The following is a 54,621-nucleotide window of genomic DNA, read 5'->3' as shown; positions in this document are numbered from 1 at the left end:
GCTGAGTAGCGATGTGCGGTCGCGTGAAGAAGTAATTATACGATCCATGAGTCACTCTCTTATGACAGATGTAATTAGCGCAAAGAATAGGAAACGGCGCGGCAGACGCAAAGTGGTTTTACCCATCTTTACTCAGCCCCTTAGGGATTATGCTGGTTTTTTATTCTGGCAAAGCCTTTGTACTCAGAATGAAGTGCGGTTTGTAGGGCGTATTCAGATCAACCTCTTATAGGTCACTGAAAAATATTGCGTTATTTCCCTAAGGCCGCTAAGAGTTATTTCCGGATCGTCATAAAAACAGACAATAAGGCGAAGGAAATGAAACCACAAACACGCACGCACTTTACACTCTCTTTGTTAACCGCAGGGATCCTGTGCGCCAGCACGGCAACCTGGGCGGCTAAGGTGCCGGCAGGAACCCAGCTGGCAGATAAGCAGGAACTGGTCAGGAACAACGGCAGTGAACCCGCCTCGCTCGACCCGCATAAAGTCGAAAGCGATGTCGAATTCAATATTATCAGCGATTTATTCGACGGGCTGGTCAGCGTCTCTCCGGCAGGTGAAATCCAGCCGCGCCTGGCGGAGAAATGGGAAAATAAAGACAACACCGTCTGGACGTTCCATCTGCGCCCGGGCATTACCTGGAGCGATGGAACCCCCATCACCGCGGAAGATATTGTCTGGAGCTGGCAGCGGCTGGTCGACCCGAAAACCGCCTCTCCGTATGCCAGCTATCCCGGTAGTATGCGTATCGTCAACGGCACTGATATCGCAGAAGGCAAAAAAGCGCCCGAGTCGCTGGGGGTGAAAGCCATCAATGACACCACGCTGGAAGTGACGCTCACGCAACCTAACGCCGCTTTCCTGGCGATGCTGGCTCACCCGTCTCTGGTGCCAATTGATAAAGTCCTGGTAGGCCGTTTCGGTGATAAGTGGACCAAACCGGAGCACTTCGTCAGCAGCGGGGCCTATAAACTGTCACAGTGGGTGGTTAACGAACGCATTGTGGCGGTGCGTAACCCGAAATATTGGGATAACGAACATACCGTCATTAACAAGGTGACCTATCTGCCCATTTCCTCTGAAGCTGCTGACGTTAACCGCTACAAAGCGGGCGAAATCGACATTGTCTACACGGTGCCCATCAACCAGTTTGCTCAGCTGAAGAAAACGCTGGGGAGCGAGCTGGATGTATCGCCGCAGCTTGCCACCTATTATTACGAATTCAACACCACCCGGCCGCCGTTCAACGACGCCCGCGTGCGCAAGGCGCTGAACCTGGCGCTGGATAAAGACATTATCGCCGATAAAGTATTAGGGCAGGGTCAGCGCCCGGCATGGCTCATCAGCCAGCCGGATATTGGCGGCGTCAAGCTCCAGAACCCGGATTACGCCAGCTGGCCGATAGATAAACGCATTGCCGAGGCGAAAAAGCTGCTGGCCGAAGCCGGATTTAACGACAGCCATCCGCTCAGCTTTAATCTCCTCTATAACACCTCGGAATCGCACCAGCGTATTGCCATTGCCGCCAGCTCAATGTGGAAGAAGAACCTCGGCGTGGAGGCGAAGCTGCAAAATCAGGAGTGGAAAACCATGCTTGATACCATGCACACCCATAACTTTGACGCGGTACGCTACGCCTGGATTGCCGATTACGACGATGCGGCAACCTTCCTGAACAACTTCCGTACCGGGGACAGCCAAAACACCACTCAGTACAGCAATCCGGACTACGATCGGGCACTGGTGAACGCGGCGAAATCGAAAACGGCGGAGGAGCGCGGTAAATTCTACCAGCAGGCAGAAGATCTGCTGGGACGCGATGTCCCGGCGATCCCTGTTTATCATTACGTGCGCACGCACCTGGTGAAACCGTGGGTAGGGGGCTTCACGCCAGACAAGCTCGGGTACTACTACACCAAAGATATGTACATCAAAAAGCACTAACGATCCGCGGTGGATATTATGCTGTCAAAACGGCCAATCTGTCGTCTATTCAACCGATTAAACGCATTTTGGCTATTTTTAAAGCGAACGAATGCGCGCACTCTTTACAGCGCGCGGTGAGGTGTTTATAGTTCGCCTCACTTAGGAAGCGTGGCCGAGCGGTTGAAGGCACCGGTCTTGAAAACCGGCGACCCGAAAGGGTTCTAGAGTTCGAATCTCTACGCTTCCGCCAAATTCGAAACCCCTGCGATAGCAATATCGCAGGGGTTTTTGCTTTTGCGCCAGTCTTCCGTCATGCCACCATGTTGTAGCTTATCGTGATCCCGGCGTCGGCCTTGCAGACCTGAGCTTTTACGCACCAGGTGTCCTCGATGTTTACCGGCGTCAGAACCGCTTCGGGCGCGCCCGTGGCGGCGATCTGCCCGGCCTTCAGGAGGATCAGACGCTGGCAATAATTGGCTGCAAGATTGAGATCGTGCAGTGCAACCACCACCGTAAGCGGCAGCTGTGAAACGAGCCGCATCAGCTCCAGCTGGTGCTGAATGTCCAGGTGGTTTGTCGGTTCATCGAGCAACAGCACCTGCGGCTGCTGGGCCAGCGCGCGGGCTATCTGGCTTCGCTGGCGCTCTCCGCCAGACAAAGAGTGCCATCGCCGCTGGCGTAAGCGGCATAACTGCATCAGGCCAATCGCCTGCTCAACCGCAGCCTCATCGTCGCGCGAGGTTCTCTGGAATGTTTTCCGGTAGGGCGTACGCCCCAGTCTGACAATGTCCTCAACGGTCAGTTCTCCGTCGACCTCAGCATGTTGCGGGACAAACGCCATGTGCTGCGCGCGTTTTTTCAGCGGCATCATGCCGAGCGTTGTGCCATTAAGCGCCACGCGTTCGCTGAGTCGTGGAAACAGCCCGGCGAGACAGCGCAGCAGCGTCGACTTGCCCGAGCCGTTTGGCCCTAACAGGCCGATAATCTGCCCGGATGGCAGGTCGAGATCGATATTCTTAAGCACCGTCTGCGCTTGTCGGGTTACGGTTAACCCGGCCACAGTAATATTCATGGATGCTCCTTTCGGTTTTGATAAAGCAACGCCACAAAGACGGGGGCGCCCACCAGCGCAGTCACCACCCCGATGGGCAGAACCTGGTGCACAATCAGCGTGCGTGAGACGATATCGGCGAGGATCATAAAGTGGGCGCCGATAAGAAACGTCAGCGGGATCGAGCGACGATGGCCCGGCCCGCATAGCATGCGCGTCACATGGGGAATGACCAGCCCGACAAACCCCACTGCGCCGGTGGCGCTCACCAGCGTTGCGGTAACAATGGCACAGGTCAGCAATAAGACAATACGCACGGCGGTAACCGGGATCCCCAGCGTGGTGGAGACCTCATCCCCGAAGGTGAAGGTGTCCAGCGCCCGTGAAAAGAGCAATACCACCAGTAAACCCGCCAGCGTAACGGCCAGCGCCAGCAGCGCGTCAGGCCAGCGCACGCCGCTCAGACTTCCCAGCAGCCAGAACATGACGCTACGGGACTGCTCGGCATTGGCGGACGTGCTGACGACGTACGCGGTCATGGCGTTGAAGAGCTGGGTGCCCGCAATGCCAGCCAGCAAAATGCGCGACGGGCTTTCACTCATCCCGTTTGTTATCACCATGATGAGCGCAAAGGCGGCGCACGAGCCGACAAACGCACCGCTGCTCACGCCAATCACGCTCCCCCCGATGCCGAGAAGCATCACGCAGACGGCCCCCAGCGATGCGCCCGCGGAAATCCCCAGCAGATAAGGCTCAGCCAGAGGGTTACGCAGGATCGACTGCAACACCAGCCCGCACAACGCCAGGCCGCCGCCGTTGCACGCGGCCATTACTGCCCGGCTCATGCGATATTGCCAGACGATACCTTCCTCCGTTTGCGGCAACGCATAAGAGGTCAAACCCAGTCCGTTGAGGATCGCTTTCCCGGTACTGGCATACGACACCGGCATATCCCCGATACTGGCGGCAAAGACCAGCATCAGCGGCAGCGCCATGGCACCTGCTGCCAGTAAACCCTGCTGGCGGCGGTCAAAAGCGAAATGACTCATTGTTCATCCTGGAAAGAAGCCAGCCGATCGCTGATAAGCTCAACCGCATCGACGTTACGCAATGAAGGGTTTAACGACATCGCTGGCACCACGATGATGTGGTTGTTCCTGACCGCAGGCATGTTCTTTGTCACCGGGTCACTGCGCAAGAACGCTTTTTTTACCTCAACCTCATCGGCAGGATAGAGCCTGCGGGACATCCCGGCGATAACAATCACGTCCGGCTGCGATCGGGCAATATGTTCCCACGTTACAGCGGGCCATTCGTCGTGAGAGTCAATAATGTTCTTCAACCCCAGCGTGCGGCTAATCCAGCCAGGCGCGCCGTAATTCCCCGCCACCCAGGGATCGCCATTCAGACGGCTGCTGGAGAACCAGAATACGACGCTAAGTTGTTTCGCGGAGGCGCGCGCCTGGGCCTTTTTAATACGCTCCGCCAGCGCACGATTGAGCTGCTCACCTCGCGCGGAAACATCAAAAATCGTCGCCAGATCTGTCACTTCCCGCGTAATTTCCGCCAGTGAAAACGGCGCGCTACGTGCTCCGTCTGCGTTTGAGGTTTCCGTTACCGTTTTATCCGTGCAGTCGGCAGGGGAGATCCACGTATTAATCCCCAGCGACGCAAACTGCTCACGGGTTCCCACTTCTCCCTGCGGACCAATGTGCCAGTGATACTGCGCGAGAACGAGTTCAGGTTTCTGCCCTACCACGGCCTCAAAGGAGGGGGAATTATCCGCAAGCCGGGGGAGGTTTTTCCCGGCATCCTCCAGCGTGGGTGGCAGCGTGCCGAACCAGACTGACGTCGCGGCGATGGTTTTCTCCAGCCCCAGTGCGAGCAGTAATTCTGTTTCATGCTGACCCACGGTCACGACGCGCTGAGGAGCCTGCGTAAAGGTCTGCTTTACGCCGCAATTTTCAATCGTGAGAGGCCAGGTGGTTGCGGCGAAAGCGGCAGGTGCCATGAAGAGCAGTGAAGCCAGAAATAACCCTTTTTTAAGTAACATAGAACGCTATCCGAAATTGTTATGTTATAACATAATACATAGATTGCGATTGAGAGCAACACGCTCACCGTCGCTTGTTGCAGAAACGAAAGGCTGGACTATTCTCAACATACCCACCTGGCATTCGCGGGTTGCCTGAAAAATAACAAGATTTCTGACCTGGGGGAGTGAGGATGAAAAAGATCCTGCTCGCGTTTGCGTTCTGTTTTGCCGCCCTGAGCGCCTTCTCATCGTATGCCGCAGAGCCCCGCCAGGCGCCTACGGAGCAGGAGCGCGCCCGAACGGTCTATATCTTCCATCAGCCCATCGTCATGCTACAGGCGAAATTTGGCCTGACCACGCCGGAAGAGCGCGTTTTACGCATCCGCAACACCCTGCGCAATTTTACCGAGGCGGATGTGCGTGAGCCGCTCAGCATCGTCCCCGTGACCCGCTATAACCAGCAGGGACGGCTGATAGTGATGAACGGTAAACCTGTGATGCTGCTGACGGAAGGGGATTTGGACGAAGGGGACGATCTTACCCTCGATCAGGCCGCACAGCGCGTGCTGGCGCGCATGGAAGCACAGAGAATGGCGCTGCGCGATCAATACGATTCCGGCTGGCTGGCGCTGTCGACGGTAAAAGCTGCCGCTGGCCTGCTGGCGCTGTTGCTGCTCTGCTACGGCGCGTGGCGATCCTGGCGCTGGTTCCGGCGCGTCTACCGTCGGCGTATTGTGGAGAATCGCAGCCGGGTGCCGCAAAGCTGGCGGCGGTACATTGGCGCCATTGAGATTCGGCTTTACGCCTTGCTGATGTTCCTGCTGGGGTTGATCGGCTTTTACGTCTGGCTGAGCTGGGCATTCAGTCTGTTTCCGTGGACGCGGGTGTGGAGCACGTCGCTGGGAGACTGGACGCTTCGCGTGGTGCAGCAAATCGCCCTGGCGATTGTCTCGGCCTTGCCGGGGCTGACGATTGTTCTGATCATTTTCCTCATTACCGCTTTTATTCTGAAGCTTCTTAAGATGGTGCTGAATCAGGTGGAGGCTGGTCGTCTGCAACTTCCCGGCGTACATCCGGAAACCGTGGGGGCTACCCGTAAGCTCATTTCCGTTGCCGTCTGGCTATTTGCTCTCTCCGCCGCCTGGCCGTTTCTTCCCGGTGCAAACTCGCTGGCGTTTAAAGGTATTAGCGTCTTCTTTGGACTGATGTTAACGCTGGGTTCGGCAGAGGTGATGAACCATGCCATGAGCGGTCTGGTCCTGATTTACTCCCGCGCACTGCGTAAAGGCGATGTCATTCGGGTGGCGGATAACGAAGGTAAGGTCAGTGAAATTGGCATGCTGGCGACCAAAATTATTACCCGGGAAAATTATGTCGTTACCGTGCCCAACGCGGTGGTGGTGAGCGGTAAGATCACCAACCTGAGCGCGCTACAGCCCGATGGCAGCCTCAATCTGACGGTCAGCGTCACTATCGGTTATGACACCCCATGGCGTCAGGTGCATGCCATGCTGGAGCTGGCCGCGAAACGGGCAAAAGGGATTGACCTTTCCGAGCCGCCGCTGGTGCGCCAGTTAGGGTTAATGGACTGGTATATCGCTTACGAATTGCAGGTCCGCCTGCTGCCCGATCAGTCCCTCGCGGTTGCCCGCAATGAACTGCATAGCCAGATACAGGATGTGTTTAACGAATTTAACGTGCAGATCATGTCCCCGAATTTTGTTATGCAGCCAGAGGGCAGCGTGATGGTTGCCAAAGAGAACTGGTATACCTCGCCAGCCAAACCCCCTCAGGGCGAAACGTGACGGCCCGGTTTTTCCGTGGCAAGGCAAAATGTTACAGCTTTTAATCGACGATCGCCGATTTTACACGGGTCATCGCCAGAATGTTTTTTGAGCGCATATTTAATTTCTCGAGGATCCTCACGCGGTAGGTGCTGGTCGTTTTTTGTGACAATTGCAGCTTTTTCGCGATCTCATGGTTTTCCAAATGAAACAGCTTCAGCACGTCATATTCTCGTCGCGTAAAGGAGTGTGTTCTGAGCGCCCGGTAAAAGCGCATCAGCTGCTGAAAAGGGTGAGCAGTAAAATGCATCGACGAATAGATAATATTATCGATTCTCACCGCGCGGTTGGCTTCTATCTCATGCATCAAAACAATGTAATCACGCTTAACTTTTTTGACCTGCCGAATGGTTTTATTGCGTAACTTATCCTGTTCAATCGCAATGATAAAATCCATCGCCTGATCGACCCCATCAAGATCGTGAATATCCGCGTCATCGCGAATCAAATGGGTTGATGTCAGGGAGCTTGATACACCATGGCAAAGGTAATAGTTATCACTGATAAATAAAAAATTCATAATCGTCGTTAAATAAAGTCATGGCTATCTCTTAACGCAGTGATCTACGGTTAATGAGTGTTGTGCGAAAAAGAGTCTAAATGACCACCCGCGAATCTAATAAACGTTATGAATGTAAAAATAAATGTTTACATTTTAGCCAGTCGATGGCGAAGAAATCAGCGGGACGGAAGGGGAGGACGGAAGACGTGTAATGTTATGCAAATTCGTGCTTTACATCATGCTCAGAGATGTTTATAGTGCGCCTCACTTTGGAAGCGTGGCCGAGCGGTTGAAGGCACCGGTCTTGAAAACCGGCGACCCGAAAGGGTTCTAGAGTTCGAATCTCTACGCTTCCGCCAAATTCGAAAACCCTGCGATAGCAATATCGCAGGGTTTTTTCGTTATTCCAGCCCCAGCGTATACTGCGCGATTTTGAAGTAGATAATCAGCCCGGTCCCGTCGATTAGCGTGGCGATAAACGGTGCGGAGACCACCGCTGGGTCGATTTTGCAGCGTTTCAGTACCATCGGGATCACCGACGAGACGATGGCGCTCCACAGCGTAATGCAGACCAGCGTCAGGCTGACGATGAGCGTGATTTCCATCCCAATGCCCATCATCCAGGCGCGAACGCAGCCCGCCAGACCCAGCGTGGCGGCAATCATTAACGAGGTGCTCATCTCTTTGCGCAGCACGCGACCCACATCGCGAAGGTGGACTTCACCCAGCGCCATGGCGCGCACCAGCGTCGAGGTGATCTGCGTCCCGCTGTTTCCGCCGGTGCCAATCAGCAGCGGAATAAAGAACGCCAGCGCAATGGCGGATTCCAGCGCCTCTTCAAAATGCTGGATCACCGAGCTGGTATACGCTTCCGCGACAAACAGCAGCAGCAGCCAGACAGAGCGTTTCTTCCACAGGCTGAAGGCGCTGGTTTCCAGATAGGGCTTCTCCAGCGGCAGCGTCGCCCCCTGAAGCTGGGCATCTTCAGTAACGTCATCTTCCAGCAGATGGGCGATTTCACGCTCGGTAAGGCAGCCCACCAGCTTGCCGTGGGTCACCACCGGAACTACATCCGCACCCGCGTGCGCCAGCAGCCCGGCGACATCCGCCCGCTCATCTTCCGGTTTGAGCTGAATAAAATCCGATATCATCAACCCCTTAACGGGCTGCACGGTGTCGGTGGCCTGCAACAATTTGCGTACGGCGATCAAACCCGCGAGGCGACCGTTATCTTCGATAAAAATATGCGACGGAATATCATCATCTTTTAATTTTTCAAAGAACTGCTCGCGTGCCAGAGCCACGCATAATGAAATATCAATAACGATAAAATCGGTATTCATATATTGCGCGATGGCGCTGTCGTTAAAAGCCAGGTTTTGGTTATGAATAGCGTAAGACATAGTAAATTCCCTTTGAATAATAAAATCTCTCAGGGGCGAGCAAGACAGGGCATGTCGGAAAGGAGATCCCCACGTCCTGGGTTCAGCACTGTACACCGTATCCCGCTAGGGAAGTTATACTGACAAAGCCTTGATTCGACAGTGCCTGTTTTACCCTGTGCCGGTTCTCTCGAACCCACCAGAGCGATAACGTTTATTTGTACAGGAGCCTCGCCATAACGAGATCGTTGTAAAACGAGAGGGATAATACGCTTATTTAAAACTGCTGCTGAGGAATTTTAATAATGTTGAAGAACGGTTTAAATGAATAGTATTAAACGCATGTTGAGGTTTTATTTAACTGTTTTCTTTTTAAATGGAGAATTCATTTGTTACCGGAGAGAGTAAAATGGCATGGCTGGACACGCTGCTGGATCATTTTGCGCATTATCCGACGCATCTGTTCGCGCTGCTCGTTGTTATGGCGTTGAGTAAATCGACGGTGCTGGTCTCCTCGGTGCTGCCGCCCGCATCGGTCATGCTGATGGCGGGGATCGCCGTCAGCCAGTCGAGTCTGCATCCCGGAATGACGTGGCTGGCGGTGGTGATGGGCGCTACGGCAGGTTCGGTGCTGAATTACCATATCGGCCAGCTGATGGGGCATACCCGGCTGGTGTCACGCCTCACCGCAAAACATGCCGATAAGTTTCTGCGGGTACAGCATCAGCTGCAAAAGCACGGCGTAGTCGCGCTGTTCACGTCGCGTTTCCTGGCGGTGCTGCGTTATATCGTGCCGCTGGCGGCCGGCATGCTCAGGATGAGCGCGATGAAGGTTTACGTCGTTAGCCTGCTGTCAGCCTGCGCATGGGCGGCGCTGTATGTCGGCATCGTCACCGGCATCAGCATCTGAACGTATTCATCAGTTTGAGAAATGCTTCCCGAAAAAACGGTCACCAGTCTGTCACACTCAGCGTAACGATAAAAACGCATGAGGAAAAAGGGATGAGAAAAGCACTACTCGCTGTCGCCGTGGCAGGAACGCTTTCAGTGACGTTTGGGGCGCAGGCACAGGACACGCCGGATGGCTATCAGCTGGAACAGGTGCTCATCATGAGCCGCCACAACCTGCGCGCGCCGCTTGCCAATAACGGCAGCGTGCTGGAGCAGTCCACGCCCAAGCAGTGGCCGGAGTGGGACGTCCCGGGTGGACAGCTCACCACCAAAGGCGGCGTACTGGAAGTGTATATGGGTCACTATATGCGCGAGTGGCTGGCAGAGCAGGGAATGGTGAAGACGGGTGAATGCCCGCCAGCGGATACCGTCTATGCCTACGCCAACAGCCTCCAGCGCACCGTGGCGACCGCGCAGTTCTTTATCACCGGCGCGTTCCCCGGGTGCGATGTTCCTGTGCATCATCAGGAAAAAATGGGCACCATGGACCCCACCTTCAATCCGGTCATTACCGATAACTCCCCTGAGTTTCGCGAGAAAGCGCTGAAAGCGATGGAGACGGAACGGCAGAAAATGCATCTGGATGAAAGCTACAAACTGCTGGAACAGCTGACAAACTACAGCGACTCGCCGTCCTGCAAGGAGAAAAAAGTCTGCTCCCTGACGGAGGCGAAAGATACGTTCAGCGCCGATTATGAAAAAGAACCGGGCGTCTCCGGGCCGCTGAAGGTGGGTAACTCGCTGGTAGATGCTTTCACGCTACAGTATTACGAAGGCTTCCCGACAGACCAGGTGGCCTGGGGGGAAATCAAAACCGATCAGCAGTGGCGCGTGCTGTCGAAGCTGAAAAACGGCTATCAGGACTCGCTGTTTACGTCGACGGAGGTGGCGCAGAACGTGGCTAAACCGCTGGTGAAGTACATTGATAAAGCGCTGGTGACCGACCAGGCAAAAGCGCCAAAAATCACCCTGCTGGTAGGGCACGACTCTAACATCGCCTCGCTGCTGACCGCGCTGGACTTCAGGCCTTATCAGCTGCACGACCAGCAGGAAAGAACCCCGATTGGCGGTAAAATTGTCTTCCAGCGCTGGCATGATAAAAACACTAACCAGGAGCTGATGAAAATTGAGTATGTTTACCAGAGTTCAGATCAGCTGCGTAACGCCAGCGTACTGTCGCTGCAATCCCCTGCGCAGCGCGTGACGCTGGAGCTGAAGGGCTGTCCGGTGGATGGCAACGGCTTCTGTCCTGTCGATAAATTCAATGCGGTGATGGATAACGCGGCGAAATAGAAAATAACCCCCCGCATGGGCGGGGGGAACGTTCAGACGTTTTTACGTTCGATGGTTTGCTCGCCCCAGAACAGCGAGTCTTTGTCGGTTTTTTTGAAGGCGCGAACCAGCACTTCATCGTTGCCTTCTTCCCAAATCTGTTCAGCCAGCTTTTCGTCATAATTGGCGACTTCAAAGATGGCTTCGGCAATCTCCGGAGAGGTATTGCGTAAACTTGCCCATTCGCCCACGTGGTGAGCTTTGGATTCTTGAGTTGGCATACTTGTCCTCCTGTTAGGTTAGCCGTTCAGTTTTTTGGCAAGACCCGCGACGTATTCACCCTGATAGCGGGCGATTGAAAGTTCTTCATTGCTTGGCTGACGTGAACCATCCCCACCGGCAATCGTTGTTGCGCCATAGGGCGTACCACCACGGACCTGGGAGACATCAAACAGTTCCTGCGCGCCGTAGCCAATCGGCACAATGACCATCCCATGATGGGCAAGAGTAGTCCAGGTGGAAGTGATCGTCTGCTCCTGGCCGCCGCCCGTGCCGGTAGAGCTGAACACGCTGGCCAGCTTGCCGTATAACGCGCCGGAGGCCCAGAGCCCGCCCGTCTGGTCGAGGAAGGTGCGCATCTGGCCGGACATATTGCCGAAGCGGGTCGGGGTGCCGAAGATAATGGCATCATAGTCCGCGAGCTCCTGCGGGGTGGCGACCGGGGCGTTTTGTGTTTTCCCCCCGGCTTTGGCGAAGGCTTCCGCCTGCATGGTTTCCGGTACGCGTTTAACCACGACCTCAACGCCGTCTACTCTGTTTGCGCCTTCTGCTACTGCGTGAGCCATGGTTTCAATGTGTCCATACATGGAATAATAGAGCACCAGAACTTTTGCCATTTTGCATCACTCCTCGTTGGTTTTTCTTACAGCGGATCGCTGCGTTCCTTTAAAGATATGACATCACAGCCAGACTGCAAAAATGAACGGCATTTCTTTGATATATAACAATATCTTTTCGTTACGTGCTTTGTAGCAAAATGAAACAACTTTCGCGGCGCGGATTTTTCAAAATATAAGAATGGCTTATGAATGACTTCCTCAATATTTCATACGAAAGGCTGAGATCATGTTGCAGAATATTACCTCTCGCTTGCCGGATAGCCGCATTACACTAAGCTTAGTTTCACGCGGCACAGATAAAGGCACTGTCCTTGAGCCGCGAGGTGAAAGAATCCTCTTTTACTGAATGCAATATGATGTCTAATGTTTCACACTCTGGAGGTTAGAGATGGCAAACCATCGTGGTGGTTCAGGTAATTTCGCTGAAGACCGTGAAAGAGCATCAGAAGCAGGTCGTAAAGGTGGCCAGTCTAGCGGGGGCAACTTTAAAAACGACCCTCAGCGCGCATCAGAGGCTGGTAAAAAAGGGGGTAAAAATAGCCACGGCAGCAACAAGTAGTACGCCGGGTTAACTCTCTGCCGCCGGGTTTCCCGGCGGTTTTTTTATGTCTGCTACATTGAACTGTCATCAAAGGCATCGCACACTACAGGATTGATTCTTCGTGCTGGTGTCCCATGTCCGTTTCCCGTTTTACCTTCTCCATTAAGCCTCAGGAAGCCATCCTGATTTTGATCACCATGTTCTGGGGCGGAACCTTTCTTGCCGTTCAGTACGCGGTCACGATGAGCGATCCGTTTTTCTTTGTAGGGCTGCGTTTTGCAACCGCTGCGGTTGCCGTGGCGCTTATTTCACTGAAAACCCTGCGCGGATTGACCCTGAGAGAGCTTAAAGCGGGTGTCGCCATTGGCGTGGCGATTGCCATGGGTTACAGCCTGCAAACGTGGGGGCTCCAGTCTATCTCCAGCAGTAAATCCGCCTTCATCACCGCCATGTACGTACCGCTGGTGCCGCTGTTGCAGTGGCTGTGCCTCGGCAGAATGCCGGGCCTGATGTCGTGCATTGGCATCGTGCTGGCGTTCATCGGCCTTATTTTATTAGCCGGGCCGGAAAATAATCTGCTGGCGCTGGGGCCGGGGGAGATCATCACTCTGGTGGGGGCCGTCGCCATTGCGGCAGAAATTATTCTGATTAGCGCCTGGGCAGGAAAAGTGGACGTCAAGCGGGTGACGGTGGTGCAGCTTGCCACCGCGTCGCTGGTGGCGTTCGCGACGATGGTGCCGGCAGGGGAGTCCGTCCCGCCGATGTCTACCGGGCTTATCGTCGTGGCGCTGGGGCTGGGCATTTTCAGCGCCATTATCCAGGTTACCATGAACTGGGCGCAGCGCAGCGTATCCCCGACACGGGCGACGGTCATTTACACCGGTGAACCGGTGTGGGCGGGTATTTTCGGGCGACTCGCCGGGGAGCGTCTGCCGCTGCTGGCGCTGGTGGGCGCGGCATTTATTATCGCTGGGGTGCTGGTGAGCGAGTTGAAGTTAAAAAAACGACGTAAGGCGACTGCCGGATTGAGCGCTGAACAAGGGGCAGATAGCTAACAACGCGCACCCTGTCCGTTTAGCCCGGCGGCGCTTCGCTTGCTCGGGCCTACTTGCCAATTGTAGGCCGGGTAAGCGTAGCGTCACCCGGCAAGAATGCGGCACGTATTTCAGGTGGAAGGGGTGATGGCTTTTCCTTGCGGTACATCCCTTTTCCGGCGGCTCAGCAGGGCGTTGAGCAGGATCGCGCCGAAGGTCGCCGTGCCAATCCCGCCTACCGTAAACCCGCCCAGCGTCAGGGCGAAATCACCCGCCCCCAGCACCAGTGTCACCGCCACCATGATCAGGTTACCATTCTGGCTCAGATCAACATGATTCTGCACCCAGATACGTGCCCCCGCGACGGCAATAAGACCAAATACCACAATCGAGGCGCCGCCAATCACGGGTGCCGGGATGGTGTGGATCAATGCGCCGAATTTTGGGGAAAAGCCGAGCAGCATCGCCATCACCGCCGCCGCCACGAAGACCAGCGTCGAGTAGACTTTGGTCACTGCCATCACGCCGATGTTTTCCGCGTAGGTCGTCACGCCGCTGCCGCCGACCGAGCCGGAGAGCATGGTCGCCAGACCGTCTCCCACAAACGCCCGTCCCATATACGGGTCCATATTGCGGCCGGTCATTCCCGCTACGGCTTTCAAATGGCCCAGGTTTTCAGCCACCAGAATCACCGCGACAGGCGCGATGAGCATCATCGCCTGAGCGTTAAAGGTGGGCGAGGTTATGTGCGGCATGCCGAACCAGGCGGCCTGATGAATCAGTGTGAAATCAACCGGTTTGCCGAGGCCGAACACGTTCGCCAGCAGCGCGTAGACCAGACAGGCCGCAATCAGCCCGACCAGGATCAGCAGCCGCTGGATCATGCCGCGCGTAAAGACCGCCACCACGCCGATGCACAGCACCGTAATCACCGCCATCCAGCTTTCAAACGGCGAGCCGGAAACGCTCTTCACCGCAATCGGCGCGAGGTTCAGGCCTATCGCCATCACCACCGCCCCGGTGACGACGGGGGGCATCATCCGCTCGATCCAGCGCGTGCCGACTTTCATCACCACCAGACCGGTTAGGGTATAGACCAGCCCACAGGCGATAATGCCGCCGAGGGCCACGCTCAGGTTGGGATTAATACCCTGACCGTTAAACCCGGTCGCTGCAATGACCACTCCAACGAAGGCGGCGCTGGAGCCCAGATAGCTGGGCACACGCCCGCCGGTGACAAAAAAGAACAGCAGGGTACCCATACCCGACATCAAAATGGCGAGGTTAGGATCCAGCCCCATCAGCATGGGCATCAGCACCGTCGCACCAAACATCGCGACCGCATGCTGCACGCCCATCACCATGGTCTGCCCGAGCGGGAGCCTTTCATCCGGCGCGACCACGCCTTCTTCTGTGGAGGTCGATTTCAACTGCCAGTGGGGAAGTCCGAACATAATCTGTCTCCTGAATGCGGATTAACAGGCGGGTCGCATAAGTGCGTGATAGCCGCGGTCGAACCACACCAGCCCTTGCGGCGCCGGGTGGCGGATAATCGATACAATGTCGCAAAACAGAATGTCGTGGGTGCCGACGCTCACCACCTGGCTGATGCGGCAGTCGAATGAGGCCAGCGCATTTTCCAGACGCGGGCAGCCCGTGTCGCCTGTCTGCCAGCGGGCAGCGGCAAAGCGGTCCGCCATCGGCGTTTTCCCGCCAAACAGGCTGGATAAAGGCTCCTGTCCGGCACTCAGCGTGTTAACGCACAGGGTGCGGTTCTCGCTGAAAATCGGCCAGACCGACGCGCCGCGGTTCAGGCACACCAGCAGGGTAGGCGGGGAATCCGTGACGCTGCATACCGCGCTGGCGGTGAAGCCCGCCAGGCCTGCCGGGCCGTCGGTGGTAATGATATTGACCGCTGCGCCGACGCAGGCCATAGCGTCGCGAAAGGTTTGTTTATCCGGTGTCATCACGTTCGCTCCTTACGCCAGCCCGCAGGCATCGTCAAAGGCCAGACGCGGCAGGCGTCCGTACAGTTTGGTCGTATCGCCATAGCCGATGTTAATCAGCAGATTGCTTTTAAGCAGCGTGCCCGTGAAAAAGGCCGCGTCCACTTTTTCCCGGTCAAAACCCGACATCGGCCCGGTGTCCAGCCCGAGCGCGCGGCAGGCGAAAATCAGGTACGCGGCCTGCATTGAGCTGTTGCGAAAGGCGGTCTCTTCCGCCAGCGCGGGGCTTGCGGTAAACCAGCTTCTGGCATCGCCGTGCGGGAACAGTTCAGGCAGGCGCTCATAAAACTCGCTGTCCCAGGCGACAATCGCCGTGACCGGGGCAGTGAGCGTTTTCTCAAGGTTGCCGCTGGAGAGCGCCGGGCGCAGCTTCTCTTTTCCTTCCGGGCTTCGCACAAACACAATGCGCGCCGGGGAGCAGTTGGCGGACGTCGGCCCCCATTTCATCAGGTCATAAATCTCGCGCAGCGTCTCGTCACTGACCGGTATATCCAGCCAGCCGTTATGGGTACGTGCGCCGGTAAACAGCGTTTCCAGCGCGGCGGGCGTGATGGCTTCGCTCATTCAAGCTCCTTACAAAGCGGGTTCTGGGCTGTGCAGCAGGCTGGCAAGCCCGTTCAGCAGCAGAGTGTTAAAGATGTCCGGCACGGTCACATTGCAGGCATGCCCGCCCTGGCGCATGACCGTTTTGCGGGCGTGCGGGAGAGCGGCGTGCAGTTCAGCGGAGCAGACGGACGGCACCAGCAGATCGTCGGTGGAACAGATAATCTGTACGGGGCAGCTAACGCGTGCAGCATGGCGGCTGAAATCGGCCTGTTTCAGGGCATGCAGCCTGCGCAGCAGATTGGCTTTGCCCTGAAAATGGGCCAGCGCCAGCGCGTCCTCGGCCTCCAGCCGCGGGGCGCGGGCGGCCATCCAGTCTGCCGGGTAGAGGAACAAGGGCTGTGCCTCTACCCACGCCTGCGCGCCGCCCGCATGCAGCAGACGTTCGCGAACGTCAAAACAGCGTCGGGTATGGGCATTGAGCGTCAGCCAGCCGTTGACGCAGACCAGCGCGGTAAGGGCGTCGGGCTTATCGATGGCCAGCCGCAGGCCCACCAGCGCCCCCAGCGCGTGGCCTACCACGCAGTAACGGGCGATCCCGGCCCCGGCTAACGCCAGTGCGAGCTCGTCGGCCATGTGTGCGAGGGTGTAGTCTTCCGGCAGGGTATCCGGGTTATTCCCCGTGCCCCGCTGGTCGTAGCACACCACCTGATACTCCTGCCCCAGCACGGCGAGCTGAGGCAGCCAGTAGCTCCCGCTGCCGCCGAGCCCGGCAATCAGTACCACCACGGGCGCGCCCGCAAAGGGGGGCGGGGAAATGGACAGTTTCATGGCGGCCTCACTTCGCGATGTGCGCAACGGTGGCAATTTCAACCAGCGCGTCCGGCTTTACCAGCCCGCACTGGATGCAAAACCGCGCCGGTTTATCGCCCGGGAAAAACTCCGCGTAGATTTCGTTAATCGCGGCGTAGTTTTTCCAGTCGGTGATAAAGATGCTGTTGAAGGTCACGTCCTCCATCGTGCCACCCGCCGTTTCGATCACGGTTTTGATCGTCTCCAGCACGTGGCGGGTTTGCGCCTTTGGGTCGTTGATAAACACCACGTTGTTGTCTTTATCAAACGGCAGCGTGCCCGAGACATACACCACGCCGTCGGCGAGGGTGCCGGGAACGAAGGGGGCAATCGGGGTGCTGGTGCCCGGCGGAATAATCACGGATTTCGGCATAGCGGTTCTCCTCAGGCGATGCGGGCGAGCGGGGGATCCAGCGCGTCGCAGAAATCATTGACGTTACTGACCCAGCCAAAAAAGGTTTCGATATTGAACAGGGCGGCTTTCTGGGCAAAATCCGGCCCGGCCTGATGGGTAGCGTCTTCCAGCACCACGCCAAAATACTCGAGGAAAAAGCCGTCGCGCAGGGTCGACTCCACGCAGACGTTGGTGGCAATGCCCGTAAAGACCAGATGACGAATGCCCCGGCTGCGCAGCAGGCTGTCGAGCGGGGTATTGAAAAAGCCGCTGTAGCGCGGTTTCGGCAGTACGATATCGATGGCTTCCGGTACCAGCTCATCCACCAGCTGATAATCCCAGCCGCCTTTCGCCAGCAGCGTGCCCTGGAGTTCGGGCCGTTGGCGCATGGTTTTCAGGGCGTTGGATTTGTGAAAGTTGGGGGAGCCGGGACCGCCAGCCTCGACGTACTGGTCGTCCCAGCCGTTCTGGAACCAGACGATGAGCATGCCCGCAGCGCGCGCAGCGTGCACGGCGGTTTTGATGTTCTCAATCACCGGCTGCGTGGTGGAGACGTCAAACCCGGCCAGATCCAGATACCCGCCTTTACTGGCATAGGCGTTTTGCATATCCACCACGATCAGCGCGCTGCGCTGCGCGTCAAAGGTAATGGCTTCCGGGCGAGCGTTGAGGGTCGTCATTACGCCACCTCCTTCGTCACGGCAGGGATGTGGGCGCGGCACTGCATCAGCGGCTGAATGCGCTCGCCGAAGGTTTCCACGCCGGTGAGAAAATCATCGAAGGTCAGCAGCACGCCTTCGGCGCCGGGCACGGCAGCCACTTCGTCGAGCATTCTGGCGACGCTGGCATACGAGCCAACCAGGGTGCCCATGTTGATATTGACGGCAGACGTCGGGTCGGCCATCTGGCGAACGTTGGTGTCCGCGCCGGAGCGGGTATCCTTCTGGCTCTGCTCGGTAAGCCAGCTCAGCGCTTCGTCATCCGCGCCGTCCTTGTATCGTTCCCATTTGGCGCGCGCGGCGTCGTCGGTTTCGTCGGCAATCACCATAAACAGCACGTAGGAGCCCACGTCGCGCCCGGTTTTGTCGGCGGCCGCTTTCATGCGTGCCGCGGTGGGCGCGAAGGCGGCCGGGGTGTTAACGCCTTTGCCGAAGCAGAAGTTGAAGTCGGCGTATTTCGCCGAGAATTCCATTCCCGCGTCGCTCTGTCCGGCGCATATCACCTTCATCGGCACCGACGGCTGCGGGCTGACGCGGCAGTCGTTCATGGTAAAGAAGTCGCCTTTGAAATCGCTTTTGCCGGTGCCCCATAGATCGCGCAGCACCTGCACATATTCAGTCAGGTAGTCGTAACGACGGGAGAAGTAATCGTCCCCCGGCCAGATCCCCATCTGCTCGTACTCCGGCTTTTGCCAGCCGGTGACCAGGTTAACGCCAAAGCGCCCGCCGGAGATGGAGTCGATGGTGGAGGCCATCCGCGCCACGATTGCCGGGGGAAGGGTAAGGGTGGCGGCGGTGGCGTAAATCTGGATGCGCGAGGTTACCGCCGCCAGGCCCGCCATCAGGGTGAAAGACTCCAGGTTGTGGTCCCAGAATTCGGTCTTACCGCCGAAACCGCGCAGCTTGATCATCGAGAGCGCAAAGTCGAAGTGGTAGTGCTCCGCTTTCTGCACGATGGCTTTATTCAGCTCAAAGGTCGGCATGTATTGCGGGGCAGTGGTCGAGATAAGCCAGCCGTTGTTGCCGATCGGTACAAATACGCCAATTTTCATCACGAACCTCTCTTCATTACATCGCAGGTGTCACGATGTTTTTGCAAAGGCAGTGCCAGTTTTGAAAATCACTTTGTTATTAGGGTGTTAAATGATGGTTGTTGAAATTAACAGCGAAAATGTGGACTAGATGGTCAAAATCATTGCACAGAAAACAGGCACTCATGCGCGCTGAGGGTGCAGAAGGTCGTGGCGAGACGGGGGTTTTGCTATGCTGAGCGCAGGACAGAAAATGGAGAGCGAAAATGACACAAGGCGCAGTGAAAACACCAGGTAAACGTTCGCAGGCGGTGAGCGCCAAGAAACAGGCGATCCTCAGCGCTGCGCTGGAGACATTTTCGCAGTTTGGTATTCACGGTACGCGCCTTGAGCAGGTGGCGGAGCAGGCCGGGGTGTCCAAAACCAATCTGCTCTACTACTACCCGTCAAAAGAGGCGCTCTATATCGCGGTGATGCAGCAGATCCTCGATATCTGGCTGGCACCTCTCAAGGCATTTCGCGAAGAGCTGGCCCCGCTGGTGGCGATAGAGGAGTACATACGCCTGAAGCTGGAGGTATCGCGTGATTACCCGCAGGCATCAAGGCTGTTCTGCCTGGAGATGTTGCAGGGCGCGCCGCTGTTGCAGGCGGAGCTGACGGGAGATCTAAAGCAGCTGGTGGACGATAAATCGGCCATTATTGCCGGATGGGTCGCCAGCGGAAAACTGGCGCCCGTCGACCCGCAGCATCTGATCTTTATGATCTGGGCCGCTACCCAGCATTACGCTGACTTCGCGGCCCAGGTCGAGGCGGTGACCGGTAAAACGCTCCAGGACGAGGCGTTTTTCCAGAGCACCCTGGAAAACGTACAGCGGATGATTATCGAAGGGATCCGCGTGCGCTAGTTTCCCGGTGGAAGAGGGCAGCTTAAGTCGCCCTCTTCACACTGCATCAGCGTGGCCAGAAACGCTTCGCGCTCCGCGGTTTTCTCCGTCAGGCACTGGTTGATAATCATCGGCTGAATAGTGCCACCTTCGGTTCCTGAACCCATCAATTTACAGTCTGCGTCACGCAGGGCGATCCACGCCTGCTGCGCCTTTTTCAGCAGGTCGCGCTGAGGGGCTGCCGCGCGTTTGATGGCGGCCTGGTACGTCTGGTTGAGCTTTTTATCCGCAGCCTGGTACTGCTCTGCCGCACAGGCACTGAGTTCTGTCTGGGTGGTCGCTTTGTCGCACTCGTCGGCCAGCGCGCCGGCGCTGAGCAGCAGTGCTGCGCCTGCGATAAGATATCGTTTCATACACTCCCCAATAAAATAAGGCTCCGTCTCCGGAGCCTTATTAGCACAGCGTTAGCCGATTGTCATCAGGCTGGCGTTACCCCCCGCCGCCGCGGTGTTAACGCTGAGCGAACGCTCAACGTACAGGCGCTCCAGCAGCAGGTTGGTCTCCCCGCGGGCGAAGCCCTGCACCGAGACAATCGCGCCGCTGCGGGCCGCCACCTGCTCGCACAGTTCGCGCAGCTGGTCGGAATCACCGTGGTAGATCACCGCGTCAAACGGCTGGGTCAGCAGGGCATCGGCCTTCGCAAAGCGAATGCGGGCCGAGACCGCTTTTGGCAACTGTTTGGCGAGGTCGCGATGCAGCGCATCTTCCGGCCACAGCACCTCACAGCCCGTTGCCGTCGCGGCAGCCAGCTGCACCAGCGCGTCCTGCTCGTTATCCGCCACGCACAGCACGCGCTCGCGCGGCATCAGCGTCCAGGTGTTGCGCTCGCCGGTAGGGCCCGGCAGCAGACGCTGCGTACCGGCCTGCGCCAGCTCGCCGTACTGTTGTGCAATCGCATGCAGCTCGGGACGATTTTCTGCCCACTTAATCAGCGCGTCCAGCGGCTGGGTCAGCACGGCTTTCACCTGCGTATCTACCGGATAGTGTGCGTCCTGACGCGCCAGCGTCACGCCCAGCGCATTTTCCGGGCGGTTTGCCAGCAGACGGTACAGGTAGAGCGGGCCGCCCGCTTTCGGACCGGTGCCGGAGAGGCCTTCACCGCCGAACGGCTGCACGCCCACGACCGCGCCAACCATGTTGCGGTTAACGTACAGGTTGCCGACTTTGGCATTGCCGGTCACCTGGGCAATGGTTTCGTCGATACGGGTATGCACGCCAAGCGTCAGGCCATAGCCGGAGGCGTTGATCTGATCGATCAGCTCGTTGAGGTTGTTACGGTTGTAGCGCACCACGTGCAGTACCGGGCCGAAGACCTCTTTTTTCAGCTCGTCGAAGCTTGCCAGCTCAATCAGCGTTGGCGGCACGAAGGTGCCGGTCTGCCACTCGCGGGCATCTTCGCTGTTCTCGCGCACCGCCTGGAACACCGGACGGCCTTTTGCACGCATGGTCTGAATGTGGTTTTCAATGTTGGCTTTGGCTTCCGCGTCGATCACCGGCCCGATGTCGGTGGTGAGACGGCCCGGGTTGCCCATGCGGCATTCCGCCATCGCACCGCGCAGCATCTTCAGCGTGTGGTCAGCCACGTCATCCTGTAAGCACAGTACGCGCAGGGCGGAACAGCGTTGGCCCGCGCTGTCGAAGGCAGAAGCCAGCACGTCAACGACGACCTGCTCGGTGAGCGCGGAGGAGTCCACGATCATGGCGTTCATGCCGCCGGTTTCAGCGATCAGCGGCGTTGGACGGCCCTGCGCATCCAGACGGGTGGCGATGTTGCGTTGCAGCAGGGAGGCCACTTCGGTAGAACCGGTAAACATCACGCCGCGTACGCGGTTATCGGAGGTCAGTTTGGCCCCGACCGTTTCACCGCGCCCTGGCAGCAGCTGCACCACGCCCGCCGGTACGCCCGCTTCCAGCAGAATGTTAATGCCCTGGGCGGCAATCAGCGGGGTCTGCTCTGCCGGTTTCGCCAGCACGCTGTTGCCTGCGGCCAGCGCCGCGGCAATCTGGCCGGTGAAGATCGCCAGCGGGAAGTTCCACGGGCTGATACACACCACCGGGCCGAGCGGACGGTGGGTTTCGTTGTCGAAATCATCGCGCACCTGACCGGCGTAGTAGTGCAGGAAGTCTACCGCCTCGCGCACTTCGGCGATGGCGTTGCTGAAGGTTTTACCCGCTTCACGCACCAGAATGCCGATCAGCTGCTGCATCTGATCTTCCATCAGCACCGCCGCGCGTTCCAGAATGGCGGCACGCTCCTGCGGCGGGGTGGCAAACCAGATTGGCGCGTTGTTCACCGCGCTCTCCAGGGCCTGCTCCACTTCCGCTTCCGTGGCTTCGCGCACGTAGCCGACGATATCCTTCGGCTCTGCCGGGTTGATCACCGGCTGCATTTCACCGTCCTCAACGGACTGCTCAAGGATCGGCCTGGCCTGCCACTTCTGCAATGCGCTGTTTAGCAGGGCAGAAGAGAGCGACGCCAGACGGTGTTCGTTGGCGAGATCCAGACCCGCCGAGTTGACGCGACCTGCACCATACAGCTCGCGCGGCAGGGCAATCTTCGGATGCGGCAGACCAATCTGGCCTTCCTGCGCCGCCATCTTCTCAACGGCCTGTACCGGATCGGCCACCAGTTCGTCCAGCGGCAGGGTGGTATCGGCGATGCGGTTAACGAAGGAGGTGTTCGCCCCGTTCTCCAGCAGACGACGCACCAGGTAGGCCAGCAGGGTTTCGTGGGTACCTACCGGGGCATAGATTCGGCACGGACGGTTCAGCTTGCCGTCGGCCACTTTACCGGTCACCTGCTCGTACAGCGGTTCGCCCATGCCGTGCAGGCACTGGAACTCGTACTGGCCCGGATAGTAGTTCTGACCCGCCAGGCTGTAGATCGCCGCCAGGGTGTGGGCGTTGTGGGTGGCGAACTGAGGATAAATCAGGTTCGGCACGCCGAGCAGTTTTTTCGCGCAGGCGAGGTAAGAGACGTCGGTATAGACCTTGCGGGTATAGACCGGATAACCTTCCAGACCTTCCATCTGGGCGCGTTTGATTTCGCTGTCCCAGTAGGCGCCCTTCACCAGACGGATCATCAGGCGGCGACGGCTGCGGCTGGCCAGGTCAATCAGGTAGTCAATGACGAACGGGCAGCGTTTCTGGTAGGCCTGGATAACGAAACCAATCCCGTTCCAGCCCGCCAGCTCCGGCTCGAAGCACAGTTTTTCCAGCAGATCGAGGGAGATCTCCAGACGGTCCGCCTCTTCGGCGTCGATGTTAATGCCGATATCATACTGGCGCGCCAGCAGGGTCAGGGACTTCAGGCGCGGGTAGAGCTCTTCCATCACCCGGTCGTACTGCGCGCGGCTGTAGCGCGGGTGCAGGGCGGAAAGCTTAATGGAGATGCCCGGGCCTTCATAAATACCGCGACCGTTGGACGCTTTACCGATGGCGTGGATCGCCTGCTGGTAAGATACCATGTAGGCCTGCGCGTCGGCGGCGGTCAGCGCCGCTTCACCCAGCATGTCGTAGGAGTAGCGGAAGCCTTTATCTTCCAGCTTGCGGGCGTTCGCCAGCGCTTCGGCAATGGTTTCCCCGGTGACGAACTGCTCGCCCATCAGGCGCATCGCCATGTCCACGCCCTTGCGGATCAGCGGCTCGCCGCTCTTGCCGATGATGCGGTTCAGAGAGCGCGACAGGTTGGCTTCGTTATGGGTGGAGACCAGCTTGCCGGTAAACAGCAGGCCCCAGGTGGCGGCGTTAACGAACAGCGACGGACTGCGGCCAATGTGGGAGTGCCAGTTGCCGTTGCTGATTTTGTCGCGGATCAGGGCATCGCGGGTGGCTTTATCCGGAATACGCAGCAGCGCTTCCGCCAGACACATCAGCGCCACGCCTTCCTGCGAGGAGAGGGAGAACTCCTGCAACAGACCCTGCACCATACCAGCGCGTCCGCTGGCGGTTTTCTGATTACGCAGCTTGTCGGCGAGCTGATACGCCAGGCTGTGCGCCTGAGCGGCAACGGCTTCCGGCAGGCGCGCCTGCTCCAGCAGCATCGGCACGGCGTCGGTTTCGGCACGGCGGTAGGCGCCGGTAATGGCGGCGCGGCTGACGGACTGCGGCAGGATCTGCTCGGCAAATTCGAGGAACGGCTGGTGGTTCTCCTCAACGGCCGTCGCGGCTTCTTCGCTTTCGTTCGCTGCGCCCGCCAGCAGGGCAGGCAGCTCCGGCAGACCTTCTTCACTCTCCAGTCTTTCCAGATAGTTAAAAATCGCCTGCTTGATTAACCAGTGCGGTGTGCGGTCGATGCGGGTCGCAGCGGTTTTAATCCGTTCGCGGGTAGCGTCATCCAGCTTAACCCCCATGGTGGTCATCCCCATGCCAAAACTCCTGTTGTTCTGTAATAGCGTTCTGTTGATAGCGTGAAATATCCACCATGTTGCAACTTTGTGCAACCGTGTTAAATGTGACCTGGTCTGCAAGCTGGAAAATGAATGGATTGTTAACGATTAGTTAGCTGTGAAAAAGAACGTGCGGCCGTTTCTGAGCCCAGTTTTTATGCGGTGCTTAACACTTTTTAAAGGTGCAACCCGTAAAAGCGTGAGCGAGTGCAACCTATAGGAAAGACGTATAAAACCAGTGATGAAATTCATGTAAATGCAGTGTTAAATCGTTTGTCAGTGGGATGCGTATACGGCAGGATAGCGCGCCCAACGGAAACACATACACACATCACTACGTTCCGGTGATGACATAACAAGGCAACCCGGACGGTTGTCGCTCGACATTTTGGAGAATTTGAATGGCTATTAGCACACCGATGCTGGTGACATTTCTCGTTTATATTTTTGGCATGATCCTGATAGGGTTTTTGGCATGGCGTTCCACTAAAAACTTTGACGACTACATCCTCGGCGGGCGCAGCTTAGGCCCGATGGTCACCGCACTCTCTGCGGGCGCTTCCGACATGAGCGGCTGGCTGCTGATGGGGCTGCCGGGCGCGATTTTCATCTCCGGTATCTCCGAAAGCTGGATCGCCATCGGCCTGACCGTTGGCGCATGGATCAACTGGAAGCTGGTAGCAGGCCGTCTGCGTGTGCATACCGAAGCCAACAACAACGCCCTGACGCTGCCGGACTACTTCACCGGACGCTTTGAAGATAACAGCCGTATCCTGCGCATTATCTCTGCGGTGGTGATCCTGCTGTTCTTCACCATCTACTGTGCTTCCGGCATCGTGGCGGGCGCGCGTCTGTTCGAAAGTACTTTCGGCATGAGCTATGAAACCGCCCTGTGGGCCGGTGCGGCCGCGACCATCCTCTATACCTTCGTGGGCGGATTCCTGGCGGTAAGCTGGACCGACACCGTGCAGGCGAGCCTGATGATCTTCGCCCTGATCCTGACTCCGGTGATTGTCATTTTCACCGTCGGCGGCTTTGGCGAATCGCTGGAAGTGATCAAGCAGAAGAGCATCGAAAACGTCGATATGCTGAAAGGGCTGAACTTTGTCGCCATCGTCTCCCTGATGGGCTGGGGCCTGGGCTACTTCGGCCAGCCGCACATTCTGGCGCGTTTCATGGCGGCGGATTCTCACCATACCATCGTTCACGCGCGTCGCATCAGCATGACGTGGATGATCCTGTGTCTGGCGGGCGCGTGCGCGGTTGGCTTCTTCGGCATTGCGTACTTTAACAACAACCCGGCGCAGGCGGGCGCGGTGAACCAGAACGCCGAGCGCGTGTTCATCGAACTGGCGCAGATTCTGTTTAACCCTTGGATTGCCGGTATTCTGCTCTCCGCGATCCTGGCTGCGGTGATGTCCACCCTGAGCTGTCAGCTGCTGGTGTGCTCCAGCGCCATCACCGAAGACCTCTACAAAGCGTTCCTGCGTAAGGGCGCGAGCCAGAAAGAGCTGGTGTGGGTAGGGCGTTTTATGGTGCTGCTGGTTGCGCTGGTGGCGATTGCGCTGGCAGCAAACCCGGAAAACCGCGTGCTGGGGCTGGTGAGCTACGCGTGGGCGGGCTTCGGTGCCGCGTTTGGGCCGGTAGTCCTGTTCTCCGTCATGTGGTCACGCATGACCCGCAACGGTGCGCTGGCGGGGATGATTATTGGTGCGGTGACCGTTATCGTCTGGAAACAGTTCGCCTGGCTGGGCCTGTACGAAATCATTCCTGGCTTCATCTTCGGCAGCATCGGTATCGTGGTCTTCAGCCTGCTGGGTAAAGCACCGTCTGCCTCCATGCAGAAACGCTTTGCGGAAGCCGACGCGCACTACCACACTGCGCCGCCGACTAAGCTTCAGGCTGAGTAATCTCCCCTCACCCTAACCCTCTCCCCGGTGGGGAGAGGGGATAGTCCTTTCACCTATGTGAGTCTTCATCAATGAGAATTAAAACAGGGTTAATGGTGGCAGCATTCGTGATGCTGGCGGGCTGTAACGCACCCGCGCAGCACGTGCCGGTGGAAACCTGCAAAGCGGATAACCAGATGCAGCAGACCACGCTCTATTTTGGCTTGAATCGCCCGGCAGGGGCGCAGATTACCGGCAGCGAGTGGCAGCAGTTTGTTGACCAGGACGTGACGCCGCGTTTTCGCGATGGCTTAACGGTGTTTGATGCCCGTGGTCAGTGGCTGGGTAACGACGGCAAGGTGGCGCGCGAGCCGAGCAAGGCGCTGATGCTGATCCACGGGAAAGATGCGCAGAGTGAGAAGAATATTGAAGCGTTGCGCGGGATCTATAAGTCACGCTTCGCGCAGGAGTCGGTGATGCGGGTTGACCAGCCGGTGTGCGTGCAGTTTTAATGAAAAACGGCGGGAAATCCCGCCATTGTAGTATCGTAGGCCCGTGCAAGCGAAGCGCCGCCGGGCATTAACCGCACAAAACTTACAACACCAACCCCGCAAAGCTCGCCGAAAGCAGGCTCACCAGCGTCGCGCCGTACACCAGACGCAAACCAAACCGCGACACCACGTTGCCCTGCTGCTCGTTCAGACCTTTTATTGCCCCCGCCACAATGCCAATGGAAGCAAAGTTAGCGAACGACACCAGGAACACGGACAAAATACCCAGCCCGCGAGGTGACATTTGATGGGCAATTTTTTGCAGCTCGATCATCGCCACAAATTCATTCGCCACCAGTTTAGTTGCCATAATGCTCCCCGCGTTTAAGGCATCGCTCAACGGAATACCAATAAGCCACGCCAGCGGATAAAACACATAACCCAGAATCTGCTGGAAGCTCATGCCAAATATGCTGGAGAAGAGGGCGTTAACGGCGCTAATAAGGGCGATAAAACCAATCAGCATCGCCAGAATAATCATTGCCACCTTAAAACCGGCCAGAATATACTCGCCCAGCATTTCAAAGAAGCTCTGGGATTCGTGCAGTTTTTCCAGCTTGATATCCGGCTCCGCTTCCGGGCGGGTCGGGTTAATGACCGAAAGAATAATAAAGGTGCTGAACATGTTCAGGATCAGCGCCGCGACGACAAATTTGGCGTCGAGCATGGTCATATAGGCCCCGACAATCGACAGCGACACCGTCGACATAGCCGTGGCAGCCATCGTAAACAGACGACGTGAGGAGAGATCCCCGAGTACGCCCTTGTAGGCAATAAAGTTTTCCGACTGACCGAGGATCAGCGAGCTCACCGCGTTGAAGGATTCCAGCTTGCCCATGCCGTTCAGTTTTGACAGCAGCGTCCCGATCACCCGAATAAAGATCGGTAGAATGCGCCAGTGCTGAAGAATACCGATCAACGCTGAGATAAAAATAATGGGGCAGAGCACGCCAAGGAAAATAAACGCCAGCCCTTTTTCACCCATCCCGCCAAAGACAAAATTCGTCCCTTCGGCAGCGAATTTAAGCAGCGACTCAAAGAAACCGGAGACGTATTTAATAATAAACAGACCGCTTTCTGCATGCAGGAAAAAGAACGCCAGCGCAATTTCAATCACGATCAGCTGTAAAACGAAACGAATACGAACTTTTCGGCGGTCGAAACTCACCAGCCAGGCAAGCGCAAGAATAATCACCAGCGCCAGCAGGAAATGGACAATTTTAAACATGGTTTATTTTCAGTTGGTTTTCGAGGTGGACATTTAGCCACAGCCCCGGTTAACCGTAAATGGGCATTTTCGTTATACCTTATAAACGCAACGGTTACTCAGGCAATTATTACTCCGCAATGCGTTTACATCTGGTCATCAAAACGCAACACATTTCGCTTGTTTTTCTTGTTGCCGTAATGATAATCACTATCACAAGAATTTACCTTTCTTTGCATCAGTTGACCGCGATAAACATTTAAGGTGTCGGCATGTTTGTTCCTTTTCTCATTATGTTACGTGAAGGCCTTGAAGCGGCCCTGATTGTTAGCCTTATCGCCAGTTATCTGAAGCGTACCCAGCGCGGACGCTGGATTGGCGTGATGTGGGTTGGCGTTTTCCTTGCCGCGGCGCTCTGCCTGGGGCTGGGTATTCTTATCAACGAAACCACCGGTGAATTTCCGCAGAAAGAGCAGGAGCTGTTTGAAGGCATTGTTGCCGTAATAGCGGTGGTGATCCTCACCTGGATGGTGTTCTGGATGCGCAAAGTTTCCCGTAACGTGAAGGTACAGCTTGAGCAGGCGGTGGATAACGCTCTGCAAAAAGGCAACCACCACGGCTGGGCGCTGATCATGATGGTCTTTTTCGCCGTGGCGCGTGAAGGCCTGGAGTCCGTGTTCTTCCTGCTCGCGGCTTTTCAGCAGGACGTGGGCATCTGGCCGCCGCTGGGCGCGATGCTCGGGCTGGCCACGGCGGTTGTGCTTGGCTTCCTGCTCTACTGGGGCGGCATTCGTCTTAACCTGGGCGCGTTCTTCAAGTGGACCAGCCTGTTTATTCTGCTGGTGGCCGCGGGACTGGCGGCAGGGGCGATCCGCGCCTTCCACGAAGCGGGCCTGTGGAACCACTTCCAGGACGTGGCGTTCGATCTCAGCAACGTCCTGTCGACCCATTCACTGACCGGTACCCTGCTCGAAGGGATCTTCGGCTACCAGGAAACGCCGAGCGTCAGCGAAGTGGCGATGTACTTTATCTATCTGGTTCCGGCGCTGATCCTGTTCGCTATGCCGCCACGTACCGGCTCGCAGACGTCGCGCGTTGCGCCGTAAGTGCTGTTTTAGTTACAACATACTTTTAAAGGGAAGAGTCATGGCCATTCAGTTCCGTCGTAGTGCGTTATGCGCAGGCATCGCCGCGCTGTTCGTGTCTGCCTTCGCCGCTCAGGCAGCAGATATTCCGCAGGTCAAAGTCACCGTCAACGATAAACAGTGTGAGCCGATGACCATCACGGTTAACAGCGGTAAAACCCAGTTTATTATTCAGAACCACAGCCAGAAGGCGCTGGAGTGGGAAATCCTGAAAGGCGTGATGGTGGTGGAAGAGCGCGAGAATATCGCGCCGGGCTTCAGCCAGAAGATGACCGCAAATCTTCAGCCCGGGGAATATGACATGACCTGCGGCCTGCTGACTAACCCGAAAGGTAAGCTGATCGTCAAAGGCGCAGCGACGGCGGACGCGGCCAAAGGCACGGCGCTGCTGAGTCTCGGCGACGCTATTACCGCCTATAAAGCCTACGTCACCAAAGAGACGGCGGACCTGGTGGCAGGCACCAAAGCCTTTACCGACGCGGTGAAAGCGGGCGATATCGAAAAAGCGAAATCCCTGTATGCGCCTACACGTCAGCACTACGAGCGCATCGAGCCGATTGCCGAGCTGTTCTCTGACCTCGATGGTAGCATTGACGCCCGTGAAGACGACTACGAGCAGAAGGCCGCCGATCCGAAATTCACCGGCTTCCACCGTCTGGAAAAAGCCCTGTTTGGCGATAACTCCACCAGGGGGATGGAGAAATACGCCGAGCAGCTCAACAGCGACGTGCTGGAGCTGCAAAAACGCATCAGCGAGCTGGCATTCCCACCGTCGAAAGTGGTGGGTGGCGCAGCGGGTCTGATTGAAGAAGTAGCCGCCAGCAAAATCAGCGGTGAAGAAGATCGTTACAGCCACACCGACCTGTGGGACTTCCAGGCAAACGTTGACGGCGCACAGAAAATTGTCGATCTGCTGCGGCCACAGCTGCAAAAAGAGAACGGCGAGCTGCTGGCGAAAGTCGATGCCAATTTTAAGAAAGTTGACGCTATCCTGGCGAAATACCGCACCAAAGACGGGTTCGAAACCTACGACAAGCTGACCGATGCTGACCGTAACGCGCTGAAAGGCCCGATTACGACGCTGGCGGAAGATCTCTCCCTGCTGCGTGGCGTACTGGGTCTGGATTAAGCGATGAACGAGCATGACGAGTACGACGTGGCGGAACCTTCCCGACGTCGGTTGTTAAAAGGGATAGGGGCGCTGGGCGGCGCGTTTGCCCTGGCGGGCGGCTGTCCGGTGGCGCATGCGGCAATACCGCAAAGCGCCCCCGGCACGCTCTCCCCGGACGCGCGTATGGAAACGCAGCCGTTTTATGGTGAGCACCAGGCGGGGATCCTGACGCCGCAGCAGGCCTCGATGATGCTGGTGGCTTTCGATTCGTTGGCGAGTGATAAGGCCGACCTTGAGCGTCTGTTCAGGCTATTAACCACGCGCATTGCTTTCCTCACCGCCGGCGGTCCGGCACCGGAAACACCGAATCCGCGCCTGCCGCCGATGGATTCCGGGATCCTCGGGGCGTTTATCGCTCCCGATAATCTGACCATCACCGTGTCGGTGGGGGAATCACTATTTGATGATCGCTACGGTCTGGCGAAGCAGAAGCCGAAAGCGCTGCAAAAAATGACGCGATTCCCGAATGATTCTCTCGACGCGGCGCTGTGCCACGGCGATCTGCTGTTGCAGATCTGCGCTAATACCCAGGATACGGTGATCCACGCCCTGCGCGATATTATCAAGCACACCCCGGATCTGCTGAGCGTGCGCTGGAAGCGGGAAGGTTTTATCTCTGACCACGCCGCGCGCAGTAAAGGGAAAGAGACGCCGGTCAACCTGCTGGGCTTCAAAGACGGTACCGCCAACCCGGACAGCAGCAATACCGCGTTGATGAACAAGGTGGTCTGGGTTACGGCGGATCAGGGCGAACCGGCCTGGGCGGTGGGCGGCAGCTATCAGGCGGTGCGTATCATTCAGTTTCACGTGGAGTTCTGGGACCGCACGCCGCTGAAAGAGCAGCAGACTATCTTCGGCCGCGATAAGCAAACCGGCGCACCGCTCGGCATGAAGCTCGAGCACGATGAACCCGACTACGCCCGCGATCCGAACGGGGATGTCATCGCGCTGGACAGCCATATTCGCCTCGCCAATCCTCGCACCAAAGAGACGCAATCCAGCCTGATGATGCGCAGGGGTTACAGCTACTCGCTGGGGGTGACCAACTCCGGGCAGCTTGATATGGGACTGCTGTTTGTCTGCTATCAGCACGATCTGGAGAAGGGATTCCTAACCGTGCAGAAGCGGCTCAACGGCGAAGCGCTGGAAGAGTACATTAAGCCCATCGGCGGCGGCTATTTCTTTGCCCTGCCCGGCACGCGTGACGCGAACGCCTGGCTCGCTCAGGGTCTCATAGAAGCCTGATAATCGTCCCTGCGACAGTTCGCGGGGACATTATTTTTTTCCCAGACTATCTTATTGTTATATTTCTGTAATATTTCTATATAAGACTGATTTTCCATGTAGGGGCAGTCCGAAAAGTTGCATTCAGGTAAAATAAATGTTGCATTTATGATAATTCCTGATGTACTTAAGAGAAGACAGCGGTAGTTCCCGGCAGTGATGTTAACTCACTATGGAGATCGCGAATGGTTGCGTCCTGTACTGGACAAGGTAAACATATCAACCGCAGTACCCGGCGCGGAGGCTCAGACTCCGGCAGCGATTTCTTCACCACCAAATTCTCTCCTTCACCTCAACAACCTTTTTCTACCGACGTGCATAACGGTGCGCGTAGCCGTTGTATATCGTCATCCGGTAATGCAAGCAATGGCTTACAAGGAAGCCAACCCTCTGATGTTCGTGCGCATAATCGTGCCGATGCTGGCGCGTGTGATGAATACCAACAACTCAAGGTGCTATCCATGGGAAGACAGAAAGCAGTGATCAAAGCTCGTCGCGAAGCAAAACGTGTGCTGAGACGGGATTCACGTAGTCATAAACAGCGTGAAGAAGAATCGGTCACCTCGCTTGTGCAGATGAGCGGCGTAGAATCGATTGGCATGGCGCGGGACAGCCGCGATGCATCGCCAATTGTGGCGCGAAATGAAGCTCAGGCGCACTACCTGAATGCTATCGAGAGTAAACAGCTCATCTTTGCAACCGGGGAAGCCGGATGCGGGAAAACCTGGATCAGCGCCGCCAAAGCGGCGGAGGCGCTGATTCATAAGGACGTGGAAAGGATCATCGTTACCCGTCCGGTACTGCAAGCGGATGAAGATCTGGGCTTCCTGCCCGGCGATATTTCCGAGAAGTTTGCCCCGTACTTCAGGCCCGTCTATGACGTGCTGGTGAAGCGGTTGGGCGCTTCCTTTATGCAGTACTGCCTGCGACCAGAGATTGGCAAGGTGGAAATCGCGCCGTTCGCCTATATGCGCGGACGTACATTTGAAAATGCGGTCGTTATTCTTGACGAGGCTCAGAACGTGACCGCTGCGCAAATGAAGATGTTTTTAACGCGCCTCGGGGAGAACGTGACGGTGATCGTCAACGGCGATATTACCCAGTGTGACCTGCCGTCGGGCGTGAAGTCCGGCCTGAGCGATGCCATGTCACGTTTTGAGGAAGATGAGATGATAGGGGTGGTCCGCTTCACAAAAGAGGACTGCGTCCGCTCGGCGCTCTGCCAGCGCACGCTACAAGCGTATTATTGAATATGCTGTTGTGTTCAAGGCCCGGGAAACCGGGCTTTGTTTTTTGTGCATTTTATCCCCTCTTCCCTGGGGAGAGGGTTAGGGTGAGGGGCTCAGGCCGCACCGAACTGCATATAGCACCGGGGGGATTGACTCGCTGCGCTCGCCCTGCGGGCAGCCTGTTCGCTACGCTCTCAGTCTGTCCAACTGGCTGCGCCAGTTGTCGAACCCCGGTCGGGGGCTCTCATTCCCCCCAAAGGCGTACAACATGCGAAAAAAAAGCCCGTATTTTCATGCGAGCTCTTCTTCAAATATGGCGGTGAGGGGGGGATTGACTCGCTGCGCTCGCCCTGCGGGCAGCCTGTTCGCTACGCTCTCAGTCTGTCCAACTGGCTGTGCCAGTTGTCGAACCCCGGTCGGGGGTTCTCATTCCCCACAAAGGCGTACAACATGCAAAAAAAAAGCCCGCATTTTCATGCGAGCTCTTCTTCAAATATGGCGGTGAGGGGGGGATTCGAACCCCCGATACGTTGCCGTATACACACTTTCCAGGCGTGCTCCTTCAGCCACTCGGACACCTCACCATATTGTTTTGCTGCCTGACCGCTTGGGGGGCAACGGGGCGCTACTATAGGGAGTTGCGCTAAAACGGTCAAGCAGATTTTCAGCATTCGTGCTTGTTCGGTTAAGCCTTAATCAGCTTATGTCGCAGCGCGCAGGGTTAACGCTGCGAATCGAGCACTTCGCTATTTTTCACCACGTCCTGCGCTTTGCTGTAGCTTTCGATCAGCAGCTGGTAGGCCGGGAAGATGTGTGTGTACACCTCAGCCCATTCACCCGCATCTTCACGGTTCCACGTGCGCTGAATTTCGGAAGCAACGGCTGCCGTGTCCATCGGCACCACGCCTGCCTGCACCACGCGCGCCAGGGTGATCTCCTGCGCCATTTTGCTGTAGGTGCCAGAGGCATCAATCACCGCAAATACTTTATATCCGTCCGCCACCGCACTGATGGACGGGAAGGCCATGCAGACGCTTGTGATCGTCCCCGCGATAATCAGCGTTTTGCGCCCGGTGGCTTTCACCGCCGCCACGAACTCCGGGTTATCCCAGGCGTTGATCTCACCCTTGCGTGCGACATATTGTGCGTGCGGCGCGTTGGCGTGGATCTCCGGGATAAGCGGGCCGTTTGGTCCCTGTGGAACCGACGCCGTGGTGATCACCGGGATCTTCGCCAGCGAGGCGATTTTTGCCAGCGCTGCTGCACGGGCGCGCAGCTCAGGCATTGGCATGTCTCCTACGGTCTGGAACAGCCCGCTCTGGTGATCGATAAGCAGCATAACGGCATCGTTTACGTCAATAACGGGACGTGCACCGTTGAAGTTTGCAGGGGTAGACATAATGCGCTCCTTATTACGTTTAGATTTGGCCAAAGCGGCCGGAGTTGAAATCGCGAATAGCCTCGGCAATTTCGGTTTTACTGTTCATCACAAACGGGCCATAGCCCACGATGGGTTCATTCAGCGGCTCCCCGGCCATCAGCAGCACTTTGGCATCGCTGCTGGCTTCGAGATGCAGTTTGTCACCGCTCTGGCTCAGCACGACCAGTTGCGCCTCACCGGCAGGCGTGGTGCCGTTCATCGTCACGCTGCCTTCAACGACAACCAGCGCCGTGCTCCAGCCTTCGGGCTGATTAAGCGTCAGATGGCTACCCTGATGCAGCGCGAGATCCCACACGTTCAGCGGTGAGAAGGTATGCGCCGGGCCGGTTACCTCTCCAAAACGGCCAGCAATCACGCGCAATGTTCCGCTGTTATCCGGCAGGGTGACCACCGGGATATCCGACTGAGTGATGCTCTGGTAGCCAGGCGTCGCCATTTTGTCCCTGGCGGGCAGGTTGACCCACAGCTGCATCATTTTCAGTTCACCGCCTTTCTGCGAAAACGCGCTGGAGTGGAACTCCTCGTGCAAAATGCCTGCGCCCGCCGTCATCCACTGCACGTCACCTGGACCAATAACGCCGCCTCTGCCGGTTGAATCACGGTGCTCCACTTCGCCTGAGTAGACGATGGTCACCGTTTCAAAACCGCGATGAGGATGCTCGCCCACGCCGCGTTTCGCGCCATCCGCCGGGAAGGTATGCGGTCCGGCGTAGTCCAGCAGCAGGAACGGGCTCAGGGGCTCGCCATGCGTCTGGTAAGAAAACATCGAACGAACCGGAAAACCGTCACCGACCCAGTGCGGACGAGGTGCGGTATACACGCCTGTTACGTTTTTCATGATTAACTCCTGATGTCCTGTTGATGGAATTAGCTTATATTCAGGGTTAATATCCCGGTAGATAGCAAAAATGACATTCACTGTTCCTTAAATGGAACAATGGAGGCGTATGCAGGACCTCAATGATTTCGTATGGTTTGTGAAGGTGGTGGAGCATGGCGGCTTTGCAGCGGCGGGTCGGGCGCTCGATCAGCCTAAGTCGAAACTGAGCCGTCGGATTGCGCAGCTGGAGGAACGCCTGGGTGTTCGGTTGATACAACGTACCACGCGGCAGTTTGCGGTGACGGAGGTGGGGCAGACATTCTATCAGCACTGTAAAGCTATGCTGGTGGAGGCTGAAGCTGCGGAGGAGGCGGTGGCTGCTTTACAGGCTGAGCCGCGTGGTATGGTCCGGATCACCTGTCCTGTCACCTTGCTGCACGTTCACGTGGGGCCCATGCTGGCGCGGTTTATGGCGCGCTATCCGGGGATCAACCTTCAGCTCGAAGCCACCAACCGCCGGGTCGATCTGGTGGCGGAGGGGGTGGATGTGGCGATCCGCGTTCGTCCGCGCCCGTTTGATGACAGCGATCTGGTATTAAGGGTGCTGGCGGACAGGGGACACTGTCTGGTTGCCGGGCCGGCACTGATTGAACGGATGGGCAACCCGGCGATGCCCTCTGAACTCAGCGAGTGGCCGGGGTTAAGTATGGGGGCGGGCAAGCACCTGCATAAGTGGGAATTGAACGGGCCGGAGGGCGCAAAGGCAGAAATTCACTTCACGCCGCGCCTGGTGACTACCGACATGTTGGCGCTGCGGGAGGCGGCGATGGCGGGCGTGGGCGTGGTACAGCTGCCCATTTTGATGGTGAAGGATCAGCTGGCTTCAGGTGAACTTGTTCGGGTGCTGAATGCCGGGGAACCCAGACGGGAAGTGATCCATGCGGTGTATCCTTCCCGGCGCGGCCTGCTGCCATCGGTCAGGACGCTGGTGGATTTTCTCACCGAAGAGTATGCAAAGATGGTTGAAGACTAGCTTTTTGTAGGTCGGGTAAGCGTAGCGCCACCCGACACAATTACCGCAGGGGCTGCAAAGTTCGAATCCCCCACAGGCGTGCAACATGTGAAAAAAAAGCCCGCATTTTCATGCGAGCTCTTTTTCAAAGATGGCGGTGAGGGGGGGATTGACTCGCTTCGCTCGCCCTTCGGGCAGCCTGTTCGCTACGCTCTCAGTCTGTCCAACTGGCTGTCGCCAGTTGCCGAACCCCGGTCGGGGGTTCTCATCCCCCCTTACGAGAATATAAAAGAAAAAAGCCCGTACTTTCGTACGAGCTCTCATCATGAATATGGCGGTGAGGGGGGGATTCGAACCCCCGATACGTTGCCGTATACACACTTTCCAGGCGTGCTCCTTCAGCCACTCGGACACCTCACCATATTGTCATCCCGTTGTTGTCGGGACGGGCGCTAATGTAAGGAAAAGCCGTACTGCCGTCAACCCACTTTTTCAGTAATTTAGCGTGTTTAGACAAACTTCAGGCAACCTGATTCCGAAATGTGCGAAATGCGCCTCTTTTATCAGCAACGCGGTTTAGCGATAAATTTGTTATGCTGGCAAGCCAGTTGAAAATGAAAATAAAACAGTGCAATAAAAGGCAATGACTATGGATATTATCTTCTTTCACCCCACTTTTGATACGGCTTACTGGATTAACGCGCTTACGGCGGCACTGCCTGGCGCACGCGTTCGCGAATGGAAACAGGGCGATAATGAACATGCCGACTACGCGCTGGTCTGGCATCCCCCGGTCGAAATGCTTCAGGGACGCCGTTTGAAGGCGGTATTTGCTCTTGGTGCGGGGGTGGATTCCATTCTCAGTAAGCTGAAGGCACACCCTGAAATGCTGCCGGAAGATATTCCCCTGTTTCGTCTGGAAGATACCGGTATGGGGCAGCAGATGCAGGAATATGCCGTGAGCCAGGTGCTGCACTGGTTCCGCCGTTTCGACGATTATCAGGCGTTTAAACAGCAATCCCACTGGGAACCGCTTCCGGATTATCAGCGTGAAGATTTCACCATCGGCATCCTCGGCGCGGGTGTACTGGGTTCGAAAGTCGCCGAAGCGCTCGCACCGTGGGGCTTCCCACTGCGCTGCTGGAGCCGGAGCCGTAAGGAGTATCCGGGCGTCGAGAGCTTTGCCGGAACGGACGAACTCCCGGCGTTCCTGAAAGGGACTCGCGTCCTCATTAACCTGCTGCCGAATACGGCGGAAACGGTCGGCATTATCAATGGCACGCTCCTCAACCAGTTGGCAGAAGACAGCTACTTAATGAACCTGGCGCGCGGGGTACACGTTGTGGAAGACGATCTGCTGAAAGCGCTGGATAGCGGTAAACTGAAAGGCGCAATGCTGGATGTGTATAGCCGCGAACCGCTGCCAAAAGACAGCCCGCTCTGGGCACATCCGCGCGTGGCGATGACGCCCCATATTGCGGCCGTGACGCGACCGGCGGAGGCCGTGGCGTACATCTCGCATACCATCAGCGAAATAGAGAAGGGCAACGCGGTGTCCGGACAGGTCGACAGACAGCGAGGCTACTGAGAGAAACCCGGCGTTCGCCGGGTTTTTGCTAATATTCGCCGCTGATAACTGCTATCCTTTGGAAAAACCGCAGAGGAGAGAAAGATGTATCCCGTTGACCTGCATATGCACACCGTCGCCAGTACCCACGCTTACAGTAACCTCCATGATTATATCGCTCAGGCGAAGCTGAAAGGCATCAAACTGTTTGCGATAACCGATCACGGTCCGGATATGGCGGATGCGCCGCACTACTGGCATTTTGTGAATATGCGTATCTGGCCACGCCTGGTGGACGGTATTGGGATACTGCGCGGCATCGAAGCGAACATCAAAAATACCGACGGTGAAATTGACTGCACCGGCCCGATGCTGACCTCTTTAGATCTGATCCTCGCTGGCTTCCATGAGCCGGTCTTTGCGCCCCAGGATAAAGAGACCAACACCGCAGCGATGATTGCCACTATTGCCAGCGGCAACGTGCACATTATCAGCCACCCGGGAAATCCGAAATACCCGATTGATATTCAGGCCGTGGCGCAGGCGGCAGCGAAGCACCGCGTGGCGCTGGAGATTAACAACTCCTCCTTTGTTCACTCGCGTAAGGGCAGTGAAGCCAACTGCCGCGAAGTGGCGGCGGCCGTGCGTGACGCGGGCGGCATGGTGGCGCTGGGCTCTGATTCACACACGGCCTTCACGCTGGGGGATTTCAGCGAGTGCCTGAAAATATTGCGGGACGTGAATTTCCCGGAAGAACAGATCCTGAACGTCACGCCGCGTCGTATGCTCGACTTCCTTGAGTCGCGCGGCATGGCGCCGATTGATGAATTTGCCGATCTTTAATTAATAACGGAATAAAAACATGAATGAGTTTTCCATCCTTTGCCGCGTGCTGGGCACCTTATATTACCGCCAGCCGCAGGATCCGCTGCTGGTTCCGCTGTTTACCCTGATTCGTGAAGGTAAACTGGCGCAGAGCTGGCCGCTGGAACAGGATGAATTGCTGGAACGCTTGCAAAAAAGCTGCGATATGCAGCAGATTTCAACGGATTACAACGCGCTGTTTGTGGGGGAAGAGTGTCGCGTGTCGCCGTATCGTTCTGCCTGGCAGGAAGGTGCGACCGAAGCGGAAGTTCGGGCGTTTCTTTCAGAACGCGGCATGCCGCTGACGGATATGCCTGCCGATCATATCGGTACCCTGCTGCTGGCGGCCTCCTGGATTGAAGATAATGCAGGTGATGATGAGAACGAGGCGATTGAGACCCTGTTCGAAACGTATCTGCTGCCGTGGGTTGGCACCTTCCTGGGTAAAGTGGAAGCCCACGCCACTTCGCCATTCTGGAGAACGCTGGCTCCGCTGACGCGTGACGCTATCGCTGCTATGTGGGACGAGCTGGAAGAAGAGAACGAAGAGTGACTTGAATCACAAAAATCCTGCAACGATACATTTCAACTTGCACGTAATGTGCTTCTGATCTCATTTCTATGGTGCGCATCTGCTAAGATGCGCACCATGAACATATTACTTTGTATTGCAATCACGACTGGCATCCTCTCCGGCCTCTGGAGTTGGGTGGCTGTTTCTCTCGGCTTGTTGAGCTGGGCTGGTTTTCTTGGCTGCACGGCCTATTTCGCCTGCCCGCAGGGTGGTCTCAAGGGGCTCTTTATTTCAGGCTGCACGTTACTGAGTGGCGTGGTCTGGGCGCTGGTCATTATGAAAGGCAGCGCGCTGGCGCCGCATCTTGAAATCCTGGGGTACGCCATGACCGGCATTGTGGCCTTCCTGATGTGCGTTCAGGCAAAACATCTGCTGTTGTCCTTTGTGCCCGGCACATTCATGGGTGCCTGCGCGACCTTTGCAGGGCAGGGGGACTGGAAGCTGGTGGTCCCTTCGCTCATGCTGGGGTTACTGTTTGGCTACGCCATGAAGAACAGCGGCCTTTGGCTTGCGGCCCGACGCGAGAAGAGCCAGAGCGTTCCTGCGGTAAGTAAATAAAAAAAGGCGAGACGGAATTCTCGCCTTTTTTTTGCGCCGCTGATTATGACTCTGGCGGCACCGACATCTCACGATATTTCACCAGCACCGCATTACTCACGTCACTTTTATTCTGAAGATCCCACAAGCCGCGATCGATACCGTCATTAATCAGGAAAATCACGCCGGTTTCGATGGCCGACATCAGACACAGCATGACCGGCTCGTTAGAGGTATAGCCAATTTCACCCTCCAGCAGACGCTGGTAATCGATAAAGCGGAATACCCCGGCCTGCACTTCATAAGAGAGAATCGTTTTGCTGGTGGTCACCGAGGATAATATCTCACCCGTGCTCACGTTAACCACGCGCAGGTTGACGGCAATCTGGTCCAGCTGATACTGCGTGTCGGCCCCGATGCCAAAGTAACGCGCACCCGCGCCACCCGATTTCACGTTACTTTCGTAGCCGATAATCGAGCCTTCCACCATGATATTGGCTGCGGTGAGAGACTGTAGCGGCATGCGGTTATTGACGCCAACGGTACCATTCTCCTGCGCGGCACGAATGATTTTTCGTTCGTTAAGCAGGTTTTGCAGCCCCTGACGTTCCAGCGGGATAAACCAGCGAGAATCTTTCAGGGCGGTAACCAGCATCGCGGTGGCGCTCTGCGGTACGGCTGTCGAGAAGTTACTGGCCGGATACGGTTTGAACTGACCCGTCTCATCCTGAATGTTATACACCGAGACGAATATCTTTCCGGTTGGGACCGGCAGATGCGTCAGATCCCGATAGCTCTGGGCACGAGGCATCAGGGTGGGTTTAGCGGCTTCTTTTGGCGGGGCAGTTAAACAACCGCTTAATAAGCACACTGCAACTAAAATAAAAAAGCGCTGCATAATAATTGTCCTTATTTCGGGGTTGTTTAGAAATCAGTTGAACTGGTCTGCAAACCGGAAACCTGGATTGTCGACGTTTTACCGGTTTTTCGGTCTGTCACATTTAACTGAAGCTGCCCGTCTTTATTGGCAATATCGACGATAAAGTCGTTAGTGACCATCCGGCCGGGTTTTCCGGTATTAATGTTAGTTAATAAGCCACCTAATATTTGCGACTGGATGGCCTGAGTAAAATTATCCAGGGCTGACGGGGTCTCGATACCGAAATCATCGTCATAGCTGGGGTCTTTATAGGAGTTTTGAGCCTGAGCCTGGTTAAGCATAAAGGCTCCGTTATTCGGGTTGCCGCCAAAATTAGGGTTGCGGAACTGGAATGTCATATTTCCGGCCCAGCTCAACGGCGCAATGAGCATTAACGAAATCACTGTGTGTGCGAGACGCATTACAGCCTCCGAAATAGGTATCGTTGTTAGAACTCATCTTTTGCTAAATCGCCTGTGCTCAAAAGGGCTTTGTCTAACTGTAGGCGGTTAATAGCTTCTTCTGTTTGTGCCAGCGCGAAAGCGACGTTCTGATCGAAGTCTCTTTTCGTTGGGAATAAAAAAGTCTGGTAAATAACGTCCTGATTAGCGGTTATTGTGATCCAGCTTCCCCACCGCGCACTGGGCCGTTCGTTGATGGTTAAGTTACCCGGATAATCGCTTTCCCACTTATCGCTGAAGGCACGATAAAAATCGTGTCCGACAGAGGTGACGGTGTGGTCGGTTAACAGTCCGGGAACTTCTACCTCAACAGCCTGAAGGTTTCCGGCAGCAAGCATAATGCCTGCGGCGGCAATCCAACTTAAGGTGCGTTTCATGCTATTAACGCCTGAGGTTATCGTTTGCCCACGACACCGCCTGCGTGCGATTTTTAACAGCTATCTTTTTGAAAAGATTATAAAGATGCGTCTTAACCGTATTTTCGCTGATAAATAACGAACGGGCGATTTCAATATTTGAAGCACCAATACGCAGTTTGTTCAGGATCTCTTTCTCACGGTGCGTCAGAAGGGCCGATTCCGAACTGTTATAGCGATAATTTCCGGAGTGGGTAATGAGGTAGCTGGCCAGTTTCTGCGAGAAATAACATTCCCCCCGCAATATGCCCTGCAAACCCTCCACGACACGGTTTTCTTCTTCAGTGACGTAAAACACGCCGTTAATATGCGGCCAGCTCTCAATTTCGCGGAAAGGATACTCATCAGGCGTATTTAATAACAATACGCGGATATTATTGTTTTTCCTGCTTAAATTATCTTGCCAGTAATGAATGAGTTTTTTATCCGCTTCCATCATATCGAGAAGAATGATGCTGCCAGAAGCGATATCATCAAAAGAACGTTGAATATTATGCAGTTTCCCGTTAAGAGACAGGCATTGCTTTAAATGCTGCAATAACGCTGTCGCTTGTAAGGAAGGTTTTGTGATCAACAATAATGTATGACCGGGTAAGCTATGGACTTCATTAAACATGATGAAACCCCACGTTATTTATGACACCCGGCAGTTGCCCTCGTATTATTGAAAAGGGCACCAGAGGTACTGACAGGTGTGGCACTGCTGTGTGTAGTTAAAAAACCTTCCTCCAAAGGAGGCGGTAAAATTAAAAACAAATAACGTACTGCTGTTTTCAATCTAGCTATTGCAAACTTTAAAGCAAGTGTTAATCGTGTAACAGAATGTAAAATTCGATATTAATTTGTGTATATTGCAGGGCTAATAGATTTTAAGATAAGGGGAAAGTTGTACATGTGTATAAACGTGCACAGATTTTAAAAACCATAAAGTATATTATAATGGGTTGAATTATTTGGCTTTGTATTATTCTAAGCCAGCCGGTAAAAAGTATGAACTCTGCTAAAAACATAAGACTTCCCTAAGCCAGAATTTTTTCTTAAGAAAACTTGCTTCGTGTCATTCGCGTGGCAAAGGGCATTGTCTTTTTTGTCTGAAGAAGCCGGTGCAGGTTGGACAGTCTGTCTCGCTGTTGTACAAGCGCAGGAAGACATTTTTGGTTTCTGCTTTAGGCGTGTATCCCGTCGTTTCAGGCGAGATTTACGACTTTGAGGTGAAGGAGAATATAAAAATAAGGCGCACGGGTGAGATATTAAACATGTTTCGGCAGACATACTCTTTTCCGTAACGCGGCGTTAACAAAACGAATCGCGTTAACGGAGCAAGAGATACTTTTTTATAGCCAGGTCCAGGGTGACAGCATGAAAAACAAAACGTTGTTTATGATGTTTACATTACTGGGTGCGCCTGGGTTTGTAATCGCAGGTGATTCAGATTTAGCCAGTTCTGAATATAATTTTGCGATAAATGAATTAAGTAAAGCTTCATACAATCAGGCAGCCATTATTGGTCAACAGGGTTCAGGAAATAATTCTGATGTACGCCAGGACGGTTCTAAATTGCTGTCCGTTATTTCTCAGGAGGGCGGGAATAACCGCGCGAATGTTGATCAGTCAGGGACGTATAACCTTGCTTATATCGATCAGACCGGCAACGGCAACGATGCGAGTATTAAGCAGGGCGCTTTTGGCAACACCGCCATGATTATCCAGAAAGGCTCGGGTAACAGGGCGAATATAACGCAGTATGGTACGCAGAAAACAGCAGTTGTAGTACAGAGACAGTCGCAAATGGCTATTCGCGTTATTCAACGTTAGCGATGTGTGACGCCTTAATCAATCCGATGGGGGTTTACCATGAAACTTTTCAAAGTGGCAGTTATTGCAGCAATCGTAGTTTCTGGCAGTGCTTTCGCAGGTGCGGTACCACAATTTGGCGGCGGCCACGGTGGTGGCTGGGGTGGCGGCAATAACGGCCCTGACTCAACCCTGAGCATTTACCAGTACGGCGGCGGTAACTCCGCGCTTGCTTTGCAGACGGACGCGCGAGATTCTGAATTGACCATTACCCAGCATGGTGGTGGTAACGGCGCAGATGTTGGCCAGGGCTCTGATGACAGTTCTATCGATCTGCTGCAAAAAGGCTTTGGTAACAGCGCCACCATCGACCAATGGAATAGCAAAGACTCTGTTATCAACGTGAAACAGTTCGGCGGCGGCAACGGCGCGGCGGTAGACCAGACAGCGTCCGGCTCAACGGTGACTGTGCACCAGGTTGGCTTTGGCAACAACGCGACCGCACACCAGTACTGATTCATTTCTGTACCAAAAAACAGGGCATGCGCCCTGTTTTTTTTCGGGAGGATCTCATGAGCACCTTCATTCTCCTTGCCGCGCTTGTCAGCCAGATAACGTTCAGCACCTCACAGCAGGCAAATATGACAACCATTATTCCTCAGGTCACGCTGGCAGACGCCTGCGAATGTCAGGTTGAGGTGTTATCTGTCCGACAGGGGCAGGGGGGACAAAGTACATCGCGGCAGAAAAATACTCTTTTTATACCCGCTAATCAGCCGATTGATTTAACGCGAATCAGTTTAAATATTCGCTCAGGGGATGCGGTAAAAATAATCGTCACCGTTTCCGATGGAAAATCGCTTCATTTATCACAGCAGTGGAACGCACCGGTAAGTACGCTTTAATAATTCATGAAATCAATGATTTAATAAAGTGGCGGCGCTGCACAGGTAAGCTATGCTGATATCAAGAACCCAGTCATCGGGTTGCTTAAATTGATACGTCATAACGGAGCGTTTTTACCCCTCAAGGACGAATTTCATTGAGGAGTACAAATAATGTTCAAATCCGCAGCGTGTATTATTTCTGGTCTGGGACTGATCCTGTCCTCTTTTTTTTCTCCGGCTTATTCAGCAACTATAGAAAATGGTGGGGTGATTCATTTTCGTGGCGCGGTGGTCGCTGACCCGTGCGAAGTCACGCCCCGGCAACAGCAGTTTGCGATCTCCTGTCCGGAAAATAACCGTATGAAAACGCATACCATCAGTTATGACGAGGCGCTCCGGGGCCATCATCCTCATTCAGCTCTGGCCGCTGTCAGCATGAAATACCTGAATGAACAGAAAACGCTTGCGGTCGTTCAGGTGGATTACCGCTAACCGACGTTTTTTTCGCGGCAGTTTTTCTCCTCCTCCCTCTGCGATACACTGATGAAAAAGGCGGGTTGCAGAGGGTGTTTATGAGACCGCAAATCGACGTTATTCATGGCGATATCACGACGGTGCACGTTGACGTGATCGTCAACGCAGCCAATTCCTCCCTGATGGGGGGTGGCGGGGTGGACGGTGCCATTCACCGGGCCGCAGGCCCTCAGCTCCTTGAAGCATGCAAAACCGTGCGTCAGCAGCAGGGAGAGTGCCCGCCGGGGCATGCTGTAATTACGCTTGCGGGCGATCTCCCGGCCAAAGCGGTGATCCATACCGTTGGACCCGTCTGGCACGGTGGCGACCGCCATGAGGCTGAGATTCTGGAGCAGGCGTATCGTAACTGCCTGCGGCTTGCGGCGGATAACGGGTATAAGACCATGGCGTTCCCCGCCATTAGCACCGGGGTGTTCGGTTATCCAAAGGAAGCAGCAGCTACGATCGCCGTGAATACCGTTTATCACTACCTTTCCCTCAAACCCATGCCGGAAAAAGTCATTTTTGTCTGTTTCGATGAGCACACCGCCGACCTGTATCAGCGGATTTTGACCGCGCGCAGCCAGGCATTTTGATGTCTGAAGTGCAAAAACGGCGCCCTGGAGGCGCCGTTTTGTTATCCCGCTTTAACCTGAGGTTTGCCTGAGAACAGGAAACGCAAAAGCGGGATCCGCAGGTGGATTTCATACAACACGATCGCAATGCCAACCACAAAGACCAGGCCGGTGAAGAAGCCCAGCGCATTCGAGGCGATATGCGGCGTAATGTACGCCCCGAAAAACAGCGTCAGCGGATGGTGAACCAGGTAGATAAACAGCGAAGCATTAACGAAATAGGTGACGCGACTGGATTTAAAATTCAGCAGACGATGGCCAAGGGCGAACACCACGTTCACCATCCACAGGCCCATCAGCATCGTTATCACGCTCTCTGTCTCATACATCCACGCGTCCCCGCTGCCATAGCGCTGATTGAGAAGATAGGCGGCAAAGGCCAGCGCAGCACCCACCGCACACCAGGGGGAGGGGGTGGTAAACAGCGCTTTAAGCCGGGGATGAATAAATGCCAGCGCCCCAATCAGGAAGAAGGGAATGTAGAACAGGGTCTGCATCACCACGAAATTAAACAGCCCATCGCTCAGAATGGGAGGGTAGACAATGAGCAGGGTACGCCTGACGGCGGCATACGCGACCCCCAGCGCAAGAAACAGCAGCGACAGCTTGCCCAGGGTGATGTTGGCGAAGAAGGTCGAGGATGCGGTGCTCGCGCGCTGACGCAGCTGGCTGAAGATCAGCAAACTCACCGTGGTTAGCACCACCAGTACCAGCAGGAACCAGAGGTGGGAAATAAGCTCCCAGACCAGGGTGTTGTATTTCTCATAGAAGGAGAGATTCGGCCAGTTTTCCGCCTTGCCTTTAACATGCTGCAACATGATGAACTGCGGCAGCGTCAGCAGCGGAATGGCCGTCAACATCGGTATGCCCACGCGCTCCACGCGCACTTTCCACCATCGCTTGAGGGGATAGCGCAAGAAGAGCATGTAAGAGAAATAACCGGAAATAACAAAAAACACCTGCATGCGGAAGGCATGGATAAAATCATTAAACAGCGTCAGCCACCAGGAGGGCATCTGGCTGTTCACGTGCCAGGTGTGGCTGGAATAGATCAGTGAAATATGAAAAGGGATCCCCAATAGCATGAGCCATGCGCGGATCGAGTCGAGGAAATATTCACGTTGTACAGGGGTTGTGCTCATATAACTTTGCGCATTCTCAGACTTTTCGCCTTATCCCTAAGGCTCATAATGGTTACATTCGGAGCCAACCCTACACCAAGACCGACACCCTGTCTCCAGGATAAGCACGCAAAGTGAAAAGCGGGTTCTTTCATTTGCTTAATCCATGAGCCAGCGAGCTGAACAAAGCAGTGATAATGTTGTCGGATTGCCTGAGTTTCCATTAAAATGGATCGGATCGATATAAGCACACAAAGGGGGAAGTGCTTACTTATTATGAAACATAAACCACAAATGATGAAAATGCGTTGGTTGGGTGTAGCAGTGCTGTTGTCACTGTATACCTCATCTGCACTGGCCTTTAACATCGATGATGTCGCAAAACAGGCAAAATCGATGGCGGGCAAGAGCTACGAAGCGCCAAAAAGTAACCTGCCCTCCGTTTTCCGCGACATGAAATACGCGGACTATCAGCAGATCCAGTTCAATCACGATAAAGCGTACTGGAACAATATTAAAACCCCGTTCAAGCTTGAATTTTACCACCAGGGTATGTACTTCGACACGCCAGTTGCCATCAATGAAGTGACGGCGACCGCGGTACGCAAAATCAAGTACAGCCCGGATTACTTCAATTTTGGCGATGTGCAACACGATAAAGACACGGTGAAAGACCTCGGCTTCGCAGGCTTCAAGGTGCTTTATCCGATTAACAGCAAAGATAAAAACGATGAAATCGTCAGCATGCTTGGCGCCAGCTACTTCCGTGTGATTGGCGCGGGGCAGGTGTACGGGCTTTCTGCGCGCGGTCTGGCAATTGATACCGCGCTGCCATCAGGTGAAGAATTTCCACGTTTTCGCGAGTTCTGGATCGAACGTCCAAAACCAACCGACAAACGTCTGACAATTTATGCGCTGCTGGACTCCCCTCGTGCGACCGGCGCTTATCGCTTCGTGATCATGCCAGGGCGTGACACGGTGGTTGACGTGCAGTCTAAAGTTTACCTGCGCGATAAAGTGGGCAAACTGGGCGTCGCACCGCTGACCAGTATGTTCCTGTTTGGGCCGAACCAGCCATCTCCGGCGACCAATTTCCGTCCTGAACTGCATGATTCCAATGGCCTCTCCATCCATGCCGGTAACGGCGAGTGGATCTGGCGTCCGCTGAACAACCCGAAACACCTCGCGGTCAGCAGCTTTGCGATGGAAAACCCGCAGGGCTTTGGTCTGCTGCAACGTGGCCGTCAGTTCTCCCGCTTTGAAGATCTGGATGACCGCTACGATCTGCGCCCAAGCGCCTGGGTTACGCCGAAAGGCGACTGGGGTAAAGGTAAGGTTGAGCTGGTTGAAATTCCAACCAACGATGAAACCAACGATAACATCGTGGCGTACTGGACACCGGATCAGCTGCCTGAAGCCGGTAAAGAGATGAACTTCAAGTATGCGATTACCTTCAGCCGTGACGAAGACAAGCTGCACGCACCGGATAATGCGTATGTGATGCAGACGCGTCGTTCAACGGGTGATGTGAAGCAGTCCAACCTGATTCGTCAGCCGGATGGCACGCTGGCATTTATCGTGGACTTCGCCGGGCAGGATATGAAAAAACTGGCGCCGGATACTGCCGTGACGGCACAGGCCAGCATTGGCGATAACGGTGAAATCGTTGAAAACGCCGTGCGGTACAACCCGGTCACCAAAGGGTGGCGTTTGACCCTGCGCGTGAAGGTGAAGGATCCGAAACAGACCACTGAAATGCGCGCCGCGCTGGTCAGTAACGATAAGCCGCTGAGTGAAACCTGGAGCTATCAGCTACCTGCCAATGAATAATACATCTGAATATATTGATGCCATGCCGCTGACGGACATTGAAAAAGCGGCGCTCCCTGCGAGCGACATCCGCGCGGTTCACACCGCGCTGGATGGTGAACATCGTCATTTTTCCCGTGATGATGATACGCCGCTGGGGTCAGTGAAGGCACGTCTGGAGCAGGCATGGCCGGACTCGCTGGCAGAAGGGCAGTTAATCAAGGATGACGAAGGGCGTGACCAGCTACAGGCGATGCCGAAGGCCACGCGTTCCTCCATGTTCCCCGATCCGTGGCGCACCAACCCGGTGGGCCGCTTCTGGGATCGTCTGCGTGGGCGTGACGTGACACCGCGCTATCTGTCACGTCTGACCAAAGAACAGCAGGCCTCCGAGCAGAAATGGCGTACCGTAGGAACGATTCGTCGTTACATTCTGCTGCTGCTGACGCTGGCGCAGACGGTTGTCGCCACCTGGTACATGAAAACCATTCTGCCGTACCAGGGCTGGGCGTTGATTAACCCTGCTGACATGATTGGCCAGGATATCTGGGTCTCCTTCATGCAGCTGCTGCCGTATATTTTACAGAGCGGCATTCTTCTGCTGTTCGCTGTGCTGTTCTGTTGGGTCTCCGCCGGGTTCTGGACGGCGCTGATGGGCTTCCTGCAACTGCTGATGGGGCGTGACAAATACAGCATTTCCGCGTCGACGGTCGGGGATGAACCCCTCAATCCTGAGCACCGTACCGCGCTGATCATGCCTATCTGTAACGAAGACGTTGACCGCGTATTCGCCGGGCTGCGTGCCACCTGGGAGTCCGTGAAGGCGACCGGTAACGCGGCGCATTTCGACGTCTATATCCTGAGCGACAGCTACAACCCGGATATTTGCGTGGCAGAGCAAAAAGCCTGGATGGAGCTGATTGCCGAGGTGCAGGGGGAAGGGCAGATCTTCTACCGCCGTCGTCGTCGTCGTGTTAAGCGTAAGAGCGGGAACATTGATGACTTCTGTCGTCGCTGGGGTAACCAGTACAGCTACATGGTGGTTCTGGATGCGGACTCCGTGATGAGCGGCGACTGCCTGAGCGGGCTGGTCCGTCTGATGGAAGCCAACCCGAACGCGGGTATTATTCAGTCCTCGCCAAAAGCGTCAGGTATGGACACGCTGTATGCGCGCTGCCAGCAGTTTGCGACCCGCGTCTACGGGCCGCTGTTTACTGCCGGTCTGCACTTCTGGCAGCTGGGTGAATCTCACTACTGGGGCCACAACGCCATTATCCGCGTGAAGCCATTCATCGAGCACTGTGCCCTGGCGCCGCTGCCGGGTGAAGGGTCGTTTGCCGGGTCCATTCTGTCGCATGACTTTGTGGAAGCTGCTCTGATGCGTCGTGCAGGGTGGGGCGTCTGGATTGCCTACGATCTGCCTGGCTCGTATGAAGAGCTGCCGCCGAACCTGCTGGATGAGCTCAAACGCGACCGCCGCTGGTGTCACGGTAACCTGATGAACTTCCGCCTGTTCCTGGTGAAAGGGATGCACCCTGTTCACCGTGCGGTGTTCCTGACGGGCGTTATGTCCTATCTGTCTGCGCCGCTGTGGTTTATGTTCCTGGCACTCTCGACCGCGTTGCAGGTTGTGCATGCTCTGACGGAGCCGCAATACTTCCTGCAACCGCGCCAGCTGTTCCCGGTGTGGCCGCAGTGGCGTCCGGAGCTGGCGATTGCGCTGTTCGCGTCGACCATGGTGCTGCTGTTCCTGCCTAAGCTGCTCAGTATCATTCTGATCTGGTGCAAAGGTTCGAAGGAGTACGGTGGTTTCTGCCGCGTGACCCTTTCACTGCTGCTGGAAGTGCTGTTCTCGGTCCTGCTGGCGCCGGTGCGTATGCTGTTCCATACGGTGTTTGTGGTGAGCGCGTTCCTGGGATGGGAAGTGGTGTGGAATTCACCGCAGCGTGACGATGACTCTACGCCGTGGAGTGAGGCCTTTATGCGCCACGGCTCTCAGCTGCTGCTGGGCCTGGTGTGGGCCGTTGGTATGGCCTGGCTGGATCTGCGTTTCCTGTTCTGGCTGGCGCCAATCGTCTTCTCGCTGATCCTGTCGCCGTTTGTGTCGGTGATCTCCAGCCGTTCCACGGTTGGCCTGCGTACCAAACGCTGGAAGCTGTTCCTGATCCCGGAAGAGTATTCTCCGCCGCAGGTGCTGGTGGATACCGATACCTATCTGGAGCAGAACCGCAAACGCACGCTGGATGATGGCTTTATGCACGCCGTGTTTAACCCGTCATTCAACGCGCTGGCAACCGCGATGGCGACGGCGCGTCACCGCGCCAGCCAGGTGCTGGAGATCGCCCGCGATCGCCACGTTGAGCAGGCGCTGAACGAGACGCCAGAAAAGCTTAACCGCGACCGTCGTCTGGTGCTGTTGAGCGATCCGGTGACGATGGCACGGCTTCACTACCGCGTGTGGTCCGCGCCGGAGAGATACTCTTCGTGGGTGAACTACTATAAGGACGTTAAGCTGAATCCGCAGGCACTGAAGGCGAAGTAAGTTGTTAAGTAGGGCGGGTAAGCGAAGCGCCACCCGCCAAATGAAATACCGGCTTAATCGCCGGTATTTTTTTAGAGGTCAGACATGAAAGTAATCATTGTCGTCATGATGGCATGCCTGCTCAGCGGCTGCGGCAGCATTATCAGCCGCACCATCCCCGGGCAGGGCCACGGGAATCAATACTACCCCGGCGTACAGTGGGACGTTCGCGATTCCGCATGGCGCTATCTCACCGTGATCGATCTGCCGTTTTCGCTGATTTTCGACACGCTACTGCTGCCCATCGATGCCAGCCACGGCCCTTACGAGTAACGGGAGCTCATCGCTCGTCCCATTCGTCCGCTGCGGCCTGACCCTCTTCGGTATCCAGCGGCGGTTCGAGCTGAAACTCGCCTTCGTCCCATTCGTGCAGCGTATTTTCTTCCAGCCACTCCTGACGTAACTCAATTTCGTCATAGTCGCCGTCGAATACCGCCTGTGCACCTTCACCACTCAGTATCGGCAGACATTCACCATCTTCACCTTCATCAGCAAAGAATTCGGCCTGCCACATAATATCGCCGTCCTGTAGGACGTATTTTTGGATATTGAGTTGTTGCACGTCAGCATCTTCTTCCTCAATGCCGGGATTATCGGCGAGGAACTCTTCGCGAGCGGCATCAATTGCTTCTTCCAGCGTGGCGTACATGGTCATTGGTGTCTCCCTGTTTTTCGTGAAGGTATTCAGGGAAAGAATAGCTGATTATGTGATTTTGCAAGTATGAATGCGAAAATTAGCCGTCACGATGTTGTCTTATTCGCCCCGGGCGTAGCGCCCGGGATAAGCTGAGCCACGAATAAACGGCGTTGAACAGCACGACGCCTGCCGTCACGATAAAGACCGCCCGGAAACCGAAACTGGCTGAAATCCCCGCACCGACCAGCGGCCCGGTGACGTTACCCAGATCGCGAAACGACTGGTTATAGCTGAAAATACGACCGGCTATCTGGTTGGTGGAATTATAGACCAGCAGCGTCTGCACGGCCGGGAGCAGTGCGCCATCGGCAGCCCCCAGCAGGAAGCGCAGGACGCCGAGCTGCCAGGGAGACTGCACCATCGCCATGGGGATCAGCAGCAGGACGGAGACGATCAGGGCGCAGATCAGGATCTTTTCCGGGCCGATACGGTCTCCCAGCTTGCCGAGCCGCGGCGCGCTCAGTAGCGCCGCCACACCGGGAACAGAGGCGATCAGGCCGCTGATAAAGGCGATATTGCTGACGTTTCCCGCCAGATCGCGGACATAGAGCGTCAGAATAGGCGCGATTGAACCGGTGGCCACCTGGATAATCATGGTAGTCACAAACAGACTCAGCACCAGCTTTGGGTTTTTCAGCGAGGCCAGCACATCCCGGGCGTGCAGCATCTCTTTTTTGGCTACCGGCGTGAAATTCTCCCGGATACAGATAAGCGTCACCAGGAAGCAGAGGAACAGCACGCTGGCGGTAATGAAGAATACCGGCCGCAGTCCGTAGTGGTCGGCCAGCAGCCCGCCCGCCAGCGGGCCCAGCAGTGCGCCACTTACGCCGCCAGTGGAGAGCGTGCCCAACGCCCAGCCGCTTTTCTGGCGCGGGATTTGGGTGGCGATCAGGGCGTTGGCGTTAGGGATAAATCCCCCGAGCAGACCCAGGAGTGCGCGTAATATCAGGAACTGCCAGACGTTCTGCGCCATCCCCATCAGCAGCATAATGATCGCCATGCCGAGCGCGGAGCGCAGCAGCATAATTTTGCGGCCTTTGCGATCCGCCAGCCCACCCCAGAAAGGCGACGCAATGGCGGAGAACAGGAACGTAATGCTGAACACCAGGCCGGACCACATATTCAGGGCGCTATGTCCGGTGACGCCGAGCTGCTCAACGTAGAGGGGCAGGAAAGGCATCACCAGGCTAAAGGCGGCGCCAGTAAGAAAACAACCCAGCCACGCAACCGTCAGGTTACGTTTCCAGTTTATGGGAGCATCTGTGGGGGACATAACTATCCGCATAATGAGGTGCAGGGCACCGTGACCAGTGAGGTAATAAGCCTGCTAATTATGCGCCCGGGGTATGATTGCCGCAATGACGGGGAGCTTTTAAAGCTAAAACAACATGCGGCCCGGAAGGCCGCATGCAGATTAATACCGGGAAGGGACGCCCTGAGGCCGGGTTTTAAAGCGGCGATGCAGCCACATGTACTGCTCCGGGGCGAGCATAATGCATTTCTCGACAACGCCGTTCATCCAGCGGGCGGTGGTTTCCGCATCAATCAGCGGTGGCGCGAGCTCCGGCTCCAGCATGATGAGCTGATAGCCTGAACCGTCTGGTTTACGGCGCGGTACAAACGGCACGATAGCCGCTTTGGACATTCGCGCCAGCATCCAGGTCCCGGTGGTCGTCGCTGCATCTTCCACCGCAAAGAACGGAACAAACACGCTGGATTGCGGGCCATAGTCATGATCCGGGGCGTACCAGACCACTTCACCTGATTTCAGGGCGCGGATCATCCCTTTCAGGTCTTTTCGGTCGATCATGCTTTTATTGGAGCGCATACGTCCGTTGGTCTGGATCAAATCGATCACCGGATTATCGTTAGGACGATAAACGCCAATACCGGGCGCCTGCATGCCGAACATGCGTGCGCCAATTTCGAGCGTCAGAAAATGAACGCCAATCAGCAGGACGCCAGTCTGGTTGGCCTGAAGAGTATGCACTGGCTCCATGCCGGTCCCAGCCACTTCCGTCCAGCGCGCCATGCGCTTATCCGACCAGAACCAGGCCATACCGGTCTCCATCAGCCCCATGCCGACAGATTCGAAGTTTTTAACCACCATGTCGTGGCGCTCAGATTCACTCATCTGAGGAAAGCAAAGCTCAAGGTTGCGATACGCGATCCTGGCGCGACGCTTCATAAACTGCTGAGCAATGCGACCCAGCCCTTTACCCATGCGGAAAATGACGGGATAAGGCAGCTGTACAATTAGCCACAACAAGCCAATGCCTGACCATGTTAACCAATAGCGGGGATGCAAAAGCGCGGCAGTAAATTTCGGTAACTGGGTCATGTCTGTCCTGTGTTCTAACGTCCTGAAAGGCTATTGTCTCATTTTTTAAGGCATAGCCAAAATGTCTGTCATCGAAACATGAAAGAATATGCAAATGTTAAGTCTGATTAATCAGATTGACTGAAATGTAGCGTAAATTGTGTGGATGTAAATTGTCTTTGTTTGCTATATCATGCCGACCGATTTTTATTTCTCAACGATTGCAGGACTTGTACACCATGCCAGTGTTACACAACCGCGTTTCGAATGAGATGTTGAAAGCGCGTATGTTGGCCGAAACCGAACCGCGCACAACGATCTCTTTCTATAAGTATTTCACCATCGACGATCCACAGGCGACCCGCGATGCGCTTTACCAGGCTTTCACCGCCCTGAACGTGTTTGGTCGCGTCTATCTGGCGCGTGAGGGGATTAACGCGCAGATCAGCGTGCCGGAAAGCAAGGTCAGCGCCTTCCGCGATCTCCTTTACGGGTTTGATCCGGCGCTTAACGGCTTACGCCTGAATATTGCGCTGGATGATGACGGTAAATCATTCTGGGTGCTGCGCATGAAGGTGCGCGAGCGTATTGTGGCGGATGGCATTGACGATCCGAGCTTCAATGCTGCTAATGTGGGGGAATACCTGAAGGCCGCTGAAGTGAACGCGATGCTCGACGATCCGGATGCGGTGTTCATCGATATGCGTAACCACTACGAATATGAAGTGGGGCACTTCGAAAATGCGATGGAAATTCCTGCCGACACCTTCCGCGAGCAACTGCCGAAAGCGGTTGAGATGATGCAGGAGCATAAAGACAAAAAGATCGTGATGTACTGTACCGGGGGGATCCGCTGTGAA

The 54,621-nt window shown here is 55.8% G+C and carries 55 protein-coding genes, 4 tRNA genes, 1 other RNA gene and 1 riboswitch (2 of these 61 running past the window's edge); of the genes, 29 read left to right on the top strand and 31 right to left on the bottom strand.

Annotated features, from left to right (window positions below):
* A protein-coding gene (gene yccA / locus ACOTX4_RS11390; RefSeq protein ID WP_003858127.1) for an FtsH protease modulator YccA crosses the window boundary here: on the bottom strand, positions 1 to 48 show its 5' end (the start). It extends 612 nt beyond the left edge of the window; the window shows 48 of its 660 coding nt (coding positions 1-48); the start codon lies at positions 46 to 48; the stop codon falls past the left edge of the window.
* 270 nt (positions 49 to 318) lie between these two features.
* On the opposite strand from yccA, the gene ACOTX4_RS11385 reads away from it, so the two are divergent.
* Together ACOTX4_RS11385 and ACOTX4_RS11380 are read left to right on the top strand one after the other, a co-directional pair.
* Positions 319 to 1,947 carry an ABC transporter substrate-binding protein gene (locus ACOTX4_RS11385; RefSeq protein WP_045336723.1) on the top strand — a complete coding sequence of 543 codons (1,629 nt, stop codon included), beginning with the start codon at positions 319 to 321 and terminating at the stop codon, positions 1,945 to 1,947.
* A gap of 144 nt (positions 1,948 to 2,091) precedes the next feature.
* Positions 2,092 to 2,179: transfer RNA gene (locus ACOTX4_RS11380), tRNA-Ser, on the top strand.
* A gap of 60 nt (positions 2,180 to 2,239) precedes the next feature.
* Here ACOTX4_RS11380 and ACOTX4_RS11375 read toward each other — a convergent pair.
* The 3 genes from ACOTX4_RS11375 to ACOTX4_RS11365 are packed head-to-tail and all read right to left on the bottom strand — an operon-like array spanning position 2,240 to position 5,033.
* Positions 2,240 to 3,001, bottom strand: a complete 762-nt coding sequence (locus ACOTX4_RS11375; protein ID WP_045324465.1) for an ABC transporter ATP-binding protein — start codon at positions 2,999 to 3,001, stop codon at positions 2,240 to 2,242.
* The gene (locus tag ACOTX4_RS11370) at positions 2,998 to 4,029 is read right to left on the bottom strand and encodes a FecCD family ABC transporter permease (RefSeq protein ID WP_045331457.1); all 1,032 of its coding nucleotides are present in this window, start codon (positions 4,027 to 4,029) and stop codon (positions 2,998 to 3,000) included. Before ACOTX4_RS11370 ends, ACOTX4_RS11375 begins: the two co-directional genes overlap by 4 nt.
* Positions 4,026 to 5,033 (bottom strand): ABC transporter substrate-binding protein, encoded by a 1,008-nt coding sequence (locus ACOTX4_RS11365; RefSeq protein ID WP_032657972.1) that lies wholly within the window; start codon positions 5,031 to 5,033, stop codon positions 4,026 to 4,028. The genes ACOTX4_RS11370 and ACOTX4_RS11365 overlap by 4 nt, the downstream gene beginning before the upstream one ends.
* 173 nt (positions 5,034 to 5,206) lie before the next feature.
* On the opposite strand from ACOTX4_RS11365, the gene ACOTX4_RS11360 reads away from it, so the two are divergent.
* Positions 5,207 to 6,820 carry a mechanosensitive ion channel family protein gene (locus ACOTX4_RS11360; RefSeq protein WP_045331454.1) on the top strand — a complete coding sequence of 538 codons (1,614 nt, stop codon included), beginning with the start codon at positions 5,207 to 5,209 and terminating at the stop codon, positions 6,818 to 6,820.
* 40 nt (positions 6,821 to 6,860) lie between these two features.
* Here ACOTX4_RS11360 and ACOTX4_RS11355 read toward each other — a convergent pair whose 3' ends face one another.
* The gene (locus tag ACOTX4_RS11355) at positions 6,861 to 7,379 is read right to left on the bottom strand and encodes a LuxR C-terminal-related transcriptional regulator (RefSeq protein ID WP_003858117.1); all 519 of its coding nucleotides are present in this window, start codon (positions 7,377 to 7,379) and stop codon (positions 6,861 to 6,863) included.
* Between the two features lie 253 nt (positions 7,380 to 7,632).
* Here ACOTX4_RS11355 and ACOTX4_RS11350 point away from each other — a divergent pair.
* Positions 7,633 to 7,720, top strand: a tRNA-Ser gene (locus ACOTX4_RS11350).
* A gap of 42 nt (positions 7,721 to 7,762) precedes the next feature.
* Here the strand turns inward: ACOTX4_RS11350 and ACOTX4_RS11345 are convergent.
* Positions 7,763 to 8,764: a magnesium transporter gene (locus tag ACOTX4_RS11345; RefSeq protein WP_003858115.1), complete on the bottom strand. Its 1,002-nt coding sequence runs from the start codon at positions 8,762 to 8,764 to the stop codon at positions 7,763 to 7,765.
* A 60-nt stretch (positions 8,765 to 8,824) separates the two neighbouring features.
* Positions 8,825 to 8,994, bottom strand: a riboswitch (M-box (ykoK) riboswitch).
* A gap of 158 nt (positions 8,995 to 9,152) precedes the next feature.
* On the opposite strand from ACOTX4_RS11345, the gene ACOTX4_RS11340 reads away from it, so the two are divergent.
* Together ACOTX4_RS11340 and agp are read left to right on the top strand one after the other, a co-directional pair.
* Complete coding sequence (locus ACOTX4_RS11340) at positions 9,153 to 9,653, top strand: DedA family protein (RefSeq protein WP_023315778.1); 501 nt, start codon at positions 9,153 to 9,155, stop codon at positions 9,651 to 9,653.
* Positions 9,654 to 9,745: 92 nt separating this feature from the next.
* Complete coding sequence (gene agp / locus ACOTX4_RS11335) at positions 9,746 to 10,987, top strand: bifunctional glucose-1-phosphatase/inositol phosphatase (RefSeq protein ID WP_045331451.1); 1,242 nt, start codon at positions 9,746 to 9,748, stop codon at positions 10,985 to 10,987.
* 32 nt (positions 10,988 to 11,019) lie between these two features.
* Here agp and ACOTX4_RS11330 read toward each other — a convergent pair whose 3' ends face one another.
* Both ACOTX4_RS11330 and wrbA read right to left on the bottom strand, forming a co-directional pair.
* Positions 11,020 to 11,247 carry a YccJ family protein gene (locus ACOTX4_RS11330; RefSeq protein WP_003858110.1) on the bottom strand — a complete coding sequence of 76 codons (228 nt, stop codon included), beginning with the start codon at positions 11,245 to 11,247 and terminating at the stop codon, positions 11,020 to 11,022.
* A gap of 18 nt (positions 11,248 to 11,265) precedes the next feature.
* The gene (gene wrbA / locus ACOTX4_RS11325) at positions 11,266 to 11,862 is read right to left on the bottom strand and encodes an NAD(P)H:quinone oxidoreductase (protein ID WP_006809323.1); all 597 of its coding nucleotides are present in this window, start codon (positions 11,860 to 11,862) and stop codon (positions 11,266 to 11,268) included.
* Between the two features lie 391 nt (positions 11,863 to 12,253).
* On the opposite strand from wrbA, the gene ACOTX4_RS11320 reads away from it, so the two are divergent.
* On the top strand, positions 12,254 to 12,424 hold the full coding sequence (locus ACOTX4_RS11320) for a general stress protein (protein ID WP_001273664.1): 171 nt from the start codon (positions 12,254 to 12,256) through the stop codon (positions 12,422 to 12,424).
* Between the two features lie 116 nt (positions 12,425 to 12,540).
* Entirely contained in the window at positions 12,541 to 13,461 is a 921-nt protein-coding gene (locus ACOTX4_RS11315) for a DMT family transporter (protein ID WP_003858106.1), read from the top strand.
* 110 nt (positions 13,462 to 13,571) lie between these two features.
* Here the strand turns inward: ACOTX4_RS11315 and rutG are convergent, their stop codons facing one another.
* Genes rutG through rutA form a run of 7 tightly spaced genes read right to left on the bottom strand, consistent with a single transcriptional unit; the run spans position 13,572 to position 19,006 of the window.
* Positions 13,572 to 14,894: a pyrimidine utilization transport protein G gene (gene rutG / locus ACOTX4_RS11310; protein WP_023324427.1), complete on the bottom strand. Its 1,323-nt coding sequence runs from the start codon at positions 14,892 to 14,894 to the stop codon at positions 13,572 to 13,574.
* A gap of 21 nt (positions 14,895 to 14,915) precedes the next feature.
* Complete coding sequence (rutF, locus tag ACOTX4_RS11305; RefSeq protein ID WP_045331447.1) at positions 14,916 to 15,407, bottom strand: NADH-dependent FMN reductase RutF; 492 nt, start codon at positions 15,405 to 15,407, stop codon at positions 14,916 to 14,918.
* 12 nt (positions 15,408 to 15,419) lie between these two features.
* Positions 15,420 to 16,010, bottom strand: a complete 591-nt coding sequence (locus tag ACOTX4_RS11300) for a malonic semialdehyde reductase (RefSeq protein ID WP_032104810.1) — start codon at positions 16,008 to 16,010, stop codon at positions 15,420 to 15,422.
* Positions 16,011 to 16,019: 9 nt separating this feature from the next.
* Complete coding sequence (gene rutD, locus ACOTX4_RS11295; protein ID WP_045331444.1) at positions 16,020 to 16,820, bottom strand: pyrimidine utilization protein D; 801 nt, start codon at positions 16,818 to 16,820, stop codon at positions 16,020 to 16,022.
* 7 nt (positions 16,821 to 16,827) lie between these two features.
* Complete coding sequence (rutC, locus tag ACOTX4_RS11290; RefSeq protein WP_008499822.1) at positions 16,828 to 17,214, bottom strand: pyrimidine utilization protein C; 387 nt, start codon at positions 17,212 to 17,214, stop codon at positions 16,828 to 16,830.
* 11 nt (positions 17,215 to 17,225) lie between these two features.
* On the bottom strand, positions 17,226 to 17,915 hold the full coding sequence (gene rutB / locus ACOTX4_RS11285) for a pyrimidine utilization protein B (RefSeq protein ID WP_045331441.1): 690 nt from the start codon (positions 17,913 to 17,915) through the stop codon (positions 17,226 to 17,228).
* Entirely contained in the window at positions 17,915 to 19,006 is a 1,092-nt protein-coding gene (rutA, locus tag ACOTX4_RS11280; RefSeq protein WP_003858092.1) for a pyrimidine utilization protein A, read from the bottom strand. The genes rutB and rutA overlap by 1 nt, the downstream gene beginning before the upstream one ends.
* 245 nt (positions 19,007 to 19,251) lie before the next feature.
* Between rutA and rutR the strand changes: the two genes are divergently transcribed.
* Complete coding sequence (gene rutR, locus ACOTX4_RS11275; protein WP_045331439.1) at positions 19,252 to 19,890, top strand: HTH-type transcriptional regulator RutR; 639 nt, start codon at positions 19,252 to 19,254, stop codon at positions 19,888 to 19,890.
* Here rutR and ACOTX4_RS11270 read toward each other — a convergent pair.
* Both ACOTX4_RS11270 and putA read right to left on the bottom strand, forming a co-directional pair.
* Positions 19,887 to 20,282, bottom strand: a complete 396-nt coding sequence (locus ACOTX4_RS11270) for a lysozyme inhibitor LprI family protein (RefSeq protein ID WP_045331437.1) — start codon at positions 20,280 to 20,282, stop codon at positions 19,887 to 19,889. The two genes, rutR and ACOTX4_RS11270, sit on opposite strands and share 4 nt — an antisense overlap.
* Positions 20,283 to 20,333: 51 nt before the next feature.
* Positions 20,334 to 24,296 carry a trifunctional transcriptional regulator/proline dehydrogenase/L-glutamate gamma-semialdehyde dehydrogenase gene (gene putA / locus ACOTX4_RS11265; RefSeq protein ID WP_045331434.1) on the bottom strand — a complete coding sequence of 1,321 codons (3,963 nt, stop codon included), beginning with the start codon at positions 24,294 to 24,296 and terminating at the stop codon, positions 20,334 to 20,336.
* Between the two features lie 422 nt (positions 24,297 to 24,718).
* Between putA and putP the strand changes: the two genes are divergently transcribed.
* Both putP and ACOTX4_RS11255 read left to right on the top strand, forming a co-directional pair.
* Positions 24,719 to 26,227, top strand: a complete 1,509-nt coding sequence (putP, locus tag ACOTX4_RS11260) for a sodium/proline symporter PutP (protein WP_003858085.1) — start codon at positions 24,719 to 24,721, stop codon at positions 26,225 to 26,227.
* 71 nt (positions 26,228 to 26,298) lie between these two features.
* Positions 26,299 to 26,718, top strand: a complete 420-nt coding sequence (locus ACOTX4_RS11255) for a DUF3574 domain-containing protein (protein WP_023315789.1) — start codon at positions 26,299 to 26,301, stop codon at positions 26,716 to 26,718.
* A gap of 82 nt (positions 26,719 to 26,800) precedes the next feature.
* Here ACOTX4_RS11255 and ACOTX4_RS11250 read toward each other — a convergent pair whose 3' ends face one another.
* Entirely contained in the window at positions 26,801 to 27,985 is a 1,185-nt protein-coding gene (locus tag ACOTX4_RS11250) for a NupC/NupG family nucleoside CNT transporter (protein WP_023315790.1), read from the bottom strand.
* A gap of 251 nt (positions 27,986 to 28,236) precedes the next feature.
* On the opposite strand from ACOTX4_RS11250, the gene efeU reads away from it, so the two are divergent.
* The 4 genes from efeU to phoH all read left to right on the top strand — a co-directional run bounded on the left by efeU (position 28,237) and on the right by phoH (position 32,814).
* On the top strand, positions 28,237 to 29,070 hold the full coding sequence (efeU, locus tag ACOTX4_RS11245) for an iron uptake transporter permease EfeU (protein WP_003858080.1): 834 nt from the start codon (positions 28,237 to 28,239) through the stop codon (positions 29,068 to 29,070).
* A 40-nt stretch (positions 29,071 to 29,110) separates the two neighbouring features.
* Positions 29,111 to 30,238, top strand: a complete 1,128-nt coding sequence (gene efeO, locus ACOTX4_RS11240; RefSeq protein WP_032608984.1) for an iron uptake system protein EfeO — start codon at positions 29,111 to 29,113, stop codon at positions 30,236 to 30,238.
* 3 nt (positions 30,239 to 30,241) lie between these two features.
* The gene (gene efeB / locus ACOTX4_RS11235; protein ID WP_045331431.1) at positions 30,242 to 31,525 is read left to right on the top strand and encodes an iron uptake transporter deferrochelatase/peroxidase subunit; all 1,284 of its coding nucleotides are present in this window, start codon (positions 30,242 to 30,244) and stop codon (positions 31,523 to 31,525) included.
* A gap of 500 nt (positions 31,526 to 32,025) precedes the next feature.
* Positions 32,026 to 32,814, top strand: coding sequence for a phosphate starvation-inducible protein PhoH (gene phoH, locus ACOTX4_RS11230; protein ID WP_003858070.1), 789 nt, complete (start codon positions 32,026 to 32,028; stop codon positions 32,812 to 32,814).
* Between the two features lie 475 nt (positions 32,815 to 33,289).
* Here the strand turns inward: phoH and ACOTX4_RS11225 are convergent.
* From ACOTX4_RS11225 to ACOTX4_RS11215, 3 genes are all read right to left on the bottom strand, one after another.
* Positions 33,290 to 33,377: transfer RNA gene (locus ACOTX4_RS11225), tRNA-Ser, on the bottom strand.
* Between the two features lie 137 nt (positions 33,378 to 33,514).
* Positions 33,515 to 34,192, bottom strand: a complete 678-nt coding sequence (locus ACOTX4_RS11220; RefSeq protein WP_003858068.1) for an isochorismatase family protein — start codon at positions 34,190 to 34,192, stop codon at positions 33,515 to 33,517.
* Positions 34,193 to 34,211: 19 nt separating this feature from the next.
* Positions 34,212 to 35,072, bottom strand: coding sequence for a pirin family protein (locus tag ACOTX4_RS11215; RefSeq protein WP_045330533.1), 861 nt, complete (start codon positions 35,070 to 35,072; stop codon positions 34,212 to 34,214).
* A gap of 109 nt (positions 35,073 to 35,181) precedes the next feature.
* On the opposite strand from ACOTX4_RS11215, the gene ACOTX4_RS11210 reads away from it, so the two are divergent.
* A complete protein-coding gene (locus ACOTX4_RS11210; RefSeq protein WP_421635376.1) occupies positions 35,182 to 36,087 on the top strand; it encodes a LysR family transcriptional regulator in 906 nt (301 codons plus the stop codon).
* 131 nt (positions 36,088 to 36,218) lie between these two features.
* On the opposite strand, the gene ACOTX4_RS11205 is transcribed toward ACOTX4_RS11210, so the two are convergent.
* Both ACOTX4_RS11205 and ACOTX4_RS11200 read right to left on the bottom strand, forming a co-directional pair.
* A non-coding RNA gene (locus ACOTX4_RS11205) (RtT sRNA) lies at positions 36,219 to 36,356 on the bottom strand.
* 42 nt (positions 36,357 to 36,398) lie between these two features.
* A tRNA-Ser gene (locus ACOTX4_RS11200) sits at positions 36,399 to 36,486 on the bottom strand.
* Between the two features lie 229 nt (positions 36,487 to 36,715).
* Between ACOTX4_RS11200 and ghrA the strand changes: the two genes are divergently transcribed.
* The 4 genes from ghrA to ACOTX4_RS11180 all read left to right on the top strand — a co-directional run bounded on the left by ghrA (position 36,716) and on the right by ACOTX4_RS11180 (position 39,629).
* Positions 36,716 to 37,654 (top strand): glyoxylate/hydroxypyruvate reductase GhrA, encoded by a 939-nt coding sequence (ghrA, locus tag ACOTX4_RS11195; protein ID WP_045330534.1) that lies wholly within the window; start codon positions 36,716 to 36,718, stop codon positions 37,652 to 37,654.
* Between the two features lie 84 nt (positions 37,655 to 37,738).
* Positions 37,739 to 38,476 carry a phosphatase gene (locus tag ACOTX4_RS11190; RefSeq protein WP_003858061.1) on the top strand — a complete coding sequence of 246 codons (738 nt, stop codon included), beginning with the start codon at positions 37,739 to 37,741 and terminating at the stop codon, positions 38,474 to 38,476.
* Between the two features lie 19 nt (positions 38,477 to 38,495).
* Complete coding sequence (locus ACOTX4_RS11185) at positions 38,496 to 39,050, top strand: TorD/DmsD family molecular chaperone (protein WP_003858059.1); 555 nt, start codon at positions 38,496 to 38,498, stop codon at positions 39,048 to 39,050.
* Positions 39,051 to 39,146: 96 nt separating this feature from the next.
* Entirely contained in the window at positions 39,147 to 39,629 is a 483-nt protein-coding gene (locus ACOTX4_RS11180) for a DUF1097 domain-containing protein (protein ID WP_057979956.1), read from the top strand.
* 43 nt (positions 39,630 to 39,672) lie between these two features.
* On the opposite strand, the gene csgG is transcribed toward ACOTX4_RS11180, so the two are convergent.
* The 4 genes from csgG to csgD are packed head-to-tail and all read right to left on the bottom strand — an operon-like array spanning position 39,673 to position 42,020.
* Positions 39,673 to 40,506, bottom strand: a complete 834-nt coding sequence (csgG, locus tag ACOTX4_RS11175) for a curli production assembly/transport protein CsgG (RefSeq protein ID WP_003858055.1) — start codon at positions 40,504 to 40,506, stop codon at positions 39,673 to 39,675.
* A 26-nt stretch (positions 40,507 to 40,532) separates the two neighbouring features.
* Positions 40,533 to 40,949, bottom strand: coding sequence for a curli production assembly/transport protein CsgF (gene csgF, locus ACOTX4_RS11170; protein ID WP_003858054.1), 417 nt, complete (start codon positions 40,947 to 40,949; stop codon positions 40,533 to 40,535).
* A 26-nt stretch (positions 40,950 to 40,975) separates the two neighbouring features.
* On the bottom strand, positions 40,976 to 41,365 hold the full coding sequence (gene csgE / locus ACOTX4_RS11165) for a curli production assembly/transport protein CsgE (protein WP_003858052.1): 390 nt from the start codon (positions 41,363 to 41,365) through the stop codon (positions 40,976 to 40,978).
* Positions 41,366 to 41,369: 4 nt separating this feature from the next.
* Positions 41,370 to 42,020: a biofilm master transcriptional regulator CsgD gene (gene csgD / locus ACOTX4_RS11160; protein ID WP_003858049.1), complete on the bottom strand. Its 651-nt coding sequence runs from the start codon at positions 42,018 to 42,020 to the stop codon at positions 41,370 to 41,372.
* 743 nt (positions 42,021 to 42,763) lie between these two features.
* Between csgD and csgB the strand changes: the two genes are divergently transcribed.
* The 5 genes from csgB to ymdB all read left to right on the top strand — a co-directional run bounded on the left by csgB (position 42,764) and on the right by ymdB (position 45,194).
* Positions 42,764 to 43,219 (top strand): curli minor subunit CsgB, encoded by a 456-nt coding sequence (gene csgB / locus ACOTX4_RS11155; RefSeq protein ID WP_003858046.1) that lies wholly within the window; start codon positions 42,764 to 42,766, stop codon positions 43,217 to 43,219.
* A gap of 39 nt (positions 43,220 to 43,258) precedes the next feature.
* Positions 43,259 to 43,714 carry a curli major subunit CsgA gene (csgA, locus tag ACOTX4_RS11150; RefSeq protein WP_003858043.1) on the top strand — a complete coding sequence of 152 codons (456 nt, stop codon included), beginning with the start codon at positions 43,259 to 43,261 and terminating at the stop codon, positions 43,712 to 43,714.
* A gap of 56 nt (positions 43,715 to 43,770) precedes the next feature.
* A complete protein-coding gene (gene csgC / locus ACOTX4_RS11145; RefSeq protein WP_045330535.1) occupies positions 43,771 to 44,103 on the top strand; it encodes a curli assembly chaperone CsgC in 333 nt (110 codons plus the stop codon).
* A gap of 153 nt (positions 44,104 to 44,256) precedes the next feature.
* Positions 44,257 to 44,577, top strand: coding sequence for a type 1 fimbrial protein (locus ACOTX4_RS11140; protein WP_045330536.1), 321 nt, complete (start codon positions 44,257 to 44,259; stop codon positions 44,575 to 44,577).
* An 80-nt stretch (positions 44,578 to 44,657) separates the two neighbouring features.
* On the top strand, positions 44,658 to 45,194 hold the full coding sequence (gene ymdB, locus ACOTX4_RS11135; RefSeq protein ID WP_022650775.1) for an O-acetyl-ADP-ribose deacetylase: 537 nt from the start codon (positions 44,658 to 44,660) through the stop codon (positions 45,192 to 45,194).
* A 41-nt stretch (positions 45,195 to 45,235) separates the two neighbouring features.
* On the opposite strand, the gene mdoC is transcribed toward ymdB, so the two are convergent.
* Entirely contained in the window at positions 45,236 to 46,375 is a 1,140-nt protein-coding gene (gene mdoC, locus ACOTX4_RS11130) for a glucans biosynthesis protein MdoC (protein WP_017384749.1), read from the bottom strand.
* A gap of 255 nt (positions 46,376 to 46,630) precedes the next feature.
* Between mdoC and mdoG the strand changes: the two genes are divergently transcribed.
* The 3 genes from mdoG to ACOTX4_RS11115 all read left to right on the top strand — a co-directional run bounded on the left by mdoG (position 46,631) and on the right by ACOTX4_RS11115 (position 51,017).
* Positions 46,631 to 48,184 (top strand): glucans biosynthesis protein MdoG, encoded by a 1,554-nt coding sequence (mdoG, locus tag ACOTX4_RS11125; protein ID WP_032608994.1) that lies wholly within the window; start codon positions 46,631 to 46,633, stop codon positions 48,182 to 48,184.
* Entirely contained in the window at positions 48,177 to 50,705 is a 2,529-nt protein-coding gene (gene mdoH / locus ACOTX4_RS11120) for a glucans biosynthesis glucosyltransferase MdoH (protein WP_032658009.1), read from the top strand. The genes mdoG and mdoH overlap by 8 nt, the downstream gene beginning before the upstream one ends.
* Positions 50,706 to 50,789: 84 nt before the next feature.
* A complete protein-coding gene (locus tag ACOTX4_RS11115) occupies positions 50,790 to 51,017 on the top strand; it encodes a YceK/YidQ family lipoprotein (RefSeq protein WP_032658011.1) in 228 nt (75 codons plus the stop codon).
* Positions 51,018 to 51,024: 7 nt separating this feature from the next.
* Here the strand turns inward: ACOTX4_RS11115 and ACOTX4_RS11110 are convergent, their stop codons facing one another.
* From ACOTX4_RS11110 to ACOTX4_RS11100, 3 genes are all read right to left on the bottom strand, one after another.
* Positions 51,025 to 51,399: a MysB family protein gene (locus tag ACOTX4_RS11110; RefSeq protein WP_003858026.1), complete on the bottom strand. Its 375-nt coding sequence runs from the start codon at positions 51,397 to 51,399 to the stop codon at positions 51,025 to 51,027.
* Between the two features lie 79 nt (positions 51,400 to 51,478).
* Positions 51,479 to 52,714, bottom strand: a complete 1,236-nt coding sequence (gene mdtG, locus ACOTX4_RS11105; RefSeq protein ID WP_003858021.1) for a multidrug efflux MFS transporter MdtG — start codon at positions 52,712 to 52,714, stop codon at positions 51,479 to 51,481.
* Positions 52,715 to 52,855: 141 nt separating this feature from the next.
* On the bottom strand, positions 52,856 to 53,782 hold the full coding sequence (locus tag ACOTX4_RS11100; RefSeq protein WP_003858019.1) for a Kdo(2)-lipid IV(A) acyltransferase: 927 nt from the start codon (positions 53,780 to 53,782) through the stop codon (positions 52,856 to 52,858).
* A gap of 218 nt (positions 53,783 to 54,000) precedes the next feature.
* Here ACOTX4_RS11100 and ACOTX4_RS11095 point away from each other — a divergent pair, with 218 nt between their 5' ends.
* Positions 54,001 to 54,621: the 5' portion of a rhodanese-related sulfurtransferase gene (locus ACOTX4_RS11095; RefSeq protein WP_003858018.1), read on the top strand. The gene runs 429 nt beyond the window's last position; 621 of the gene's 1,050 nt are visible here — the first part of the coding sequence; the start codon lies at positions 54,001 to 54,003; the stop codon falls past the right edge of the window.

This window comes from Enterobacter cloacae complex sp. IR5459, assembly GCF_049238005.1.
GTDB classification, from domain to species: Bacteria; Pseudomonadota; Gammaproteobacteria; order Enterobacterales; family Enterobacteriaceae; genus Enterobacter; species Enterobacter hormaechei_C.
The sequence above is the reverse complement of the archived record's forward strand: the minus strand, read 5'-3'. Positions and strand labels throughout refer to the sequence as shown.

Bases quoted from the DNA above. Each gene is read 5' to 3' on its own strand.
- ACOTX4_RS11385 (WP_045336723.1), top strand. From the start codon at position 319: ATGAAACCACAAACACGCACGCACTTTACACTCTCTTTGTTAACCGCA.
- ACOTX4_RS11375 (WP_045324465.1), bottom strand. From the start codon at position 3,001: ATGAATATTACTGTGGCCGGGTTAACCGTAACCCGACAAGCGCAGACG.
- ACOTX4_RS11370 (WP_045331457.1), bottom strand. From the start codon at position 4,029: ATGAGTCATTTCGCTTTTGACCGCCGCCAGCAGGGTTTACTGGCAGCA.
- ACOTX4_RS11365 (WP_032657972.1), bottom strand. From the start codon at position 5,033: ATGTTACTTAAAAAAGGGTTATTTCTGGCTTCACTGCTCTTCATGGCA.
- ACOTX4_RS11360 (WP_045331454.1), top strand. From the start codon at position 5,207: ATGAAAAAGATCCTGCTCGCGTTTGCGTTCTGTTTTGCCGCCCTGAGC.
- ACOTX4_RS11355 (WP_003858117.1), bottom strand. From the start codon at position 7,379: ATGAATTTTTTATTTATCAGTGATAACTATTACCTTTGCCATGGTGTA.
- ACOTX4_RS11345 (WP_003858115.1), bottom strand. From the start codon at position 8,764: ATGTCTTACGCTATTCATAACCAAAACCTGGCTTTTAACGACAGCGCC.
- ACOTX4_RS11340 (WP_023315778.1), top strand. From the start codon at position 9,153: ATGGCATGGCTGGACACGCTGCTGGATCATTTTGCGCATTATCCGACG.
- agp (WP_045331451.1), top strand. From the start codon at position 9,746: ATGAGAAAAGCACTACTCGCTGTCGCCGTGGCAGGAACGCTTTCAGTG.
- ACOTX4_RS11330 (WP_003858110.1), bottom strand. From the start codon at position 11,247: ATGCCAACTCAAGAATCCAAAGCTCACCACGTGGGCGAATGGGCAAGT.
- wrbA (WP_006809323.1), bottom strand. From the start codon at position 11,862: ATGGCAAAAGTTCTGGTGCTCTATTATTCCATGTATGGACACATTGAA.
- ACOTX4_RS11320 (WP_001273664.1), top strand. From the start codon at position 12,254: ATGGCAAACCATCGTGGTGGTTCAGGTAATTTCGCTGAAGACCGTGAA.
- ACOTX4_RS11315 (WP_003858106.1), top strand. From the start codon at position 12,541: ATGTCCGTTTCCCGTTTTACCTTCTCCATTAAGCCTCAGGAAGCCATC.
- rutG (WP_023324427.1), bottom strand. From the start codon at position 14,894: ATGTTCGGACTTCCCCACTGGCAGTTGAAATCGACCTCCACAGAAGAA.
- rutF (WP_045331447.1), bottom strand. From the start codon at position 15,407: ATGACACCGGATAAACAAACCTTTCGCGACGCTATGGCCTGCGTCGGC.
- ACOTX4_RS11300 (WP_032104810.1), bottom strand. From the start codon at position 16,010: ATGAGCGAAGCCATCACGCCCGCCGCGCTGGAAACGCTGTTTACCGGC.
- rutD (WP_045331444.1), bottom strand. From the start codon at position 16,820: ATGAAACTGTCCATTTCCCCGCCCCCCTTTGCGGGCGCGCCCGTGGTG.
- rutC (WP_008499822.1), bottom strand. From the start codon at position 17,214: ATGCCGAAATCCGTGATTATTCCGCCGGGCACCAGCACCCCGATTGCC.
- rutB (WP_045331441.1), bottom strand. From the start codon at position 17,915: ATGACGACCCTCAACGCTCGCCCGGAAGCCATTACCTTTGACGCGCAG.
- rutA (WP_003858092.1), bottom strand. From the start codon at position 19,006: ATGAAAATTGGCGTATTTGTACCGATCGGCAACAACGGCTGGCTTATC.
- rutR (WP_045331439.1), top strand. From the start codon at position 19,252: ATGACACAAGGCGCAGTGAAAACACCAGGTAAACGTTCGCAGGCGGTG.
- ACOTX4_RS11270 (WP_045331437.1), bottom strand. From the start codon at position 20,282: ATGAAACGATATCTTATCGCAGGCGCAGCACTGCTGCTCAGCGCCGGC.
- putA (WP_045331434.1), bottom strand. From the start codon at position 24,296: ATGGGGATGACCACCATGGGGGTTAAGCTGGATGACGCTACCCGCGAA.
- putP (WP_003858085.1), top strand. From the start codon at position 24,719: ATGGCTATTAGCACACCGATGCTGGTGACATTTCTCGTTTATATTTTT.
- ACOTX4_RS11255 (WP_023315789.1), top strand. From the start codon at position 26,299: ATGAGAATTAAAACAGGGTTAATGGTGGCAGCATTCGTGATGCTGGCG.
- ACOTX4_RS11250 (WP_023315790.1), bottom strand. From the start codon at position 27,985: ATGTTTAAAATTGTCCATTTCCTGCTGGCGCTGGTGATTATTCTTGCG.
- efeU (WP_003858080.1), top strand. From the start codon at position 28,237: ATGTTTGTTCCTTTTCTCATTATGTTACGTGAAGGCCTTGAAGCGGCC.
- efeO (WP_032608984.1), top strand. From the start codon at position 29,111: ATGGCCATTCAGTTCCGTCGTAGTGCGTTATGCGCAGGCATCGCCGCG.
- efeB (WP_045331431.1), top strand. From the start codon at position 30,242: ATGAACGAGCATGACGAGTACGACGTGGCGGAACCTTCCCGACGTCGG.
- phoH (WP_003858070.1), top strand. From the start codon at position 32,026: ATGGGAAGACAGAAAGCAGTGATCAAAGCTCGTCGCGAAGCAAAACGT.
- ACOTX4_RS11220 (WP_003858068.1), bottom strand. From the start codon at position 34,192: ATGTCTACCCCTGCAAACTTCAACGGTGCACGTCCCGTTATTGACGTA.
- ACOTX4_RS11215 (WP_045330533.1), bottom strand. From the start codon at position 35,072: ATGAAAAACGTAACAGGCGTGTATACCGCACCTCGTCCGCACTGGGTC.
- ACOTX4_RS11210 (WP_421635376.1), top strand. From the start codon at position 35,182: ATGCAGGACCTCAATGATTTCGTATGGTTTGTGAAGGTGGTGGAGCAT.
- ghrA (WP_045330534.1), top strand. From the start codon at position 36,716: ATGGATATTATCTTCTTTCACCCCACTTTTGATACGGCTTACTGGATT.
- ACOTX4_RS11190 (WP_003858061.1), top strand. From the start codon at position 37,739: ATGTATCCCGTTGACCTGCATATGCACACCGTCGCCAGTACCCACGCT.
- ACOTX4_RS11185 (WP_003858059.1), top strand. From the start codon at position 38,496: ATGAATGAGTTTTCCATCCTTTGCCGCGTGCTGGGCACCTTATATTAC.
- ACOTX4_RS11180 (WP_057979956.1), top strand. From the start codon at position 39,147: ATGAACATATTACTTTGTATTGCAATCACGACTGGCATCCTCTCCGGC.
- csgG (WP_003858055.1), bottom strand. From the start codon at position 40,506: ATGCAGCGCTTTTTTATTTTAGTTGCAGTGTGCTTATTAAGCGGTTGT.
- csgF (WP_003858054.1), bottom strand. From the start codon at position 40,949: ATGCGTCTCGCACACACAGTGATTTCGTTAATGCTCATTGCGCCGTTG.
- csgE (WP_003858052.1), bottom strand. From the start codon at position 41,365: ATGAAACGCACCTTAAGTTGGATTGCCGCCGCAGGCATTATGCTTGCT.
- csgD (WP_003858049.1), bottom strand. From the start codon at position 42,020: ATGTTTAATGAAGTCCATAGCTTACCCGGTCATACATTATTGTTGATC.
- csgB (WP_003858046.1), top strand. From the start codon at position 42,764: ATGAAAAACAAAACGTTGTTTATGATGTTTACATTACTGGGTGCGCCT.
- csgA (WP_003858043.1), top strand. From the start codon at position 43,259: ATGAAACTTTTCAAAGTGGCAGTTATTGCAGCAATCGTAGTTTCTGGC.
- csgC (WP_045330535.1), top strand. From the start codon at position 43,771: ATGAGCACCTTCATTCTCCTTGCCGCGCTTGTCAGCCAGATAACGTTC.
- ACOTX4_RS11140 (WP_045330536.1), top strand. From the start codon at position 44,257: ATGTTCAAATCCGCAGCGTGTATTATTTCTGGTCTGGGACTGATCCTG.
- ymdB (WP_022650775.1), top strand. From the start codon at position 44,658: ATGAGACCGCAAATCGACGTTATTCATGGCGATATCACGACGGTGCAC.
- mdoC (WP_017384749.1), bottom strand. From the start codon at position 46,375: ATGAGCACAACCCCTGTACAACGTGAATATTTCCTCGACTCGATCCGC.
- mdoG (WP_032608994.1), top strand. From the start codon at position 46,631: ATGAAACATAAACCACAAATGATGAAAATGCGTTGGTTGGGTGTAGCA.
- mdoH (WP_032658009.1), top strand. From the start codon at position 48,177: ATGAATAATACATCTGAATATATTGATGCCATGCCGCTGACGGACATT.
- ACOTX4_RS11115 (WP_032658011.1), top strand. From the start codon at position 50,790: ATGAAAGTAATCATTGTCGTCATGATGGCATGCCTGCTCAGCGGCTGC.
- ACOTX4_RS11110 (WP_003858026.1), bottom strand. From the start codon at position 51,399: ATGACCATGTACGCCACGCTGGAAGAAGCAATTGATGCCGCTCGCGAA.
- mdtG (WP_003858021.1), bottom strand. From the start codon at position 52,714: ATGTCCCCCACAGATGCTCCCATAAACTGGAAACGTAACCTGACGGTT.
- ACOTX4_RS11100 (WP_003858019.1), bottom strand. From the start codon at position 53,782: ATGACCCAGTTACCGAAATTTACTGCCGCGCTTTTGCATCCCCGCTAT.